The sequence below is a fragment of the Azospirillum argentinense genome (assembly GCF_000632475.1).
In the GTDB taxonomy this organism is placed as follows: Bacteria; Pseudomonadota; Alphaproteobacteria; order Azospirillales; family Azospirillaceae; genus Azospirillum; species Azospirillum baldaniorum.
Window position 1 is genome coordinate 1 of the sequence record NZ_CP007796.1, and the last position, 57,671, is coordinate 57,671.

Here is a 57,671-nt window from a genome sequence, read left to right on the forward strand (position 1 = left end):
ATGACGATGCCGCCGCTTGGTGGGGACGACATGCGCCAATTGCGCGAGCGCCGTGGGGAAAACCAGACGCAATTTGCCGATTGGCTCAACGATCAGCTCGGCCGCAGCTACACGAAGGCGAAGATCAGCCGCTGGGAAGGCGGGGCGGAGCGCATCCCCCAACAGGTGCAGGATTTCCTGGTGGACCAGACCACGGAAGACCGGCCACGCTCGGCGACCTTCCTGGCGATCGCCAACCAGAAGGGGGGCGTGGGGAAGACCGCCACGGCGGTGAATCTCGCCTATGCCCTGACGGAGGGGGGCGCGCGGGTGCTGCTGATCGATTGCGACTCCCAGAGCAACGCGACGGTCCATGTCGGCGTCGGCAACGCCGCCATCGTCGATCTGGAGCAGCGGCGCAAGACGCTTTATTTCGTGCTCCGCTCCGACGAGCCGATCTCGTCGGTGATCGTTCCGACCGGGGAACGCGGGCTCGATCTCGTCCCGGCGGGACTTTCGCTGGCCGACGCCGACGTCGAACTGGCCGCCGACTCCACCGGCGGGCTCGTGCTGCGCGAGAAGCTCGACGAGGTCCGCGCCTCCTACGACTTCGTGGTGATGGACTGCGCGCCCAATCTGGGGTTGGTCACGGCCAACGCCCTGTCGGCGGCCGAGCTGGTCCTGGTGCCGGTCCAGACCGAGGCGCTGTCCCTGCTGGGCGTGAAGCGGCTGGTGGACACCATCACCCGCATTCGCCGCCGCGTGAATCCCCGGCTGAAGATCGCCGGCATCATCCCCACCATGTACAACGAGCGCCTGACCCAGGACCGCGCGACGCTTCAGGAGCTGCGCGAATCCTACGCCGAGCAGGTTCCGGTGTTCCCCCCGATCCCGCGTGCCACGGTCTACGGCAAGGCCGCGGCCGCCGGCATGATCACGCTGGCCGGCGATCCGGGCGCCCCGGGGGCGGAGACCTTCCGCGAGGTGGCCCGCCAGATCCGCGCCTACGCCACGCAGCGGGAGACGAGCCATGTCGCGTAAGTTCGAGCGCAAGACGAAGGAGCTGCTGGGCGGCACCTCCACCCTGTCGATCGGCACCGACAAGCTGTTCGGCACGTCGGCCGGCTTCCCGCATGTGGTGGAGCTGGACATCGACCGGGTGCACCGCAATCCCGACCAGCCGCGCCGCCACTTCGACGAGGCGGAGCTGCGCAGCTTGGCCGCGTCCATCGACCGTTACGGCTTGCAGAACCCGATCCTCGTCCGGCCGCTGCCGCAGGGCGACTATCTGCTCATCGGCGGCGAGCGCCGGGTGCGTGCCCATGAGATCCTCGGCCGCAAGACGGTCTTCGCCATTCTCACCTCCGGCGACCCGGACGAGATCGGGCTGATCGACAACGTCCAGCGCGTCGATCTCAACGCGGTGGAGTATGCGGCCGCCCTCGCCCGTCTGGTGGAGAAGCACGGCTACACCCACGACGAGCTGGCCGCGGTCGTCGGCAAGGACCGCACCGACATCACCAAGCTGCTGGCCATCCTGACTTTGCCGGCCGACATGCTGGAGGAGTACGCGGCGTCCTGCACGCGGGTGTCCCGGTCGGTGCTGATCGAGATCGCCGCCGCTCCCGATGACCTGCGTCCGGCGCTGTGGGAACAGGCGAAGGAGGGAGCCTCCGTCAAGGCTGTCCGGCAGGCCAAGCGCGACCACGCGCAAGGGCAATCCCCTTCCGTCCGCGAAGCCGGACCGCACGATCCGGAACGCACACTCCAGGCGAGCGTCAAGCGCATCATCCGCGACGTGGCCGTCGTGCGCGAACAGCGCCACCTGCTCGACACCGCGCACCGCGAGCGCCTGCTCCAGCTCCGCGCGGAAATCGACGCCATTCTCCAGAGCGCCGACTGACTATGCTCGGCCCCTGATGTGGGACGTCCCACATCGGCGGAGCGCCTCTCGTGTTTTCAAAGACCGGGCATCACGAACCGGGCATGTGGGACGTCCCACATGCCCGGTTCTTCCCCGGCACCGATCGTCACAAAAGACCGTCGACCCCTCGCGTTCGAAACGCGGCCGTCCGCTTGACCGCCGTCAAGGATAGTCGCACCAAATCAGTCAACTTTCTCCGGCATGGCGCACGGCCAACGCCGCTCGAGGCCCCTCCGTTCCACGAAGGTCTGACTCGGGGGCCTGACCCAGGAGAAACGAACGCATGACGGAACGCTTCACCAAAGCGGCCGCCCGAAACATTTTTTACGGCGGATCGCTCTTCTTCTTCGCCGCCTTCGTCTCGCTGACGGCGGCAAGCCACATCTATGTCGTCAACACCGGCACCGACAGCAAGGGGCTGACCGAGAGCGTCGCCCGCGGCAAGCATGTGTGGGAAAAAAACTCCTGCATCAACTGCCACACGCTGCTGGGCGAGGGCGCCTATTTCGCGCCGGAACTGGGCAATGTCTGGATCCGCTACGGCGGTGACAAGGACGCGGAGGGCGCTCGCGCCGCTCTGGCCGGCTGGATGGCCGCGCAGCCCAGCGGCGTCGAGGGCCGGCGCCAGATGCCGCAGTTCAATTTGACGGAGCAGGAGGTCAACGACCTCGCCGCCTTCCTGGAGTGGACCAGCCGCATCAACACCCAGAACTGGCCGCCCAAGATTTCCGGCTGACGAAGGACGAAAGGCCATGAAATACGAATCCCAAAAGGTCGCGCTGCCCTACTTCTACGGCGCGTTGGCCCTGTTCGGCGTGCAGCTCCTGGTCGGCCTGCTGGCCGGCACGGTCTATGTGCTGCCCAACGTCCTGTCGGAACTGCTGCCCTTCAACATCCTGCGGATGATCCACACCAACGCGCTGATCGTCTGGCTGCTGATGGGCTTCTTCGGTGCTGCCTACTATCTGATTCCCGAGGAGGCGGAGCGCGAGCTGCACAGCCCGAAGCTGGCCTACATCCAGTTCGGCCTGTTCATGTTCGGCGCGCTGGCCGCCGTCGTCGGCTACGTCTTCCGCATCCACGAGGGGCGCGAGTTTCTGGAACAGCCGACCTGGATCAAGGTCGCCATCGTCGTCGTCGCGCTGATGTTCCTCTACAACATCTCCATGACGGTGCTGAAGGGCCGGCGCACGGTCATCACCAACATCCTGGTGATGGGGCTGTGGGGCATCGCGCTGTTCTTCCTGTTCTCCTTCTACAACCCGACCAACCTCGCGCTGGACAAGATGTACTGGTGGTACGTCGTCCATCTCTGGGTCGAGGGCGTGTGGGAGCTGGTGATGGCCTCGATCCTCGCCTTCCTGATGATCAAGATGACCGGCGTCGACCGCGAGATCGTCGAGAAATGGCTCTACGCCATCGTCGGGCTGGCCCTGTTCTCCGGCCTGCTGGGCACCGGGCACCATTACTACTGGATCGGCACGCCGGGCTACTGGCAGTGGATCGGCTCGCTGTTCTCGACCCTGGAGGTCGCCCCCTTCTTCTTCATGGTCGTCTTCGCCGTGAAGATGGTGCTGAAGGGCGGGCGCGATCACCCGAACAAGGCTGCCCTGCTGTGGTCGGTCGGCTGCGCGGTGACCGCCTTCTTCGGCGCCGGCGTCTGGGGCTTCCTGCACACGCTGTCCTGGGTCAACTACTACACCCACGGCACGCAGGTGACGGCGGCGCACGGGCATCTCGCCTTCTTCGGCGCCTATGTGATGATCAACCTCGCCATCTTCAGCTACGCCATGCCGCATCTGCGCGGCGTCGCGCCCTACCACCAGACCCTCAACAAGGCCAGCTTCTGGCTGATGACCGGCGGCATGTCGGTGATGACCTTCGCCCTGACCTTCGCCGGGGTCGTGCAGGTCCACCTGCAGCGCGTGATGGGCATGGACTATATGACCGTCCAGGCGGAGATCGCCCCCTTCTACTGGGTGCGTCTGGCCGCCGGTGCGGCGGTGTTCATCGGCGCCGTCCTCTATCTCTACGCCCTGCTCGGGCCGGTGCCCGCCTCCCGGAAGACCACCGGGATCGGCGCCGCCGTCCAGCCCGCCGAGTGATCAGGACCTTCCCCTCCTCCGCGCGCCGGGGGAGGGGACCTCTCTTTTCCGCCTTCCGCTTTCGCCTTTCGCTTTCGAGGAGACACCCATGACCCGCAGCGCCCTGAAGGCCGTCGCGGACGACCTCGACATCCCCTACTACAAGGCCGTCGGCGACGAGTGCGAGCTGTTCGAGCACGCCTTCCGCCACCGCCTGCCGCTGCTGCTGAAGGGGCCGACGGGCTGTGGCAAGACCCGCTTCGTCTCGCACATGGCGGCCCGGCTGGGTCGTCCCCTCTACACCGTGTCCTGCCACGACGACCTGACCGCCGCCGACCTGACCGGGCGTTACCTGCTCAAGGGCGGCGACACGGTGTGGGCGGACGGCCCGCTGACCCGCGCCGTGCGCGAAGGCGCCGTCTGCTACCTCGACGAGGTGGTGGAGGCGCGCAAGGACGTGACCGTCGTGCTCCACCCGCTGACCGACGACCGCCGCCTGCTGCCGCTCGATCGCACCGGCGAACTGCTGGAGGCGCCGGACGACTTCATGCTGGTCGTCTCCTACAACCCCGGTTACCAGAACGTCCTGAAGACCCTGAAGCCCAGCACCCGCCAGCGTTTCCTCGCCATCGAATTCGACTTCCCGGCGCCGGAGGACGAGGCCGTCATCGTCGCCCGCGAGAGCGGCCTGCCGGAGGGGCGGGTCGCCCCGCTGGTCCGTCTGGCCGGCGCGCTGCGCGCTCTGAAGGGCCAGGATCTTGAGGAGGGCGTCTCCACCCGCCTGCTCGTCTATTGCGCCACGCTGATCCGCTCCGGCGTCAAGCCCGAGCGGGCGATCCGCACCGCGCTGATCGAACCGCTGACCGATGACGCCGACGTCCGGCAGGCGCTGCTGCGCGTCGCCGACATCGCCCTCGGGTAAGCGAAACAAGGGGAACGGACCATGCTGTCGCTGCTTGAGCCCGAGGAGTTCATCGGCCGCCACTGGCACCGTCTGGTCGGTGGCCGGTCGAGCCTGCCCCACCATCCGGACGCCGCGGTGACGCTGGAGGCGATCCGGCCCCGGCTGGCGGTGTTCTTCCGCGGGCTGGGCGGCGACCGGGGCGTGCGGCTGGCCGCTGCGGCCCGGGCGTCCTCCGGGCACCGGCTGTCGGTGCTGGAACGCATCGGCCTCGGCACCGAACGGCTGGAGCGGCCGGCGCTGGACGGCGACGTGCTGCAGTTGCCCGCCCTGCTCGACGTGTTCCCCGACGCGGCGCTGAACGAGCGGCTCTACGAATGGCTGGCCGCCTATTTCGCCCACGCCAAGGCCGACGGCGAGGTTATCGCCGATCCGTTGCGAGATGATGTGCGGGCGCTGCGGCAGGCCCGGGCGACCACCGCGCGGGTTCTCATGCGCTGGCCGGGTTTGGCCCGCCTGCATGGTGAGCTGTGCGCGGCGCTGCTCGCCGTCCGGCCCAAGCGCTCCCTGCCGAAGGACGAGGCGATGGTGGAAGCGGCGGTGCTGGCCCTGCTGGGCGACGGCGACGGCGGCGCGGTCCTGGACGGGACGGTTCCGCTGGAGCGTTTCGCCGCCCCGGCCGGCTACAAGCCGTTCCTGCCGGTGCCCCTGTGGGGTGAGGTTTCGGGTCCCGTGCCATCCGGCGCGCCACCCGCTCCCGATGCCGCAGCGGAGGACGAAGCCGCGGCGCCCTCCTCCGAGAGCGACGGCCAGCGTCGCAAGGCGACGCGGCGCGACAGCGATCAGGTGCAGCGTGAGGACCCGCTGATGCTGAACCGCTTCGAGAAGATCTTCGGTCTGGCGGAGATGTTGAACATCCCCCGCCCGGTCGATGACGACGACGAGGACGCCGCCCGTCAGGCCGCCGACGACATGGAGGAGATCGCGCTCGCCCAGCATCAGCGCAAGCCCTCGACCCGGCTGAAGCTCGATCTCGATCTGGCGCCCGCGGCCGTGGACGCGGCGCCGCTGACGGCGGTGCTGACCTATCCGGAATGGGACCATCGCCGCCGCGCCTACCACCCCGCCCATTGCCGCGTCGTCGCCGAACCGGCGCCGGAGGACGGCGAAGACTGGGCGCCCGACGAGGCCGCCCGGCGCCGCATCCGGCAGGTCCGCCGCCAGTTCGAGGCCCTGCGTCCCAAGCGCATGGTCTTCACCGGCCAGCCGGACGGCGACGACCTCGACCTCACCGCCCTGGTGCGCCGCTGCGCCGACCAGCGCGCGGGCGGGGCGGGCAGCGACCGCGTCTATCAGGCGGCGCGCAACGCCGCGCGCGATCTGGCGGTGGCGGTGCTGGTCGACACCTCGCTGTCGACCGACGGCTGGGTGGACGGGCACCGCGTTCTGGACGTCGAGAAGGAGGCTCTGCTGGCCCTGTCCAACGGGCTGAACGCCTGCGGCGACCCGCACGCCATCTTCGCCTTCACCTCGAAGAAGCGCGACTGGGTGCGGGTGCAGACGGTCAAGGCGTTCGACGAGCCCTTGAACGCCCGGGTGCAGCGGCGTGTCCAGGCGCTGAAGCCCGGCCATTACACCCGCATGGGGGCGGCTCTGCGCCACACCGCCGCGCGTCTGGCGGAACGGCCCAACCGCCACCGCCTGCTCATTTTGCTGTCGGACGGCAAGCCCAACGACGTGGACCATTACGAGGGACGTTACGGCATCGAGGACACCCGCGTGGCGATCCAGGAGGCCCGCCGCCAGGGCATCGCCCTGTTCGGCATCACCGTGGACGCCGAGGCGCGCGACTATTTCCCCTACCTGTTCGGCCGTGGCGGCTACGCGATCTTCCCGCAGGTCACGCATTTGACGAAGGCGTTGCCGGCGCTGTACCGGCAGGTGGTGGGATAGGCGGAGCTGCGGGCCTCGACGATCCGCGGTGGGCATCACGACCCGGCATCACGGCCCGGCATCACGGGCAGTCCGCCGACGCATGACGGGAAGGAGGGCAACCAGCGCCGCCCCGAGAAGCACCCATTGTTCCGGTGCCTCCATGCTGTGCAAGGTCGCCCAGCTGGCGAGGCACCACGCCATCGGCACGGCGAGCAGGGACCATGCCCATCGCCCGTCCGCCATCATGACCAAGCCAATGGTGGCGATCGCGGTCGGGTCCGGGGTGATGCCGAAGACCTCGGCGCCGCGCAGGGGCCGTCCCGCGAGGAGTGCCGCGAGGGGGTGCAGGGCAAGCGCATAGAGGAACAGCGCAAGCCCCGCGAGCGCCCGTCCGGTCCATGAGAGCGACCAGCGAAGCCGGCCACCGACCAAGGCCAGCAGGATGGCCTGAAGCGCGAAAAACGGCGCCACATAGGGTGCGGCCCAGTTGATGGTGGCGTAGCGCTCCCATAGGAAGCTCCAGGCCAACCACGCCCACAGCACGGCCAAGGACCCCGCGATCACCCGGTGCGACCATGGGCGGGGCCGGACGAGCCACAGCAGAATGGCCGCGCCGAGCAGCATCATCAGGACATGCGCCGGCCAGAGCGCCTCGTTGTGCCGTTCGATCAGCCGCCAGTAGGTGCGGGGGCTGAAGAGCAGAAAGTCCTCGGTCGAATAGGTCCACCACTCCGGCATCAGAGGCCCCTGACAAGGTCGGCCATGCGCCGTCGCATCGCGGCGTCGGGCATCGGCCCGGCCATCGCGGCCATGTTCTCGCGCACATGCGCGACCTGGCTGGTCGCCGGGATGGCCACGGTGACGGCGGGATGGGAGATGATGAATTTCAGGACGAACTGCGCCCAGCTGGACGCGCCGATGTCGGCGGCCCAGGAGGGCAGGGGGTGGCCCGACAGCCGGCGGAGCAGCACGCCCTGCTGAAACGGGCGGTTGACGATCACACCGATTCCGCGGTCCGCCGCCAGGGGCAGGATGCGCTCCTCCGCCTCGCGGTCGACGATGTTGTAGGTGAGCTGCACGAAGTCGAGAGGCTGCCGGCGCATGATCTCCTCGAACAGGTCGTGGCGCCGCCCTTCCGACGTCGTGATGCCGACGTAGCGGAGCTGACCCGCCGCCTTCATGGCGAACAGCGTCTTGAGATGCTCCTCCCAGGACAGCAGGTTGTGCACCTGAAGCAGGTCGAAGCGCGGCACGTCCCACAGGCGGCGCGACTCCTCGATCTGCGACGGCCCGCGCGTGCCCGAGGAAATCCAGACCTTGTCCGCGGCGAACAGGGTGGAGGGGTGCCCCAGCGTCCGGAGTCCATCACCGACCACCGCCTGGGAGGACCCATACATGGGCGAGGAGTCGATCATCCGGCCCCCCATCTCGAAGAAGGCCCGCATGACCGCCGCGCATTCCGCACGCAGCTCGGCATCATCACCGACGTTGAAGGTGATCCAGGTGCCCAGGCCCACGGGAGGAATGGCCTCTCCCGAGGATGGAATGCGTCGAACCGGCGCTTCTCCGCTCTGTGCCTGGACGCGCAGCGGCATCATCAGCGCGGCTCCGGCCAGAACGCCGCGCAGAACGGCGCGTCGTGTCGCTCTCATGCTCCCTCCCTGTCGTCTCCGTGCCGCCGCGCTCTCGACGAGGCACCTGCACGGTGCCGGTGCGCAAAGCCTTGCCTTCGGTGAAATCCATCCTCCCTTCCCCGATAGCAACCTGACAACACAGAGAGTGATCCCATTTAAGATTTTTCTTATATTTGAACGATTGTCATGATTATTTGTGTTATTTGGCGCGTCTTCGCAACGAATGGGACAGCGGTCAGATGGCGGCGGCGGGGAACGCCTCCTCGCCGCTGACGCGATGGCGGAACGCCCGGCTGAGGTCGGCGAGCAGGCGGTGCTTCCAGACCTCGAACAACGGGTCGGTGCGATCGCGCGGGCGCGGCAGCGGCGGTGTCGCGATGGTCAGCACCCGGCCCGGACGGGGCAGCATCACCACGACGCGATCGGCCAGGACAAGCGCCTCCTCGATGTCGTGGGTGACCAGGATCAGCGTCGGGCGGTCGTAGGCCCACAGGCTCAGCAGATGGTCCTGCAGGTCGTAGCGGGTCAGCGCGTCCAGCGCCGAGAAGGGCTCGTCGAGCAGCAGGACAGAGGGCCGCCCGACCAGCGCGCGGGCCAGGGCCGCGCGCTGGGCCATGCCACCGGACAGTTCGCGCGGCCACGCCCCGGCGAAGTCGGCGAGGCCGACGCGCGCCAGCGCCTGCACCGTGCGGGCCTCGCGTTCCGCCTTCGGCAGGTGGCGGATGCCGAAGGCGACGTTGTCGCGGATGCGCAGCCAGGGCATCAGCCGCGGCTCCTGGAAGACGAAACCGATCTCGTCGCGCGGGCCGCGGACCGGCCGGCCGTTCAGCACGACCTCCCCGGCGGTCGGCGCCTCCAGCCCGGCGATCAGCCGCAGCAGCGTGCTCTTGCCGCAGCCGGAGCCGCCGACGACGCCGAGGATTTCCCCCGGCGCCACCTCCAGCCCGATTTCCTCCAGCGCCAGATGGCCGTTGGGGTAGCGCTTGCTCAATCCGTCGATGCGCAGCATCGGCTCAACCCTCCGGCTTGAAGGAATCCTGCCAGCGCAGGAGCGGGCGGGACAGGGCGGCCAGCAGCCCGTCGGTCAGCTTGCCCAGCACCGCGAAGGCGACGATGGAGGCGAGGATGGTCGCCGGCTGGCCGGTCATCTGCCCGTCGGTCAGCAGGAAGCCCAGCCCCTCGCTGGCCCCCATGAACTCCGCCGCCACCACGAACATCCAGCCGAGCCCCAAACCGGCGCGCAGCGCCAGCGCATAGGCGGGCAGGGTCGCCGGCAGCAGGATGCGCCACACCAGCGCCGGCCCCGACAGGCGGAAGATGCGCCCGACCTCCACCAGCTTGCGGTCCACGTCCAGGATGGCGCCGGACAGGGCCAGATAGATGGGAAAGAAGACGCCGACCGCGATCAGGATGACCTTCGAGGTCTCGAAGATGCCGAACCACAGAATGAACAGCGGCACCCAGGCGATCGACGGGATGGAGCGCAGCGCCTGCAGGGTGGGGTCGAGCAGGCGGCGCGCCCAAGTCAGATAGCCGGTGAGCGCCCCCAGCACCGTCCCCGCCAGCACCCCGAACAGGAAGCCCAGCCCCACCCGGCCCAGCGTCGCCAGCACATGGGTGATCAGGTCGCCGGACCGCCACAGGCCCCACAGGGTGGACAGGATGCGGCTGGGTGGCGGCAGCAGGCGCCCATTGGCCCAGCCCTGCGCCACCGCGACCTCCCAGCCGAGCGCCAGGGCCAGCGGGACGATCAGGCCGGCCAGCCAGTCCAGCCAGCGGCGGCGCGGCGCTGCACCGGATGCCTCCGGAAGGGAAACGGCGCCGGATTCTTGCCGGTCCAGCGCCGGTTCGATGACGGCCACGGAACCACCCCCTTACTGGGTCAGCGCCTTGGAGAAGGACGGGTCGATCAGCGCCGCCACCGCACCCTTCACGTCCACCTCGGCGCCCAGAACACCGCTTTCCTGAAGGGCGAGGCCGGCCTGGAGGATGGTGTCGGCCTGCTCCGCGCCGATGGCGCTGTGGCTGAGGTCGGTGCGCTCCAACTGGCGGGCGGCCACCGGCTCCGACAGCTTGGCGGCGGTGGCGATGGTCGTCTTCAGCTCCGCCGGGTTGGCGAGCGCGTGGGCGCGGGCCTTCTCATAGGCGCGCAGCACGCGGGCGACCAGCTCCGGCTGCTGTGTGGCGAACTCCTCCCGCACGTTCAGCACGCCCCATGTGTTGGCGGCGGCGTTGCGGTAGAACAGCGTGGCGCCGTTGTCGATCTCCGCCTGGGCCATCAGCGGGTCGAGCCCCGCCCAGGCGTCCACATCGCCCTTCTCCAGCGCCAGCCGGCCGTCCTGGTGCTGCAGCAGGACCAGCTTGATGTCCTTGTCGGTCAGCTTGTGCCGGGCAAGCGTGCGGACCAGGAAGATGTGCGGGTCGGTGCCGCGGGTGACGGCGACGCGCTTGCCCTTCAGGTCCTCGACCTTCGTGATGGCGCTGTTCGGGCCGGTGACCAGGGCGGTCCATTCCGGCTTGGAATAGACGTAGACCGATTTGATGGGATTGCCGTTGATCCGCGCGATCAATGCCGCCGCCCCGGCGGTCGAGCCGAAATCCAGGCTGCCGGCGTTCAGGAACTCCAGCGCCTTGTTGGAACCGAGGCTGAGCACCCAGCGCACGGCGATCCCGTCCTTCTTCAGATCCTCCTCCAGCCAGCCCTTTTCCTTCAGCACGAGGCTGACCGGGTTGTAGTAAGCGTAGTCGAGGCGGATCTCCGTCACTTTGTCGGCGGCGCGGGCAGCGCCCGGCAGAAGGCTGGACAGGGCGGCGGCGAACAGGGCGCCGAGCACGGCGCGGCGCGGGAACAGGCTCGTCACGGTCAGATTTCTCCCTAGGGATTTGATATTGTTATGAGAGGTTTGCTCAGGGTCCGACGGGCCGGTCGCCCAGCACGGTGGCGCGGTGCATCAGGCGGCTGTGCGGCAGATAGTCGTTCACCGCGTAATGCTGGGTGGAGCGGTTGTCCCACAGCACGAGGTCGTCGGCCTTCCACCGCCAGCGCACGGTGAATTCCGGGCGGCTGATGTGGTCGAACAGCAGGTCGAGGATGGCCGCGCTCTCGCGGTCGCTCAGCCCGACGATGCGCGCGGTGAAGTTCTCGTTCACGAACAGCGCCTTGGCGCCGCTCACCGGATGGACGCGGACCACCGGGTGGGTCACCGGCGGGTGGCGGTCGCGGGCCGCGCGCCAGCGGGCGTGCGTCTCCAGATCGCCGCTGTGCCGCCATTCGGGGAAGGATTTGGTGAAGTCGTGCAGCGCGCTCAGCGGGTCGAGCAGGCGGCGCAGCGGTTCCGACAGGCCGTTGTAGGCGGCGATGTTGCTGGCCCACACGGTGTCGCCGCCGTTGGGCGGGATCCGCTTGCCCGACAGCGCCACGATGGCCGGCGGCGTCTCGATGCAGGTCACGTCGGTGTGCCAGACGTCGTTGTCCGTCACGTTGTGCGGCCCGGTGTCGAGCACCATGATCTCCGGCTGCTCGGGCACGTTGGGATAGACGGGGTGGACGTGCAGGCTGCCGAAGCGGGCGGCGAAGGCGCGTTGCGCCGCGGGCGTCAGCGGTTGGTTCTCGAAGAACAGCACCTGATGGGTGACCAGCGCGCGCTCCAGCGCGGCGGCCTCCGCGTCGCTCAGCGGATGGGTGAGGTCCAGCCCCTCCACCCGCGCGCCGATGGCCGGGCTGACGGGGGTGATGGACAGGCTGGGCAGCGAAATGTCGGGCATGGCGGCTCCCTCAGATACGGACAGGAAAGATCAGGCGCCGGGACGGTCGGGCGGCACCGGCTCCACCGCGGGCAGGCGGGCCAGCGCCTTCAGCGTGTCCTCGGCGACCCCGAAATTGCGGACGTAGGAGGTGGCGGCGCTGCGGTGGGGCTGGAAATCCCAGGGCGTGTGGCGCCCGGTCAGCAGCACCTTGTGGACGAACAGCCGCCGGTTCTGGCTCTCGATCACCGCCCGGCGCAGGGCCGGCGCGTTCCAGCGCCGGGCGACCGATGCGGACAGATCGGCCTCGATGGCGGCGAGATCGCGCGCGCCGGCGCGGTTGACCAGCTCCTTCGGGTCGGCCTCCAGATCGTAGAGCTGCGGCGGGTCGCCGTCGCAGGCGATGTATTTGTAGCGGCCGCGCCGCACCATGAAGGCGGGGTTCAGCGTCCCTTCCCCCAAATACTCCGCGAAGATGGTGCGGCCGGCGCCGCGCGCCGAACCGGCGAGCAGAGGCAGCAGGCTTTCGCCGTCGAACGGGTCGACCGGCAGCGGCGCCCGGCCGTCGAGCAGGTCGAGGATGGTGGGGAACAGATCGACGTGCGACACCGGGGCCGACACCCGCCGCGCCGCCCAGCGTCCCGGAGCGTGCACCAGCAGCGGCACGCGGGACGACCATTCGAAGAAGGTCATCTTGTACCACATGCCCCGCTCGCCCAGCATCTCGCCATGGTCGCCGGTGAAGACGATGATGGTGTCTTCGGCCAGCCCGGCCCGCTCCAGCGCGGTCAGCAGGCGCCCGACCAGCTCGTCCACATAGCTGATGGAGCCGTAATAGGCGTGGCGGGCGGTGCGCACCCGCTCCTCCGTCAGGTCGTAGCGGTGCAGCCCGTCCATGTAGTGGAGCCGCCGACTGTGCGGATCGAGCCGCTCCGGCGGGATGGCCGGCACCGACGGCAGGTCGATCGCCGCGTGGTCGTAGAGGTCCCAATGCTCGGGCAGGCAGTTGAAGGGGTCGTGCGGGTGGGTGAAGGACACCGCCAGCAGGAAGGGGGCCTCGTCCGCCGTGTTGGCTGCTGTGCGGCCGTAATCGTAGATCTTCTGCACCGCCTGATGGGCGGTTTCCTCGTCGAAGTCGATCTGCAGGCTGCGGTGGCAGGGGCCGGCCTCGACCACGCTCGCCATGTGATGCGACCAGTCGTAGGCCAGCGCCCCGTTCCCCCAATCCGGCGTCCAGCCGAAATCGGCGGGATAGACGTCGGTGGTCAGCCGCTCCTCGAAGCCGTGGAGCTGGTCGGCGCCGACGAAATGCATCTTGCCCGACAGGCAGGTGCGGTAGCCGGCGGCGCGGGCGTAATGCACGAAGGTCGGCACGGAGGAGGCGAACTCCGCCGCGTTGTCGAAGGCGCCGATGGCCGAGGGCAGCCGCCCCGACAGCAGCGCGAAGCGCGACGGCGCGCAGAGCGGGTAGTTGCAGTAGGCGTTGTCGAACACCACGCCTTCCGCGGCCAGCCGCGACAGGTTCGGCGTCTTGACGACCGGATGACCGTGGAAGGGCAGGGCGGGGGCCGCCATCTGGTCGGCCATGATGAACAGGATGTTGGGGGGCCGCGACACGGTTAAGGCACTCCGGTTCGGGAAAGCGTCAGGTCTTGCCCTTCCACGGCACCAGCCAGGATTCCAGCAGGCGCATCCCGTAGGAAAAGGCGAAGGCCCAGGCGGCGATGATGCCGATGCCGACGAACACCACGTCGGTGGCCAGGAAATGCGAGGCGGACATGATCATGAAGCCGATGCCGCGCGTCGCCGCGATCAGCTCCGCGGCGACCAGCGTGCTCCAGCCGACGCCGATGGCGATGCGCAGGCCGGTCAGGATCTCCGGCAGCGCGCTGGGCAGCACGATGGCGCGGAAGAGCTGCCAGCGCGTGGCCCCCAGCGACAGCGCGGCGTTGACCCGCTCGATGGGCAGCGACCGCACGCCGGCCTGAGCCGACAGGCAGATCGGGGCGAACATCGCCAGCGTCAGCAGGGCGATCTTCGACACCTCCCCGATGCCCAGCCAGATGATCATCAGCGGCAGATAGGCCAGCGGCGGCAGCGGCCAGTAGAACTCGATGGGGGTGTCGAGGACGCCCTTGGCCCAGCGGTTCAGCCCCATCGTCAGCCCCAGCGGGATGCCCAGCGACGCCGCGATCAGCGCCGCGGCGAGGATGCGCAGCAGGCTGGCCGACACATGCTCCCCAAGCGTGGCGCCGGCGTAACCGTCCTCCAGGATGGCGAGGAACTGGGCGACCACCTCCCCCGGTGCCGGCAGGAACAGCGGCGTCACCAGCCGGTAATGCGACACCAGAAACCATGCGGCGATCAACAGGAGGCCGGTGACCGCGCTGATCGGACCGGTCCGCGCGCCGTCCAGCCCGAAAGGCCGCAGGGCGACGGTCCGGGGCCGGGCGGCGGGGACCGCGAGGGGTTCGGTGGTCGTGCGGGCGGCGTCGGTCATTGCAGCGTCTCCCCGCGGTGGACCGTCGCGTGATGCGGACGATGGACGAGATCGCGGATGCGGTTGTGCAGGTCCCCGAAGTCCGGGTCGGACAGGATGGCGCGTACGTCCCGTTCGGCGGCAAAGCGCCGGACGAAGTCGAGGTCGAAGCGCGCCACGATCCGGCCGGGGCGCGGCGACATCACCACCACCGTCGTGCCGAGGAACAGCGCCTCCTCGATGGAGTGGGTGATGAAGAAGATGCGCTTGCCGGTGCGCGCCCAGACGTCGACCAGCAGTTCCTGCATCTGCTCCCGCGTCAGGCTGTCGAGCGCGCCGAACGGCTCGTCCATCAGCAGGATCTTCGGGTCGGTGGCCAGCGCGCGGGCGATGCCGACGCGCTGGCGCATGCCGCCGGACAGCTCGTGCGGGGCGGCCTTGGCGAAGCCCTCCAGCCCGACGAGGCGCAGCAGCTCGGCGGCGCGGTCCCGCCGCTCCCGCAGGGGGAGGCCGGCGAAATCCAGACCCAGCGCCACATTGTCCAGCACGCTCTTCCAGGGCAGCAGCGTGTCCTTCTGGAACACCACGCCGCGGTCGGCGCCGGGGCGCTCCACCGGCTGCCCGTCCAGCGTGATGCTGCCGTCCGACAGGGGAAGGAAGCCGGCGATGGCGTTCAGCAGCGTGGATTTGCCGCAGCCCGACGCCCCCAGCGCGACGACGATGCTGTTGGCGTCGATCTCCAGCGACGCGCGGTCCAGCGCGTGGATCACCCCGCCGTCACGGCCAGGAAAGAACACGCTGGCGTTCTGCACCCGGAGCATGGCGCGCCTCCCGTCCGGCCGCGCGTCAGGGCAGGGCCTTGACGTGGTCCGCCGTGACGAAGCCGCCGTAGCTGGGCAGCACGGTGGAGACCTTCTTCTGCTCCTTCAGGAACTCGGCGGTTTCCTTCAGGATTTTGGCGGTGCCGCTGTTCTCGCCGCCGTCCAGCCAGTCCTTGCTGGCCTGCTGCTTGGCCGGGATCAGCGACAGGTTGTTCAGCGCCGACGCCTGATCGGACGGCGTGCCGCCGAGAAGCCCGGCCAGCGCCTTGGCGTTCGGCGACTCCGGCCCCCAGGCGGCCTTGTCGTCGCGGAAGGAGACGCTGTAGCGCTCCACCACCCCGGCGAAGCTCTTCAGGAAGGCCGGGTTCTCCTTGGCGAAGGCGGCGGTGGCGACCCAGGCGGTGAAGGTCGGGGCGCCGCGGTCGGCCACCTGCCGGGAGGTCAGCAGAACCTTGCCGGTCTTCTTCAGCTCGGTCAGCGCCGGGTCCCAGACGAAGGCGCCGTCCAGGTCGCCGCGGTTCCAGGCCGCGACGATGTCGGGCTGCGGAATGGCGAACACCTGGGCGTCGCGCTCGCTCAGCGTCTCCTGCTTCAGCACGGCGAGGAGCTGGTAATGGTCGGTCGAGACCGGGGCGGCGGCCAGCTTCTTGCCCTTCAGGTCGGCGGGCGTCTCGATTCCGGAGCCGTTGCGGACCACCAGCGCCTCGTCCGTGCCGGAGGCGCTGGCGAGGTAGAAGGCCTTCACGTCCAGCCCGCGGCTGACCGCGGCGGCGAAGGGGCTGGAGCCGACATAGCCGACCTGGACGTCGCCCGCCGCGATGGCGGCGAAGATGTCGGCGCCCGAATTGAACTTGCGGAAATCGATCTCGGCGCCGGTCGCTTTGGCGAAGTCCCCGTTGGCAATCGCCACCGACGACGGCAGCGCGTCGGTCTGGTAGGCGACAACGATCTTGCCGGCGGCTTCGGCGGACATCGGCGCCAGGGTAGCCAGCGCGAACAGGGCAATGGAGGGCAGGAACTGTTTCATGGTCGCGTGTTTCCCCCGTCTTCACCCGGCGGCAGGATCGTGCGCCGGTGAAAAACTCTACATATCAAGGAGGGAAATAAGCAACAGGGAAGCAGGAGTGATGTGTATTATTTTTTCCATATATAGCATCATGATAGTGTGAAAATGGGAGTGCTCCTAGCCCCGGCTGTCCTCGGCGACTGCGTCGCCGTCGGGGCCCTCAACCGCATGCTCGATTTCGGACGCCCGAAGTCCGTCCGCGTCGTGTGAACGGCGACTGGGAAAGGCATCGTCACGACCTGTCGAACCTCCCTGCACCAAGCCGGCTGCAAGTCGTCAAAGGCGGGCCGACACTGGGGAGCGTCTTGGCGGTGCTCCCGCCGGCGCGGTTCAGCTGCGCCCTTCGCCATGCGCCTTGGAGATGATCACTCCATGAATACTATTGTCGTCATTTTATATTGAAGGATATCTGGTGTGATTATTAATTACATTTGCATGTTATTGAAGTTTCTATTGAGTATTCTGATGATCGAAGCTACAGTCTTTTGCAAATTCCTGGGAAGGTAGGATCATGCCCAAGATCAAACTTGACGAAGCGGTGAAGCGTATTTCCGTCCTGTCGATCGCTTCCGATGGGAAGCTGTCCACCCGGGACATCTGCTCTCTGGACGACGACGACAAAGACGACGAGGACGACGACGGAAAAAGCTTCGTGGAGAAGTCGGAACGGCTCGTCCGCCGTCTCGTCGAGGCTCAGCACACGATGCTGGAGGCCTATCTCAACGTCCACAACCGGTCCAACCGTGACCAGAACAATGGGTGGCTGCTGGACGTGGGATCCAACGTGGTTCACGCCTTCGGCAAGGGCCGCAAGCGGTTCAGCGAGTCGCGCACGGACGGTTCGTACCGGCAGCGCCGATCCTACGACTGACCGGCCGTCCGGTTCGACGCTCCGGACTGCGCCGGCGGAGACCGCCGGAACCCGCAGCGGGGCACGCATCGCGTCGCGCTTCCGATGGAGAGGCGCCGAGGGGGATTTTTGTCGAGCGGTACGGCTCCCGCGCGCCGCGTGGATGCCGGTGCCAGTGGCCCTTGAACGGAGTGGAACATGGCTGTCAGGAAGACGGTGTCGGTCGCGTTGGACGACAAGGCGGACGACGAGAGCATCCCGAGCAACGAGATCGTCTTCATCGATCTCCCCGATCAGAAGCCCAAGGACATCAAAGCGCTGCGCAAGGGGCAGGGGCCTCTGGTCGAGGTCGTCCTGGAAACGCTCGAGGAGCTGCAGGCCGCCGGCATCAAGTCGCAGCCCGTCGTCGTGATCACCAGCGCCAAGTCGGACGGCTCCTTCTGGTGATCCCGTCCGGTGACGGTTGGGCGCCGGCTCCATTCCCGCGGACAGCCTGACTGACGGCGGGCTGTCCGCACATCACCGAAATCCGAAACCGAAATCCGAAGCGACGCCCTGCGGAGCGCCGGCCGGGGGCGTATGCCCACGCTCGCGCCTTCGGCCGAGCGACGGTCTTTGCATGTCCGGTCGGTGCCTGTGGTGCCCGACCCTGGCCTGCCGCGATGCACACGGTCACATCGCGGCGTGAGCCAAATCGCAGTTGGAGAAGGGCTGGTGAGCGGCAATCCGTGGATTCTCAATTCGAAGCCGGTCGTGTCCCCGGAATTCCGCCTGTTCTGTTTTTCCTACGCAGGACGCGGTGCGTCCGCCTTCGTGAGCTGGCGGGACCACCTTCCGCCCACGGTCGACCTGTGCGCGATCCAGCTTCCCGGACATGAAACGAGGCTGCGGGAACCGCTGGAAACGCGCCTGCGGCCGCTGGTGGACGCCATCGTCGATGGGATGTCCACGCTGCTGGACGTTCCCTATGCCCTGTTCGGCCACAGCATGGGCAGCCTTCTCGCCTTCGAGGTGGCGCACGCCCTCCGAGACGCGGGGAAACCCCGAGCCGCGCGCCTTTTCGTTTCGGGCCGCGAGGCGCCGCACGTCGCCCGCGTGCCGCCCCTGCTGAGCGCGCTGTCCGATTCGGTCTTTCTCGACAAGCTGCAGCTCCTGTTCGGCGGCATTCCCGAGCCGGTGCGGAACGACCCCGAGCTGATGCGCTTCTATCTGCCGGTGATCCGTGCCGATCTGACCGTGCTCGAACAATACCGGCACGAGCCGCGGCCTCCCCTCGATTGCCCGATCAGCGCGTTTCGCGGCACGACCGACGAGCAGGTGGGCGACGCGGGCTTCCAGGCCTGGGGCGAGCTGACACGGGCGGAATTCCGCGCCCGCAGCCTGACCGGCGGCCATTTCTTCATCAACGACGCGCCGGCGAGGGCGGACATGATCCAGACGATGCTCGGCGATCTCGGCAACACGCGTCCGGCCGCGGCGCCCCCCGCGATTGGGCGTGATCCGGCAGCCCAGGCGGTCGCCCAAGCCCAGGCGGTCGCCCATGTGTTTCCCGGCCAGGGCTCGCAGCAGAAGGGCATGGGGGCGGTGCTGTTCGACCGTTATCCCGCGCTGGTGGCCAAGGCCGACGAGATCCTCGGCTATTCGCTGAGGACCCTGTGCCTGGAGGACCCCGACCGCCGACTCGCCCAGACCGAATACACGCAGCCCGCGCTGTTCGTCGTCAACGCCCTGACGCATCTGGCGGCGGTGGCCGACAGCGGCGTCCGGCCCGATCTGGTCGCCGGGCACAGCCTGGGCGAATACAACGCGCTGCTGGCCGCCGGGGTCTTCGATTTCGAAACCGGCCTGCGGCTGGTCGCCAAGCGCGGCCAGTTGATGAAGCAGGCGCGGCGCGGCGCGATGGCGGCGGTCATCGACCTGCCGCCCGACGACATCGCGCGGTTGCTGGAGCGGAACGGCCTCTCCTCCATCGACGTCGCCAACCTCAACACCCCGACGCAGACGGTGATCGCCGGCCCGGTCGAGGACATCCCGCGCGCCGAGCCGGTGTTCCGGCAGGCCGGCGCCAAGTACATCCAGCTCAACGTCAGCGCGGCGTTCCATTCGCGCTACATGACGGAGGCGGAACGGGAGTTCGCCGCCTTCATGGGCGGCTTCGCCTTCGCGCCGCCGGCCATCCCGGTGATCGCCAACCACACGGCGAGGCCCTACGACCCGGATGACATCCGCGGCTGTCTGGCGCGCCAGATTTCCAGCTCGGTCCGCTGGTACGAGTCGGTGTCCTACATGATCGCGACCGCCGATCCCCAATTCGTGGAGACCGGTCCGGGGCAGGTGCTGACGCGGATGATCGCCCAGATCCGCCAGTCCCCGATGCCGATCGCTCCCGATCCCGTGCCGGCTCCCGCACCCGCCGCCGTTCCGGAGCCTCCCGCCCCGTCCCGGCCGGCGGTGCCGCCGCCGGGCGGGCTCGCCTTCCTCCTCAGCGGCCAGGGGTCGCAGTATTTCCGGATGGGAGCCGCGCTCTACGCCGGTGACGCGGTCTTCCGCGGTGCGATGGACCGGTGCGCCCGTCTGGCCGGGGACGGCCTGCGGCTGACCGACCAGCTCTACCGCGGTGCGGCGGCGAGCGAGCCGTTCGACGATCCCGCCGCGGCCAGCGTCGCGCTCGTCGCCATCGGCCATGCCCTGGCGGCGGTGCTGGAGGAGCGGGGGATCGTTCCGGACCTTCTGGTGGGCTACGGGGTGGGGGAGATCGCCGCCGCCGTGGTGTCCGGCGCGGTCGCGCTGGAGGACGGGATCGGTTTTGCCGCCGAGACGGCGCGCCTGTTCCAGCGGCTGACGCCCGCGGCGGGGCTTCTGGCGGTGCTGGACCATCCCGATCTGGTGGACCGGCGCCCCGACCTGTTCGATGGCTGCACGGTGGCGGCGGTCCATTTCCACCGGCATTTCCTGGTGACCGGAGCGGCGTCCGCCGTCCGCCGCGCGGCGGAGCGTCTGCGGCAGTGCGACGTGACCGCCCAGATCCTTCCGGCCCGGATCGGCCTGCACAGCGCGCTGATCGACGAGGCGGAGGACGAGTTCCGCCGTCTCGCCGCCGGTCTCGCCGTCAAGGCGCCGCGCCTGCCGCTGTTTTCGCCCGCCGGGATCGGCTGGGTCCCGGCGGTGGGGCCGGACAGCCTGTGGCGCGCCGTCCGCCAGCCCGTGCGCTTCGGCGAGGCGGTGCAGCGGATGGAGGCGGAGGCGCGGCCCCGCCGCTACGTGGATGCCGGGCCGTCGGGCACCCTCGGCACCTTCGTCAAATACCAGTTGAACGATGCCGGACGGGCCGTGATCGCGATGAACCGCTTCGGACGCGATCTGGAATGCCTGCAGGCGCTGGTCGATGCGCTGGGAACCGGCCACAGGGGCTGAGCGGGATGTCGGGACTCCGCCCGGACAAGGCGTCCTTGGGAACGGCGGCTCTGGGGAGGATCGGGGCGTGACGGATGCGAGCATGAGCGGCGGCACGATCGCCGTGATCGGGATGGCCTGCCGGTTTCCGGGAGCGGCCGACGGCGACGCCTTCTGGCGGCTGCTGGACAGCGGCCGTTGCGCCGTGAGCGAGATCCCCGGCGACCGCTGGGACTGGACGCGCTGCGACGCGGGCGCAGCCGGCAGCGCCCCGCCGGAATGCCGCTGGGGCGCCTTCATGGACGGGGTCGACCGGTTCGACGCGGGCCTGTTCAAGGTGTCGCCCAAGGAGGCGGCGCTGATGGACCCGCAGCAGCGCCTGACGCTCGAACTGTCCTGGGCCTGCTTCGAGGATGCCGGTTATGCGCCGTCCCGGCTGGCCGGGTCGGACGTCGGCGTGTTCGTCGGCGTGTGCAACTACGACTACAAGGAGCTTCAGGACCGCTATGCCCGGCGGGGGGAAGGCCATTTCCTGACCGGCACCGCCAACACCATCATTCCCAACCGGGTCTCCTACTTCTTCGACCTGCACGGCCCCAGCCTGTCGGTCGACACCGCCTGTTCGAGTTCGCTGTTCGCGGTGCATCACGCCGTCCGCTCGCTCCAGGCGGGCGAGTGCTCCATGGCCCTGGCCGGCGGCATCAACGTCATGTGCAGTCCGGAACGCTACGTCCCGTTCAGCCGGCTGGGCATGCTGTCGCCGCGCGGCCGGTGCAGCGTGTTCGACGCCGGTGCGGACGGCTACGTGCGCGGCGAGGGGGCCGGCTACATCCTGCTGAAGCCGCTCGACCGGGCGGTGGCCGACGGGGACCGCGTTCTCGGCGTCATCCGCGGCGTTGCCGTCAACCATGGCGGACGGGTGCGCAACCTGACCTCGCCCAACGCCTTCGCCCAGGCCAAGGTGATCATGGCGGCCCTGCGCGCCGCCGGGGTCAATCCGGCGGAGGTCGACTGCATCGAGGCCCACGGCACCGGCACGCCGCTGGGCGATCCCATCGAGGTCAACGCCCTGCGGCGGGCCTTCTCCCGCCAGCGGCGCGACGGCGGCGCGGTGCCCGCCGGACCGTGGTGCCGTCTGGGCTCGGTGAAGACCAACATCGGGCATCTGGAGGGCGCGGCGGGCATCGCCGGGGTCATCAAGATCCTGCTGATGCTCCGCCATGGCCGCATGCCCGCGCTGCACGGCTTCGAGACGCTCAACCCCCGCATCGACCTCGACGGCAGCCCCTTCACCGTCCTGGCGGAGCCCTGCCCCTGGCCGCGCGGGGAAAGGCCGCGCATCGCCGGCGTCAGCTCCTTCGGATTCGGCGGGGCGAACGCCCACCTGCTGATCGGCGACGCCCCCGATCTGCCGGCCTCGCCGCGGGCCGAGCCGGACGGAACGTCCCACATCGTTCCGCTGTCCGCCCGCACCGGCGAGGGGTTGCGGGCGCTGGTCCGCCGCTACCGGGATTTCCTCGGCGGCGACGGCGCCGAGGCCACCGTCGCCGACATCGCCTTCACCGCGCGGACCGGGCGGGACGCGCTGGAGCGGCGCATCGCCCTGATCGCGGCGGATGCCGAGGGCCTGCGCCGCGCGCTCGACGCCTTCCTGGAAGGGCGGGGCGACGTCGGTCTGGTCACGCCGGACGGTCCCCCGTCCGAGGCCGCGGGCGACGCCCTGACCGCCTGGCTTGGCAGCAAGGACGGTGCCCCGCTGCCGGGGGGCGCCGAGGGCCGGCGCGTCGGCCTGCCGACCTATCCCTTCGCCGCGAACCGCCACTGGCTGTCGGACGCGGAGGGGCTGGGCCATTTCCCCGGGGGCGGGGAGCCCCCCGTTCCGGTCCGGACCGTGCCGGTGCCGCCTTCGCCTTTGCCTTCGGTGCCCGCGCCGGCGGCCGTGGCGGTTCTCCTTGCCGCCGACCCGGTGGTCGCGGACCACAGGGTGCGCGGGCAGGCCATCTTGCCGGGCGCGGCCAGCCTTGCCCTGGCCCTGCGGGCGGCGGGACCGGAGGTGCGCGGGCTGCGCGACGTGGCGTGGCTGCGGCCGATCGGCGTGCCGGGGGCATTCGTGACGTTCGACATCCGGTGCGACGGTGGGCGGTTCGACATCCTCTCCGGTGATCCGGCGCGTTCGGTTTCCCATGTGAGCGGGCGCCTGGCCACCGCGGACGGACAGTCGGAAGCGCTCCCGGCCGCCATTCCCGAATCCGACCTGCGGAGCCTGCCGACCATCGATCCCGATGCCCTGTACGGGCGCTTCGCCGAGGCGGGCATCGACTACGGGCCGGCTTTCCGGGTGATCCACGGCCTGCGGTGCGACGGAGCGCGCGCGGTCGCCGAACTCCGGCTCGCTCCCGGTTCGGTGGCGGCCCTTCCCGGCGTCGCCCCGCTGGCCTATCTGCTCGACGGCGCCTTCCAGGCCGCCGCGGCGACCCTGGCGGAGCCCGGGGCCATGCCGGTGGATCTGGGGTCGCTCGCGCTCGCCGCGCCGGTGCCGGACCGGTGCCGGGCCGTGGTGCGCAAGACCGCCGACGGCGCGGTGCCCCGTTTCGACATCGACCTGCTGGACGAGGCGGGACACCGCTTCGCTGCCGTCCGGGACCTCGCGGTGCGCCGCAGCGCGGACGCGCCCATCGCCTACCGGCCCTTCTGGGTTCCGGTGCCGGTGGAGCGCGTGGAAAGCTCCGCCGCTTCCGGCGCCGGACCCATCCTGATCGTCGCGCCGCGCTGGGCGGAAGCGGTGGCGTCGGGGATCGCCGGGCGGGTGGGGGAGCGTGCCCGTCCGGTCTTTACCGACGATCCGGCGGGGCTGGAGGCGGCCCTGGCGGGCGGCGAACGGCCCGCCGGCCTGTGGTTCCTGGGCGCGCTGGTGCCGCCGGACGTCGATCCGGAGGACCCCGCGGCCCTGGCGGACAGCCAGCGGACGGGGGTGATGGCTCTGTTCGCCCTGCTGAAGCGGCTGGAGCGGCGGGGCTGGCCGTCCTTCCTGCGGGTGGTCACCAACGGCGTCTTCGCCGTCGCTCCGGACGACCGGCCCTTGCCGCCGGGGGCCTCCGCCGTCGGTCTGGTCACCTCCCTGGCCCGCGAGGTGCCGGAGATGGCGTGCGCCTGCCTGGACCTGCCGGCGGACTTCGACGCCGCGGCGCCGCCGGACTGGCTGCTCGACGGATTGTTCCGGGCCCCCCCGCCGGGGCCGCCGCCGATTCTCGCGATCCGCCCCGACGGTTGCCATGTCCGCCGGCTGGAGTCCCTGCGCCTGCCGGAGGCGCCGCTGCGGCTGCGTCCGGACGGAGCCTACCTGATCGTCGGCGGCGCGTCCGGCATCGGGCTGGAGACGGCGGTGGCCTTCGCCCGCGCCGGCCGGGACGTCCGTCTGGTCATCGTCGGACGCCGGGCGCTGGAGGACGGGCCGCGGGAGGCGCTGGCCCGCATCGCCGAGGCCGGCGGCCGCTGGCACTATGCCCAGGCCGACGTCGCCGACGCGGCGGGGATCGCCGCGGCGGTGCGGGACGGCGTGGCGGCGTTCGGCCCGCTGCGCGGCGTGGTCCACTCCGCCCTGGCGCTGGCCGACCGCGCCTTTCCGGCGATGGACGAGGCGACGTTCCGTCGGGCGCTCGACCCGAAGGTGGCGGGCTGCGCCGCCCTGGCCGCCGCGGTGGCGGGTCAGCCGCTCGACTTCATGCTGTTCTATTCCTCCGCCCTGTCCTTTCTCGGCAACGCCGGGCAGACCAACTACGCCGCCGCTTCCGCCTTCGAGGACGCCTTCGCCGCGCGGCTGGCGGCGACGCGGCCCTTCTCCGTGCGGACGGTGAACTGGGGCTATTGGGGCGAGGTCGGCGTCGTCGCCGGGGAGGCCATCCGTGAACGGCTCGCCCGATCCGGGATCCATTCGATCGCCACCGCGGAGGGGATGCGGCTGCTCCCCCGTCTGCTGGCCGGGCCGGTCGGGCAGGTCGTCGCGATCAAGGCCGACGCGCCGGTCCTGGAGGCGATGGGGGTGGAGACGGGCCGGACCGCCGAGGCGAGCGCGCCGCCGCCGGTTCCGCCCGATCTCGGCGGGCTGGAGGCGCTGGCCGCCGGCTGCTTCGGTCCCGATCGGTTCCAGGAGACGGCGGCGGCGTTCGCCGCCATGGAGGCCATCGGGCGGGCCGGATTCGCCGCGGTCCTGGACCGCCTCGAAGGGCAGGCGACCGACGCCCGGTTCGACCGGCTGACGGCGGCCATGCGGGCCGCCGTGGCGCAGGGGGAGACGGTCACGGCGGACGAGAAGGCGACCGCGTCGGCGCGGCTCGCCGCGCTGGGGCGGGAGGTGCCGCCGCTGGCCGGGCATGCGCGCCTGCTGGCGCATTGCCTGGACGCGCTGCCCGACGTGCTGGCCGGCAAGGCCGCCGGAACCGACGTGCTGTTCGGGGAGGGGCGGCGCGGGCTGGTGGCGGGGATCTACCGCGGCCACGCCACCGCGGACGCCTACAACGACCTGATCGCCGCGACCGTGCGCGCGGTGCTGGACGCGCTGCGCCGCCGCGACGGGGATGAGCGGACCTCCACCATCCTGGAGGCGGGGGCGGGGACCGGCGGGACTTCCGCTTCGGTGCTGCCGGCGGTTTCGGCAACCGGCGACGCCGCCGCGGCGCGCCTGCGCTACCTCTACACCGACCTGTCGCTCAGCTTCCTGCGCGAGGGCCGGGAGCGGTTCGGCGCGTCCTACCCCTTCACCGACTTCCGGACGCTGGACGTCGCGGCCCATCCGGGCGGGCAGGGCTACGAGCGGGGCGGCGTGGACGTGGTGGTGGCGGCGAACGTGCTCCACGCCACCGCCGACATCGGACGGACGCTGCGGCATTTGAAATGGCTGCTGAAGCCCGGCGGGGTGCTGGTTCTGGGCGAGGCCGCCGACAACAAGGTCTTCCTCACCGCCACCTTCGGCCTGCTCGACGGCTGGTGGGCCTACGGGGACGGGCACCGGCGGATGCCGCACGGCCCGCTGCTCAGTCCCGATCTCTGGCGGCGGGCGCTGCACGCGGAAGGCTTCACCCAGGTCAAGCTGCTGACCGCTCCCGCGGGGTGCGGCGAGCATCTGGCGCAATGCGTCGTCGTCGCGGTGAGCGACGGGATCGCCAGTGACGCCCCGCTCGCCGCGTCGCCGCAGGTGCCCGCGACCGCTGCCGCCGCGGTGGCCCGCTCCGCCGTCTCCGGCGGTTCGCCCGCCCCGGGCCGGCTGGATCCGCAGATGTTGCCGGATCCGCAGACGTTGGCGGAGCAGGCGGTCGGGGAGGCGTTGGCCGAGGCCACCGGGATCGGGCTCGCCGACCTGGACCGGGAGAGGGCCTTCTCCGACTATGGCGTCGATTCCCTGGTGGGCGTCGATCTGGTGCGCAAGGTGGGAGAGCGGCTGGGAACGCCGCTGCGCACCACGCTGGTCTTCGACCACCCGACCATCCGGTCGCTGGCCGCGCATCTGGTGTCCGCGAACGGCGACGCCGTGGCCGCCCGCCTCGCCGGGCCGGCGCCGCAACAGCCCGCCGCCCCGTCGTCGGCGCCGGAGCCGGCGCCCGTGGTGGCCGCCCCGGCGGAGGGGCCGTCCGGTCCCCTGGCCGCGGTGATCCGGGGGCCGGGGGCCATCGGGGACGTGGCGCTGGAGCCGCTCGGGCCGCTGCCCGATCCGCTGGCGGACGAGGTGCAGATCCTGGTCCGGGCGGCGGCGCTCAACTTCGGCGACCTGCTGTGCGTCAAGGGCCTATATCCCAGCATGCCCGACTTTCCCTTCGCGCCGGGGTTCGAGGTCGCGGGGCTGGTGCACCGGGTGGGGCCGGCGGTCACCGGGTTGCGTCCGGGGGACGCCGTGGTCGCCCTGACCGGCGCCACCCTGGGCGGGCTGCGGAGCGTGGCGACGACGCGGGCCGCCTACGTCGTCCGCAAGCCCGCCAATCTCGATTTCGCGGCGGCCTCCGCTCTGCCGGTCGCCTTCGTGACCGCGGAGATGGCGTTCCGCCGCGCCGCCCTTGGCGCCGGTGACTGGGTGCTCATCCAGACGGCGGCGGGCGGGCTGGGGCTGGTCGCCGTCCAGCTCGCGCGGCGGGCCGGGGCTCGGGTGATCGGCACCGCCGGCAGCGACGCCAAGCGCGACCATCTCCGCCGGATCGGCGTGGAGGTCGTGCTGGATTACCGGCAGCCGGATTTCAAGGCGGCGGTGCGCGCGGCGACCGGCGGGCGCGGCGTCGATGTCGTGCTGAACACCCTGCCGCCACCGGCCATGCAATGGGGGATCGACGCGCTGGCTCCCGGCGGGCGCTACGTCGAGCTGGCGATGACCGGCCTGCGGGCCGCGGGCGGTCTGGATCTCAGCGGGTTCGTCCACAACCAGACCTTCATCACCCTCGACGCCCGGCGCGCCCTTCTGGAGCGGCCGGAACTGGCCCCGCCGCTGCTGGAGACGATGGTGACCCTGGCCGAGGCGGGGGCCCTCGTCCCGGCGGTGGACCGCGTCCTGCCCTTCGGCGCGGTCGCGGAGGCCCTGCGGCGGCTCGACGGGGCGGCCAACATGGGCAAGGTCGTCCTGCGCATGGACGAGCCGGCGCTTCCCGCCGGCATGTCCGTCGCCGCCGCCGTCCCTCCCGTCGCCGCCGTTCCGGAGCCGGCAGCGCGCGGCGGAGCGGTCGCCGTCATCGGGATGGCCGGGCGCTTTCCGGGGGCGGCGGATCTCGACGCCTTCTGGGACAATCTCGCGGCGGGGGTCTGCTCGGTCGGCGGTGTTCCGCCCGACCGCTGGACTTCGGACGAGGGGCCCGCGGCGGCGGCCTACCGCCACGGCGCCTTCCTCGCGGGCATCGACCGGTTCGACCCGATGTTCTTCAACGTCTCCGGCCGCGAGGCGGAGATGATGGACCCGCAGCAGCGGCTGTTCCTCCAGTCCTGCTGGCACGCCATCGAGGATGCCGGCATCGCCCCCGACAGTCTGGGCGGGCGGAACTGGGGCGTGTTCCTGGGCGGCGGGACGGGCGACTACACCGAGACGCTGCTCGACGGCGGGCTGCCGCTGGAGGGCTTCGCCTTCACCGGCAACGAGGCGTCGGTCTGCGCCGCGCGCATTGCCTATCTCCTCAATCTGAAGGGGCCGGCGCTGGCCGTCGGCACCGCCTGCTCGTCGTCGCTGGTCGCCATGCACCAGGCCTGCCGCAGCCTCGCCGACGGCGATTGCGAGGCGGCCATCGTCGGCGGCGTCTTCATCAACACCACGCCGCGCTTCCAGGCGCTGTGCGCCAGCGCCGGCATGTTGTCGCCGACCGGGCTGTGCCATAGCTTCGACGACCGGGCGGACGGCTTCGTGCCGGGCGAGGGCGTCGCGGCACTGGTGCTCAAGCCGCTCGACCGGGCGCTGGCGGACGGCGACCCGATCCATGGCGTGATCCGCGCCATCGGCGTCAACCAGGACGGCAAGACCAACGGGATCACCGCCCCCAGCGTCGCCTCCCAGACCGCACTGGAGCGCGCGGTCTACGAGCGCGGCGGCATCGATCCGGCGACCATCGGCTATGTCGAGTGCCACGGCACCGGAACCCGCCTCGGCGACCCCATCGAGATCGAGGCGCTGACCGCGGCCTTCCGGACCTTCACCGACCGGCGCGGCTTCTGCGGGGTGGGGTCGGTCAAGACCAACATCGGCCACACCGTCACCGCCGCCGGGGTGGCCGGGGTGATCAAGATCCTGCTGGCCATGCGCCACGGCCGGCTGCCGGCCAGCCTGCATCTGGACCGGCCGAACACGCACATCGATTTCGCCGGGAGCCCGTTCTTCATCGTCGACCGGCCCCGCGACTGGCCCGCCGGCCCGCTGCCGCGGCGCGCGGCGGTGAGTTCCTTCGGCTTCAGCGGCACCAACGCCCACGCGGTGATCGAGGAACCGCCGCCGCGCGCGACCGCCGCGGTCCCGGCGGCGGCGGCGCATCTGTTCTGCTTCTCCGCCAAGACCGAACCGGCCCTGCGGACGCTTCTGGCCGGGTTCGCCGGCTGGCTGAGGCGGCGGACCGACGCCCGCGCGGCGGACGTGGCCTACACCCTGCTCGTCGGGCGCAGCCATTTCCCGGTGCGCTTCGCCGTGGTGGCCGGCAGCCTCGCCGAACTGGCCGGGCGGCTGGAGGGGGGCACGCCGGGCGGTGCCGAGGTCATCGGTGCCGAAGCCATCGGTGGCGCGGACGGCGACCGGGCGGTGCTCCGGGATCTGGCGACGCGCTATGTCCAGGGAAGCGTGCCGGACGCCGCGCGCCTGTTCCCGGCGGGTGCCGCGCGCCGCATCGGGCTTCCCGGCTATCCCTTCGCCGAGGAGCGTTACTGGCCCCCGGCGCGGCGGGCGCGCCCCGCCGCGGTTCGTCTGACGGTTGCGCCGGAGTCGCTCTGGCTGCGCGACCATCGCGTCGCCGGGCGCCGCATCCTGCCCGGCGCGGTGCTGCTGGAGATGGCGCGCGCCGCGACCGGTGAAGGGACGGGCGCCGGCCCGCAAGGCGTCGTGGAGGTGTCGTGGCTGCGTCCGGTCGAGGCCGGGGAAGGGCCGGTGGAGCTGGTCGCGCGGCCGTCCGCGGACGGCCGGTCCTGCGAGCTGTGCAATGGCGACGGCGACGGGGCGCCGTATCTTCGCCTCGGCTTCGGCGCGTCGCCGCCCGAGCCGTTTTCACCGCCCGAGCCGCTCGACCTCGACGCCGTGCGCGGGCGCTGCGCGGAGCGGCTGGACGCCGCGGCCTGCCACGTCCTGCTGGAGGCGCGCGGCCTTCGCCACGGTCCGGCGCTGCGCGTCATCGACCATCTGCTGCGCGGCGACGGGGAGGTGCTGGCCCGCCTGAACCCGCCGGAGGAACCGGCCGGGGCAGCCGACGCGGTGCTGCATCCCGCCCTGCTGGACGGCGCCTTCCAGGCGCTGGCGGCCCTGGTCGGGACCGGCGACCGCGATGTCCTGGTGCCGCAGGGCGTCGCGCGCCTCGGCTGGACCGGGCCGCTGCGCGCGCCCTGTCTGGTCCATGCGCGGGCGCTCGGCGAGCAGGACGGACGCCTGCGGTTCGATGTCCGGATCGGCGATCCCTCCGGCGCCCTGCTGGCTTGGCTCGACGGGGTGTCGGTGGCGCGCCTGCCGGAAGCGGCGGGCCGGCCGGCGGTGCTGCATGCCGAGCCGGTGTGGCTGGACGCCCCGCCGGACACCGGCGCGACGCCGGCCCTGCCGCCCGGCGCCGTCCTGGTGCTGGACCGCGACGGTGCCCTGGCGGAGCGGCTGGGCCGGACGCTCGACGCCCGCTGGCCGGTGATCGCGGTTCCCGCGGGCGACGCCGCGCCCGGGCGATTCGACGCTCTGCTCGACCGGCTGGAGACCGGCGGGCTGCGCCCCGCCGCGCTGGTCCAGGTCTGGCGGGCGGACGTCGGGCCGGGCGAGCTGGACGCCATGGTGTATCCCCTGCTGGGGGTGATCCGCAGCCTGGCGCGGCGCGGCGCGGCGGTGCGCGTCGTCGCCGCGCTGGCCGGGGACGGCGGACCGTTGCCGGCGCTGTTCGCGGCGCTGCCGGCGCTGTTCGGGTCGCTGGTCAAGGAGTTGCCGGGCTGGAGCGGCCAGACCATCGCCGTCACCGGGCCGGAGGGCGCGGCCCCCGGCGAACTGGCCGGGCTGCTCGACCGCGAACTGCGCGACCGGGGACCGCTCGCCGCCGAAATCCTCGTCGAGGGGGAGCGGCGCAGGGTTCGCCGCCTGCGCGAGGTCGCCGCGACCGTGGTGCCAGCCGCCGCGCTGCCCGCCGCTCTGCGGAGCGGCGCCGTCACGGTGATCAGCGGCGGTCTCGGTGGGCTGGGCCGGATCTTCGCGGAGCATTTGGCGCTCGGCTCCGGCGCCACGGTGGTGCTTCTGGGCCGCAGCGACCCCGACGCGGAGCGGCGGCTTTGGCTTGAGGAACTGAGGGGCCGGGGGGCGTCGATCCATCACGTGAAGGCCGACGTCGCCGACCCGGTCCAGACGGCGGCGGCGGTGGCCGAGGTGCGGCGGCGGTTCGGCCGGATCGACGGCGTGCTGCACGCCGCGGGCGTCGTCCGCGACGGTTCCCTGCTCAGCCGGACGGAGGAGGATGTCGCCGCGGTGTTCGGACCCAAGGCGCTGGGCGCGGTCAATCTCGACGCGGCCATCGGCGACGCTCCGCTGGATGTCTTCGTCCTGTTCTCGTCGCTGGCGGGGCAGGCGGGGAACCGGGGGCAGGCCGCCTACGCCTTCGCCAACCGTTTCCTCGACGGCTTCGCGGACTGGCGCGAGGAACAGCGCCGGCAGGGGCGGCGGCGGGGCCGAACGCTTTCCCTTTCCTGGCCGCTGTGGGATGGCGGCGGGATCGCCCTGACGCCCGTGGCCCGCGCGCAGCTGGCCCGCGAGGCCGGTCTCGCCCCGATGTCCAGCGAGGACGGGCTTCGCGCCTTCGAGGCGGCCCTCGCTTCGGCGTCCGTCCGGCGCGCCGTGCTGGCCGGGGACGCGGCGCGGCTGCGCGCCTTCCTCGACCGGGTCGGCGACGGCGCCGGGGGTGATGGCGGGGAAACGGCGCTGGCCGCCCCGTCCGCAACGCCCGCGGCGCCGGTCCGTGCCGAGGATGTCGCGGAACGGGCGGAGGCGTGGGTGCGCGCCTTCCTCGCCGAGGCGCTGAAGCTGCCGCCGGGCCGGCTCGGCACCGACCAGCCCTTCGAGCAGTTCGGCATCGACTCCATTCTGGTGGCGACGCTGACCGGTCAGCTGCGCAAGCGGTTCGGCGATCTTCCGGAAACGCTGCTGTTCGAGCATCCGACGATCGGGCGTCTGGCGGGCTTCCTGGCGGCGGAGCATGGCGACCGCTTCGCGCCGCCGCCATCCTCCGCCGTCCCGGCAGCCGATGCCGCTCCGCCTCCGGCGGCGGTGGCTTCCGGCGCGGTGCCGGTCGAAACCGCTCGCCCACCGGCGGCGGTGGACGGAATCGCCATCGTCGGCCTCGCGGGGCGCTATCCCGGCTCTCCCGACGTCGACGCCTTCTGGGAGAACCTGAAGCAGGGGCGGGATCTGGTCCGCGAGATTCCCGCCGACCGCTGGGATGCCCGGCGTTATGGCGAAGCGGAGAGCGGCAAGGGGGCTGCGGCGCGTGGCCGGTGGGGGTCCTTCCTCGACGGCGTGGACCGTTTCGATCCGCTGTTCTTCAACATCGCGCCGCGCGAGGCGGCGGTGATGGATCCCCAGGAGCGCCTGTTCCTGGAGACGGCCTGGACCGCCCTGGAGGACGCCGGCTATTCGCGGGCGGAGCTTCAGGACCGCTTCGGCGGCGCGGTGGGTGTCTTCGTCGGCGTGATGTGGAGCGACTACCAGCTCTACGGTGTGCCCGGAACGGAGCGCAGCGCGCCGCGACCGCTGGGCTCCTCCTTCGCGTCGATCGCCAACCGCGTGTCCTATTTCCTGGACGCCGGGGGGCCGAGCATGGCCGTCGACACCATGTGCTCGTCCTCGCTGACCAGCGTTCATCTGGCCGGGGCCAGCCTGGAGCGGGGGGAATGCCGGATCGCCATCGCGGGCGGCGTGAACCTCTCCCTCCACCCGAACAAGTACCGCTATCTCGCCCGCGAGGGGTTCCTGTCCAGCGACGGGCGCTGCCGCAGCTTCGGCGAGGGCGGAGACGGCTACGTGCCCGGTGAGGGCGTGGGCGCGGTGGTGCTCAAGCGGCTGGCGGACGCCCTGGCCGACGGCGACCGCATCCTCGCCGTGATCCGGGCCTCGGCGGTCAATCACGGCGGGCGGGCGCAGGGCTATACGGTGCCGAATCCGCGGGCCCAGGCCGCCCTGATCCGCGGCTGCCTGGAGAAGGCCGGGGTGGAGCCGGGCAGCATCGGCTATGTCGAGGCGCACGGCACCGGCACGGCCCTGGGCGATCCCATCGAGCTGCGCGCCCTGACCCTCGCCTTCGGTGGGGCCGTCGGGGCCGGCGGAACGGACGACGCGACGGACGGCGGCGGGGCGCCCTGCGCCATCGGCTCGGTCAAGTCCAACATCGGCCATCTGGAATCGGCGGCGGGCATCGCCGCGGTGACCAAGGCGGTGCTGCAACTCCAGCACCGGCAGCTCGCGCCCTCCCTGCACGCCGAGCGGCTGAACCCGCGCATCGACTGGCAGGGGACGCGCTTCCGCGTGCAGCGGGAGCTGGCCGACTGGCCGTCCGGCGCCGGGCCGCTTCGCGCCGCGGTCAGCTCCTTCGGGGCGGGCGGCTCCAACGCGCATCTGGTCCTGGAGCGCCACGCCGATCCCGTCCGTTCGGCGGGCGAGGGGCCGCAGCTCCTGCCCTTGTCGGCCCGGGACGAGCGCGGGCTCGCCGAGCTGGCCGCGCGCTTCGTCGAGCGGTTCGGCGATGGCGCGACCGCGCCGCCGCCGCTGGCGGACATCGCCTTCACGCTCCAGGTCGGGCGGGACGCCCTCGACCTGCGCCTCGCCATCGTGGCCGAAACGCCCGAGGAATGGCTGGACCGTCTCAGGAGGTTCGCCCGCGGGGATGCTGCGGCGGACGGGCTGTGGTCCGGTTCGGTGCTCGACCGCCCGGCCGCGGCGGGGGAAGGCGGCTTGTCCGGCGGCGGTGCCGAGCGGGCGCGGCGTCTGATCGCCGCCGGCGACCTGGCCGGGCTCGCCGCCCTGTGGGTGCGCGAGCCGGTCAAGGTGGACTGGCGGCTGCTCCATGCGGGGCGCCCGCCGCGGCGGGTGTCCCTGCCGACCTATCCCTTCGCCCGGCAGCGCTGCTGGGCGGTGCCGGACCCGGCGCCCGATCCGGTGCCGGCCGCGGCGGAGGAGGCCGGAGACCTCCGGTTCCTCGTGCGCCGGCTGAGAAGCGGCAACCTCGGCCCCGACGACGCGCTGGCGGCGCTGAAGGGGCGGGGACCGGCCAACGGCACGGGGATCTCCGCCGGCATCCGGGTGGCCGGGGCCACCCTCTTTCAACAGGACGGGAATGAAGGATCATGACGGACACATCGGGGGGCACCCTGCCCGACACCGAGCAACTCATCACGCTGCTGACCGGAACGTTTTCGGCGGAAGAGACCAACAAGGGGATGGACATGTCGTACATCTCCGTCTTCCGCCCGGACATGACGTTCTCGACGGACGGCGCGATCACCATGGGCGAAAACCAGTCTCCGTTCCACTCGCGCGGCACGTGGACCGTCGAGGACGCGGTCATGCAGTTCCACTTCACGGAGTCGTCCGTGCCGGGGCTCGCGGGAACGGACAGCGGAAACCAGATCCTCTCGGTCGACCTCCGCACGGCGGTGTTCCGGTCGTCCAACGGGTCGGAGATCGTCATGCACCGGGTGCCCGCGGACACCGCCGCCTCCCAGGGGGACGGCCGATGAGCCGGGACCATGTCCTCGACGTGATCCGGGCGCAGATCGCGCGGGTGCTGCCACACGTGCCTCCCGAAGCCGTCACCGAGACGGTGCATCTGAAGCAGCTGGGCGCCGATTCGATCGACCGCACCGACATCCTGACCATGACCATGGAGGAGCTGATCGCGGAGAACCGGCTGGACGGGCTGACCCCGCTGGTGGCGTTCGCCGCCGTCCCCAACATCGGCGCGCTGGCCGACCTTCTTTTCGCCCGCTGCCGCCGCTGACCGGACAGGACCATGACCGAAACGACGCTGCTCGTCCGGGACGATGCCGACCGGGTCACCGTCACCTTCAACCGGCCAGGGCGCGGAAACGCGTTCAACATGCGCCTGCTGGCCGAGCTGAACGCCGTGCTCGACCGGATCGAGGCCGAATCCCGGCCCCGTCTGGTGGTCATCGAAGGCCGCGACGGCGTCTTCTGCAAGGGTCTGGACCTTCAGGATCTCCTGGAAGCCGGCGACCGGCCGGGCGGCGGGCCGGAGCCGGACCATTCGGCACGGCTGTACATCGAGACGCTGCGGCGCCTGACGCTGTTCCCGCGCCTGGTGGTCGCCGTGGTGGACGGCGCCGCCATCGCCGGTGGCCTCGGCTTCGTGGCGGCGAGCGACGTCGCCGTGGCCACGCCGCGCTCGCAGTTCAGCCTGCCGGAAGCGGTCTGGGGCCTCGTCCCGGCCTGCGTCGGCCTCTATGTGCTCCGGCGCACGGGCTTCCAGGCGGCGTACCGGCTGGCGCTGACGACGGAGCTGATCGCCGCGCCGGAGGCCTTGTCCCTGGGGCTGGTGGATCAGGTGACGGAAACCCCGGAGGAGGTCCTGCGCCGTCTGTCGGTCAAGGCCGGGCGGCTGGCCCCCGCCACCGTCGGCGACATCAAACGCTACTTCCGCGCCATCGGGGCGATCGATCCGGAGCGGGAGGAACGGGCCGTCATGGAGACCGACCGGCTGATGGCGGACGCCCGGGTCCGCGAGGCCATCACCGATTACGTCCGCTACCAGAGATTCCCTTGGAACCGTCCTTGAAGGTTTCCCGCTCCGGTATGACGGGCATATGTATGAGTTGAGTGTTGTTCATGTAATTAGCGCATTTGTGTGCAATATTACGTGATAGAGGAATGATTTTTCGCATAGAACGATCAAAATTTCTCTGATAGGATGCATATCACAATGCACATACACGTATGAATAAGTCTATACGTATATAAATCTATGCATTGTGGGAGGACTCGCCATGCATCTGATCGAGAAATTGCAGGATATCCGGCTTGGTGACGATGTCGGTTACAGCCGCACTCTCCCCGAGCGCATGCCAATTCCGCTCGGCGTCGTCATGGGCATGCCCCAAATCCTTTCCGGAGCGATGTCCGAACGATGGCTTGCGAAAGAAGCGGGCGACATCCATTGGCGCATGATCTGCAATGATCTCGGCGTTCCTTCCCAGGCCATCCTCGACCGCTCGGCCGATCGGCTTTACGCCAGCTTCCTGCGCATGCGGATCGTCGCCTCCGGCCATCTCGGTGAGTTCGGCGAGGGCGACGCGTTGGCCGTCCACCCGGCCCTCAGCCGCTTCGGCGACCGCCGCTACTTCAGCGAAACCACCTTCTCCAAGCCCGAGGCCTCGGTGCGGGTGTCGATGGTATCGGCCTTCGTCGCGCGGCACACCGACAACAAGGGTCTCGCCCGCTCGGCCCCGCTGGGCATGGAGAGGGCCCGCAGCCCGCAGCATCACGTCCTGCCGCCGCTTGGCCAGCAGTACCAGCAGGTCAAGGCGCGCGCCCTGGACGGCATGGCGCTGGTGTCCGGCCCGGCGCTCGTCCTCGGGGGCCATCCCTTCCACTGGACCGAGGACTCCCTCTTCACGCTGGAGCACGAGGTCGATCCCTACTGCGACCTCAACGGTGTCGGGCTGCTCTACTTCGCGTCGTACCACCGCATCGCCGACATCGGCGAGCGCGCCTTCTTCAACGCGGAGGCCGGAGCGGAGGTCGGACAGCTCGGGCGCGGCGACGACTGGGCCCTGGCAAGCGTCACCTGCGCGCGGGACGTCTTCTACTACGGCAACGCCGATGCCGGCGAGCGGCTGACCTACGTCCTGCGGTCCAGGGAGTGGCTCGACGGCCAGCGCGTCGCGACCATGGCGACGCTCCTGCGCAACAGCGACGGCGTCCGGATCGCGGATCTCTTCACCATCAAGCAACTGGTCCGGCCCTCAAGCGCCCACGCCTTCCACTGGCTCGGGAAACCCTGATCGCCCGGCTTTCCGCCGGACACGCCGGCTCGACGACAAGGATGTTCGACATGCCGATCGGTAACCATGCCATCGTCATCGGCGGAAGCATTTCCGGAATGCTGGCCGCGCGGGTGCTTTCCGAATCCTTCGCCCATGTCACCGTTCTGGAGCGCGACCGTTACGGCGACGGGCCGGCGTTGCGCAAAGGGCAGCCGCAGGGCTGGCACGTCCACCTGATCCTCGCCCGCGGGCGGATGGAACTCGAACGCCTGTTTCCCGGGCTCGGACCGGACCTGGAGGCGGCGGGAGCCGTCTGCTTCCAGTGGTCGGAAGGAGCGCGGGTCAACGGGCCGTTCGGCTGGCTGCCCGACTACACCTCCGACCGGCTGCTGGTGCGGGGCAGCACGCGCGCGCTTCTCGACTGGCATGTGCGCGACCACCTGCTGCGCCTGCCCAACGTGCGCATGGAGGAGGGCTGCGCGGTCAAGGGGTTGCTGACCGATCCCTCCCGCCGGGCGGTCACCGGGGTGCGGGTCGCCCGCGACAGCGGGGACAGCGAAATCTACGGCGACCTCGTCGTCGACACCAGCGGCCGTGCCTCGGCCTCCCTGAAGTGGCTGGAGGAGATCGGCTGCGCCGCGCCGCCGGAAAGCGTGGTCGATTGCCACCTCGCCTACAGCTGCCGCTGGTACGAGGCCCCGAAGGACGCGTCCCCCGGCTGGAAGCTGATCTCGACGCAACCGAAGGCGCCGGACGATCCGCTGAGCGCGGCGATCTTCCCCATCGAGGGCGACCGCTACATCGGCGGCCTGGCGACCATCGGCCTGAAGTCCGTGCCCGACGACGACGCGGGATTCCTGGAGCTTGCGAAGTCGCTGCGCACCCCGGAATTCCATGCCTGGTTCAGCGCGGCCAAGCCGCTGTCGCCGATCTACACCTTCCGGCAGGCGCCCAACCGGGTCCGCCATTTCGAGCGGGTGCCGAACCTCCCCGACCGCTACCTGCCGATGGGCGACGTGGTCGGCACGCTCAACCCGATCTACGGCCAGGGCATCACGCTGGCGGCGCTGAGCGCCCTCACGCTGGGCGATTCGCTGGCGCGGGCTTCGGGACCCGACCCGCTGTCCGCGGCGGTGCGCAGCCATCTCCAGCGCTTGCCGCGGGAGGTCTACGCCACGCCCTGGATCATGGCGGCGCTGGGGGATTCGCTGTGGCCCGGCACGACCATCGCCGTGCAGTCCCGGTTCCAGCGCCGGCTCCTGCGCGAGCCGTGGCTCTGGCTGTTCCGCCGCTTCTCCGTCGCGATCAACCGCATGGCGGCCGAGGACCCGGAACTCGCCCGCGGGCTCATGGAGGTGATGCACATGATCAAGCCGCCGGCCGAGGTGCTGAACGGCAGGCTGATGCGGCGCGCCTTCTGGCGGATGTTCCGCGCCCCCCGACCGGTTCCCGGCGTCGTGCCGGCGCCCTCCCGCTAACCCCCGTCATCCGGCAGCATGTGGCAGACGACTATGGCTGAAGACATTTACGGCATCATCGGCGGCGGGCCATCCGGCATCGGTCTGGCCAAGAACTTCAAGCAGAACGGCATCCCGTTCGAACTCATCGAGCAGGAGGGCGATTTCGGCGGCGTGTGGAACTTCGGGACCGGGGCCGGCCGGGTCTATGAATCCACCCATCTGATTTCGTCGAAGAAGAACACCCAGTTCAGCGACTATCCGATGCCGGACGACTATCCGGTCTATCCGAACCACCGCCTGTTCCTGGCCTACCTCCGCGACATGGCGCGGCATTTCGGCCTCTACGAGCACGCCCGGTTCGGAAGCCGCGTCGAAGCCGTGCAGCCGGAGGGGCGCCGCTGGCGGGTCACCACCACCGACGGGGTCGAGAAGCGGTACGCCGGCCTGTTCGTGGCGACGGGTCTCCAGCGGGAGCCGCGGACGCCGTCCTATCCCGGAGAATTCCGGGGCACCTCCCTGCACGCCGCCGATTATCTCGGCGCCGACATCCTGCGCGGCAAGCGCGTCCTGGTGGTGGGCGGCGGCAATTCGGGGTGCGACATCGCGGTGGACGCCACCGCGGTGGCGAAGACCGTCCATCACAGCACGCGGCGTCCCTACCACTACATGCCCAAGTTCGTGGACGGGCGGCCCACGCAGGACTGGCTGATGGATCTCCCGCGCCGCTTCGCCGACCGGAACGAGCTGTGGGCCCATGTCGGCGAGGTGCTGAAGCTGGTCGGCTGCGACCCGTCCGATTACGGGCTGCCGAAACCGGACTACGGTGTCGACCAGTCCCATCCCATCATGAACTCGCTGGTGCTCCACCACATCGCCCACGGCGACATCGTGGCGAAGCCCGACGTCCGGGAATTGCAGGGCGACAGCGTGCTGTTCGCCGACGGCAGCCGCGCCGAGGTGGACGTCATCGTCTACGCCACCGGCTACCGCATGTCATGCCCGTTCCTGCCCGAGGGTCTGGTGACGTGGCGGGGGCTGCGGCCCGAGCTTTTCGCCGCGATCTTCCACCCGGACCACGAGACGCTGTGCTTCATCGGCACGCGGAACGCCGCCGGCGGCTTCGGCAACGTCTCGAACGCGAGCAGCGCCATGCTGTCCGCCTATGTGCACGCCATGGAGCGGCAGACGCCGAGCTTCAGGGTCGTCCGCGAGATGTGCCGCGGCCCTGGCCCCGACCTCGGCCAGGACCACTTCCTGCGCTCCGATCGGCACGACATCGAAGTCGATCTTTGGAAATTCATCAAGCTGCTCAACTTCCTGCGGACCAAGCTGGAAGGCTGAGCCGCCGGTTTCGCGGGCTGGGAGGGATGGGGTCGAGAGGCAATGGACATACGCGACATTCTGGAACGCACGGCCACTCTCGAAATCTCCGAGGACGAGGCGGTGACCTTGCTCCAGGCGGCCCTGACTCCGCCCGCCGAACCGCCCGCCGAACCGGCCACCGGGCTTGCGGCCGATGCGGCGGCGGCGGGGTCCGCGACGGACGGGCCGCGGAACGCGCCCGGTGATGCGGGCCTCCGCAACGCCTTCGAGGCGGTGTTCGCCGCGATGGCCGGCGACCTTCTGGGCATCGCGCCGGACGATCTGGATTTGCGCCGGCCCGTGGCCGATTACGGCCTGAACTCCATCATCGCTTCCGAATTTACCGGGCGGCTCCAGGATCGCTTCGGCATCGAGCTGTCGCCGACCGTGCTGTTCGAGTTCCGCGATCTGCGGGGCGTCGTCGCCCATGTGGTGGACAACCACGGCGCGGCCCTGGTCCGGGCCGGGCTGGGCGCGGCGCCGGCCGGCGCGGTTCCTGCGCCCGCTTCCGGCCCGGCGGAGCCGCCGCTGCGACCGCGCCGGGAGGCCGGGCCTGCGGTGGGCGACGGGTTCGACATGGAGAATCTCTGGCGGAACGCCGAGAAGCGGGCGGGCTCTCCGGTTCCGCCGCCGGTCGCCCCTCCGCCGGTTCCGGCGAGAGCGCCGTTGCCGGCAGCGGCGTCGGCAACGGCGTCAACAACGGCGCACGGGTCCGGCGTGGCGGTCGTCGGCATGGCGGCGGTGCTGCCGGGCTCGCCCGACCTGGGCGCGTTCTGGGGGCACCTCGCGGCGGGCACGGATCTGGTCGATGCTCCGGCGGCGGAGCGTGGCCTGCCGGGACGGGGCGCCCTGATCGCCGACGTCGACCGTTTCGACTCCGCCTTCTTCCGCATTTCCCCGCGGGAGGCCGCGGCCATGGACCCGCAGCAGCGTCTGCTGCTGCAAGCCGTCTGGCACGCGCTGGAGGACGCGGCGATCACGCCCTCCAGCCTTGCCGGGACGTCGACCGGCGTGTTCGTCGGCATCGCCACCACCGACTATCTCGACCTCAGCATCGCCGGCTCGGCGGCGGTCGATCCGTTCATGGCGACCGGCATGGCCCATTCCATCGCGGCCAACCGCATTTCCCACACGCTCGATCTCAAGGGGCCGAGCGAGGTGGTCAACACCGCCTGCTCCAGCGTGCTGGTGGCGCTGCACAACGCGGCCCGCGCGCTGGCCGCCGGCGACTGCACCATGGCGATCGTGGGCGGCGCCAACCTCGTGCTGCACGACCGGGTGTCGGACGCCTTCCGCAAGGCCGGCATGCTGAGCGCGTCCGGGCGCTGCCGCCCCTTCGCCGCCGGAGCCGACGGCTTCGTCCGCGGTGAAGGCGTCGGTGCGATCGTCCTGAAGCCGTTGGACAAGGCCCTCGCCGACGGCGACCCCATCCATGGTGTGATCCTCGGCAGCGCCGTCAACCACGGCGGCCGCGCCGGCTCCCTGACCAGCCCCAGCGGCGAGGCGCAGACCGACGTGCTGGTCAGGGCCTATGCCGACGCCGGCATCGATCCGGCCTCCATCACCTGCATCGAGGCTTACGGCATCGGGTCCGAACTGGGCGACCGCGTCGAGGCCGAGGCGCTCGTCCGCGCCTTCGCGACGCTCCGCCGGCAGCGCGACGCGGCGCCGCCGGACCAGCCCCACTGCGTGGTGGGATCGGTCAAGTCCAATGTCGGCAGCTTGGAAACCGCCTCCGGCATCGCGGCACTGGCCAAGGTCCTGCTGTCCATGCGCCATGGCCGCATCCCGGCGAGCCTTCATCTCGACCGGGTCAATCCGGCGATCGACCTCCGGGGCACGCCGTTCCGGCTGGCCGCCGAAGCCACGGCCTGGCCGGTGGCCACCGATCCGGCGACCGGCCGCCCGTGGCTGCGGCGCGCCGGCATCAGCTCCTTCGGCTTCGGGGGCGCCAACGGCCATGTGGTGGTCGAGGAGCCGCCGCCGGTGCCGGCGGGCGTCGGGTCGCCCGGCCGAGGCCCGCAAGTGATCGTGCTGTCGGCGCGCAGCGGCGACCGGCTCGACGCCCAGGCCGCGGCCCTGCTCGACCATCTCGACGGCCCGGATTCCGCCGGCCACGGTCTGGCCGACATCGCCTGGACGCTGCAGGCGGGCCGCGAGGCGCTGGAGCATCGGCTGGCCTTCGTGGCGCGCGACATGGCGGAGCTTCGCGCGACGCTGCGGGGCCTGCGGGACGGCACCGCCGGCTTCGGGATTCATCGCGGAACCGTAAACAGCGGAACGACGGACGGCGGAAGGGATGACGGACCGTCCGTCCCGCCGGCCACCGGGCCGGACGCCGTCGCGGCGCGCTGGGTTGGCGGCGGGGCGGTGGACTGGGCGGCCCTGCATCGGGGAACCGCCCCGCGCCGGCTCCGTCTGCCCGGCTACCCGTTCGCCCGCACGCGCCATTGGTTCAAGGTTGCGGGCGCGGCCCCGGCGTCGGACCCCCGGCCCGCCGCCGCGGGGGCGGAGGGAGGGAACAGGCTCCCGACACTCGACGCTCCGGCCTACCGGACCCTGGTTTCCCGGCTCGAAGAGGTGTGCATCTGGCTGCTCGGGGCGGCCTTCCGGGCGATGGGAGTCTTCGTCCGTCCGGGCGAGAGCCACGACCCGGCCCGGCTCCGGCGGTCGATCGGGCTGGTTCCGGCGGCGGAGCCGGTCTTCGACGCCCTGATCGGGCGGCTGATCGCCGGCGGCCTGCTCCGCCGCGACGGCGAGCGGATCGCCGCCGCGGGCATCGTCGACGCGGCGCCGGCCCCCTGGCCCGTGGACGAGGACGCCTTCCTCGCCGGGCATCCGCCGGAGCTGCACGCGCATCTCCGTCTGGCGCGTCACGGCGCCCTGGCGATTCCCGACATCCTGGCGGGCCGCACCGCCGCATCGGACGTCCTGTTCCCCGACGGCACCCTGCGGCTGGTCAAGCCGGTCTACCAGGGCGGGGCGCTGACCCGCCCCTTCAACGAGGCGGTGGCCCGGACGATCCGCGAGCGGCTGGAGGGGACGCCGGACGACGCGCTGTCGGTGCTGGAGATCGGGGCGGGCACCGGCGCCACCACCGAACCGGTGCTGGAGGCGCTGGCCCCCTGGGGGCGCCGCGTGCGCTACGTCTACACCGACGTGTCCCGCGGTTTCCTGCGGCACGGCCGGCAGCGTTTCGCGCGGAGCGGCGCGGAGCTGGTGTTCCAGACGCTGGACATCGAGCGGGACCCGGCGGCGCAGGGCTTCGAACCCGGGTCCTTCGACGTGGTGGTGGCGTCCAACGTCCTGCACGCCACCAGCGACGTCCGGGCCGCGGTCGGCCATGCGAAGGCGCTGCTCAAGCCGGGCGGGCGGCTGGTCCTGTGCGAGGCCACGGCGGCGCAGACCTTCCTGGCGATCACCTTCGGCCTTCTCGACGGCTGGTGGCTGTGGCGCGACCGCGACCTGCGGCTGGGCGGCTCGCCGCTGCTCGACGTGGCGGGATGGCGCCGCGTGCTCGCGGAGCGGGGCTTCCACGGGCTTCGCGTGACCGGCGACGGGCAGGGCGACGCGCACGTCCAGTGCATCCTGGCGGCGGACAGCGACGGGGTGATCGAACCGTCGGCGGCTCCCCCTCCTCCCGTGGCCGAGCCGGCGCCGCCCGCGCCGGTGGCCGAGCCGTCCGCGGCGCTGCGGGACCCGCTCGTCCAGGCGATCCGCGCCCGCATCCTGGATCAGGTGTGCCGCTCCCTGGACGAGAGCGCCGAGCGCATCGACACCAGCCGCCCCTTCTTCGAATACGGGCTGGACAGCTTCGTCGGGAGCGAGGTGGTGGCGGCGCTGGCCGGCGACCTGGGCGTTTCCCTGAAGCCGACCGTCCTGTTCGAGCACGCCTCCATCGACCGGTTGAGCCGTCACCTCGGGGCGACCCACGGGGCGGCCCTGGCGCAGCGGCTCGGCATCGCCGCCGGAACGCCCGCCGGAACGCCCGCCGTAAAGCCCGCAGCGGCCGCCGTTTCAGCCGTCGCGGCCCCGCTGTCGTCCCAATCGGCGCCGTCCCAACCAGCCTCGTCCGACATCGCGGTGATCGGCATGGCCGGGCGATTCCCCGGCGCGGCGAGCGTCGAGGCGTTCTGGGAGATGCTGGACGCCGGGCGCTGCGCCATCGGCGAGGTTCCGCCCGACCGCTGGTCGGCGGAGTCCCACTACGACCCCGACCCCCGCAAGCTCGATCGCACCTACACCACCCGCGGCGGCTTCCTCGACGCCGTGGACCTGTTCGACGCGGAGTTCTTCAACATCACCGGGCGCGAGGCGGAGCTGTCGGACCCGCAGCACCGGCTGTTCCTGGAGCAGGCCTGGGCGGCGCTGGAGGATGCGGGCTACGCGCGGCCCGGCTGCGGCGGCCTGCGCTGCGGCGTCTTCGTCGGGGCGGGCGGCGGCGACTACCTGACCTGGATGATCCAGAACGGCGTGCCCATGGGGGCGCAGTCCTTCTGGGGGAACACCAGCTCGGTCCTGGCCGCCCGCATCTCCTATCTGCTGGACCTCGACGGGCCGAGCCTCGCGGTGGAGACCGCCTGCTCCTCCTCGCTGGTCGCCATCCATCTCGGCTGCCAGAGCCTGCTGGCCGGCGAGACGGACATCGTCCTGGCCGGCGGAGCGTTCCTGAACGTCACCCCGACCTTCCACATCCTGGCCAGCAACGGCCGCATGCTGGCTCTGGACGGGCGCTGCAAGGCGTTCGACGCCGGCGCGGACGGCTTCGTCGCCGGTGAGGCGGTGGCGGCGGTGGTCCTCAAGCCGCTCGCCCGCGCGGTCGCCGACGGCGACAACATCCTGGGCGTGATCAAGGCCACCGGCGTCAACCAGGACGGACGCACCAACGGAATCACCGCGCCGAACCCGCTGGCCCAGGCGGCCCTGACGGAGTCCGTCTACCGCCGCTTCGGGATCGATCCCGGGACCATCGGCAGCGTCGAGGCCCACGGCACCGGCACCAGCCTCGGCGATCCCATCGAGGTGGAAGCGCTGACCCGCAGCTTCCGTGCCTTCACCGACCGCCGCCAGTTCTGCGCCCTGGGATCGGTGAAGACCAACATCGGGCACGCCGCGACGGCGGCCGGGATCACCGGCTTCGTCAAGGCGCTGCTGTCGCTGACGCACCGCCGCATCCCGGCCTCGCTGAACTTCGAACGGCCCAACGAGCAGATCGACTTCGCCTCCAGTCCCTTCTTCGTCAACACCGTCAGCCGCGACTGGCCGGCGGGCGGCGGGCCGCGGCGGGCCGCGGTCAGCTCCTTCGGCTTCAGCGGCACCAACGCCCATGTGGTGATCGAGGAGGCGCCGGCCCTTCCCGACCGCCCGGCGGAACAACCGTGGTCCGTGCTGCCGGTCTCGGCCCGCAAGCCGGAGGCGCTGCGCCGCCGCCTCGCCGATCTGCGCGGCTGGCTGGATGGGCCGGGAGCGGCGGTGCCGATGGCCGACATCGCCCGCACCCTCCAGGTCGGGCGGATGCATTTCGCCGAGCGCGCGGCTCTGGTCGTCCGCGATCACGACCATCTGCGCGGGCTGCTCGACGCGGTGCTGGAGCGGGGGACGGCGGATCTCGCCTGGGTCGGGCGGGCCGCCGAGAACGCGGCGCTGGGTGCGGTGTGCCGGCAGCTCGTCGCGGATCTGCGGACGCCGGACCTGGACGAGGCCGCCCGGCGCGAGAAGGCGTCGGCTCTGGCCCAGCTCTACGTGATCGGCTCCGATCCCGATTGGGAGCGGCTGAACGAGGGGAGCGGCGCCCGCTTCGCGTCCCTTCCGACCTATCCGCTGTCCCGCAGCGCCTTCCGTGCCGCGGCCGGAACGCCGGCCCGTCCTCCGGCGTCGCCGCCGGTGGCCGCCGGAGAGGGTGGGGTCGCGATCCTGGCCGCCGAGGCGCGGTGGCAGGATGCGCCGCCGGTCCCGCCGGCAGACGGCAGGGATGCCGGCCCGGTCTGGCTGTTCGACGCCGATGATCGCTTGGCCGATGACCGCTTGGCTGGCGATCGTTTGGCCGGTGACCGTCTGGCCGGCGGGCTCGGACCGGCGCTTCTGGTAACGCCGGGAACGGCCCTGCGTCACGGCGGCGGACGGGCGGAGATCGATCCGGCGGACGCCGCCCATTACCGGTCGCTGATCCAGGACGCGGTGTCGCGCGGCGCGGGGCCGGCGGCCATCGTGGTGGCCTGGGCCGGGCGCCTGCCGACGGACCCGGCGGTGCAGGGGATCCATGCCGTCCGGCACATCCTGCGGGCGGTGATCGACGCCGGGCACCGGGACCTCGTCCGGCTGCTGTTCGTGTGGCGCGGCACCGAGGATTCCGCCGACGCGGCCGCGGCCGCGGCCGTCTTCGACGCGGTGGCGGCCTACGCACCGTCGGTCAAGCCGCTGCTGCCCAACCTCGGCGTAACCTGCCTGCGTGTGGACCCGTCGATCGGGGATGCGGCTTTGGCGGCCCGGCTGTGCGGGGAGCTGGCGTCGCCGGAGCCCGAGGTCGCCTACCGGCTGAAGCCGGGCGGCGGGGAGGGCGGCACCGTGGTGCGCCGCGTCCGGACACTGGCGGTCCTGGGGCCGGTGTCCACGGCGCTGGCGCCAAGTGGCGACGGCGTGGCCATCCGGGCGGGCGGCGTCTACCTGATCACCGGCGGCGCCGGGGCTCTGGGCCGGATCATGGCGCGCCATCTGGCGGCGCGCGGAGCCGGGCAGGTGGTGCTGGTCGGGCGTTCGGCGCCGGAGGCGGTGTCCCTGGAGGAACTGGCCGGGCCGGTCTTCAGCTACCGGCAGGCCGACGTCACCGACGCGGCGTCCCTGGGCGCGGCGGTCGCCGAGGTGCTGGAGCGCTTCGGCGCCCTGCACGGGGTGATCCACGCGGCGGGCGCCTTCACCGGGCGTCCGCTGACCGCCAAGACGCCGGAGGAGTTCGCCGCCACGCTGGCGCCCAAGCTGGACGGCACGGTGGCGCTGGACCGCGCGACCGCGGACCTGCCGCTGGACTTCTTCGCGGTGTTCTCGTCCGTCTCGGCGGAGCTGGGAGATTTCGGACAGTGCGACTACGCGGTCGCGAACCGCTTCCAGTCCGCCTGGGGCCTCTGGCGCGAGGGCGAGCGGCAGCGCGGCCGGCGGCAGGGCCGGACCCTCTCCATCGGCTGGCCGCTGTGGCGGGACGGGGGAATGCACACCGAGGCGGCGGCGGAGGAGCTTTATCTCCGCACCGCCGGCCTCGCCGCCCTGGAATCGGCGGAGGGGGCGGAGCTTTTCGACCGGATCCTGCGGTCCGGCCGAAGCAACGTCCTGCTGCTGAAGGGCGAGCCGGAGCGCGCCGCCCGCCTGTTCGCGACGCGCGGCATCGCCGGCCCCCGCCGGGCCGCGGCTGCCTCGCTGGTCGCCTCGGCCCTTCCGCCGACCGCGCCGGCCGCCGATGGCGCGCCGATTGCCGACCGCCTGCGCCGGGACATCCTGCACGGCATCGCGCAGAGCGCGTCGGTGCCGGTGGAAACGGTGGAGAGGGCCGGCCATCTGGGCGACCTGGGGCTGGATTCCCTGATGCTGTCCGATCTGGCGGACCGGCTCAACGCCGGCCTCGGCATCGCGCTGTCGCCCACCACCTTCTTCAGCCACGGCGACCTCGACAGCCTGACCAGCCACATCCTGGCGGAATGGCCGGCGGTTCTGGACGCGTGCTACGCCCCGCCGGCCCCCGCTTCGGACGAGGCTCCGGTCGAGGCCCCCGCGGTGGCCGCGCCCGTCCTCTCCGAACCCCCGCCGCCGCGGAGCGAACCGTCCGCGCCGCTTCCCGGCGCCGCTCCGGATGCCCCCTCCGGTGCCATCGCCATCGTCGGCATGAGCGGCCGTTTCCCCGGCTCGCCGGACATCGACGGCTTCTGGCGCAACCTTGAGGCCTGCCGCGACCTGATCGGCGAAATCCCGGCGGAGCGCTGGGACTGGCGGCGGGACTACGGCGGGCCGGAGGTGGCGCGGGGCCGGTCGGTCTCCCGCTGGGGCGGATTCATCGAGGGCGCCGACCGTTTCGAGGCGGACTTCTTCGGCCTGTCGCCGTCCGACGCCCTGCGGATGGCCCCGCAGGAGCGGCTGTTCCTGGAAACCTGCTGGAAGGCGGTGGAGGACGCCGGCTACCGCGTCTCCGCGCTGGCCGGGCGGCGGGTGGCCGTGTTCGCCGGCGCGCAGATCGCCGACAGCCAGTCCGACCTGTGCCGCCCCGCCCATCTGGCGGAGCGCGTGGCGCGCTTCTTCGATCTGCGCGGATCGGCGGAGGTTCTGGACACCGCCTGCTCGTCGAGTCTGGTGGCGGTGGACCGGGCGGTGCGCCTGCTGCGCGACGGCGAATGCGAGATGGCCCTGGCCGGCGGCGTCAGCCTCATCACCTCCGCCGAGGGGATGATCGCGGCCAGCCAGATGGGAATCCTGTCGCCCCGGGGTCGCTGCCGCACCTTCGACGCCACCGCCGACGGCTTCGTCAAGGGCGAGGGCGTCTGCGTGCTGGTGCTGAAGCCGCTGGCCGCCGCGCTGGCCGATCGCGACCACGTCCACGGGGTGATCCTCGGCAGCGCCGTGAACCACGGGGGCAAGGCCACCTCGCTCACGGCGCCCAACGCGCAGGCGCAGGCCGCGCTGATCGAGGCCGCCGTGGCCGACGCCGGCATCGGGGCCGACGCCATCGGCTTCCTCGAACTGCACGGCACCGGCACCCGGCTCGGCGACCCGGTGGAGATCGACGGCATCCGCACGGCCTTCGCCCGCATGCGCGCCGGCGGAAGCGATGCGCCGGAAAGTTGCGGGATCGGTTCGGTCAAGACCAACATCGGCCATCTGGAGCCGGCCGCCGGCATCGCCGGCATCGTCAAGGTGGTGATGGCGATGCGCCACGGCACGCTGCCGGGAACGCCCAACCTCGACCAGGTCAACCCGCTGATCCAGCTCTCGGGCACGCCGTTCCGCATCGTCCGCGGCACCCAGCCCTGGCCGGCGGACGGACGGCCGCGGCGGGCGGGGGTCAGCTCCTTCGGTTTCGGCGGCACCAACGCCCATGTGGTGATCGGGGAGGCGCCGCGGACGGCGCATCCGCCGGTGGCGGATGCCGGGCCGTGGATCTTCCCTCTTGCGGCGCGGGACGACGCCCATCTGCGCGTGCTCGCCCGGGATGTCGCCGCCTTCATCGAACGGGCCGGCGACGATCTGCCGGCGCTGCGGGACATCAGCCACACCCTGACCACCGGGCGGGAGCCGATGGCGGCCCGGCTGGCGGTGATCGCCGGTGACCGGCGGACGCTCGCCGCGGCCTTGCGGGGCCTGCCGGAAACCGGCGCCCTGCCGGCGGTGTGCGGGACGACCGGCAGTGCGCTCGATGCCGCGGCGCGCCGCTGGGCGGCGGGCGGTGCCGCGGATTGGACCGTCACGGGCGCCCGACGCGTGCCGCTGCCAAGCTATCCGTTCGCCGGAGCGCGCTACCCGTTGATCCCGGAAACGCCCACCATGGATACCCCGGCCCAACCCGCAGCCCAACTTCAGGCCCGCCCCGTCCCGCCGGTTCCCGTCGAGGCGCCGCGGCCCGTCGCCGCTCCCACCGCGGTCATCCCTGCGGCGCCGCCGCGCCCGGGGCGCATCGCCCTTCGGCCTGCGGCTGGAAGCGTCACCCCCCTGCCGTCACCGGCGGTTCCGCCTCCGGCGGCGCCTGAGCCGCGGCGGCTCCCCGCCGGAGCCGGGGGGAAGGCGGTGTCGGCGACGCTGTCCGGCATCCTGCGCGACATCGTCCATCTCGACCAGATCGCTCCCGCGGCGACCTTCGCCGAGATGGGCGTGGATTCCATCAGCGGCGTGGAGATCATCCGGGAGGTCAACCGCGCCTTCGGGCTGGAGCTGGACGCGGCGGCGCTCTACGACCACCCGACCCCGGTGGCCTTGGCCGACGCCCTGCGCGGGGCCCTGGCGTCGCGCCGTCCGTCCGTGCCGGCGCCGATTGCTCCGGTGGCCGCTCCGGTGGCGGCGGCCTCCCCCGCGGCGGAACCCGCCCGGCCGCAGCGGGTGCAGTTGGCCGCCCGCCCGATTCCGGCGGCGGACCGGATACAGGGTCCGGTGCTGGACGCGCATCCCCCCGCCCGCGCCCGCCTCGCCCTGCGGCCCGGGCCGCAGACCGCCGCGCCCGTGCCCGCCCCCCGTGTGGAGGAGCCGGCGGCAGCCCCGCCGGTTCAGGCCCCACCGGTTCGGGCCGCGGTGGACACGCCGATCGCCGTCATCGGCCTGTCCTGCCGCTTTCCGGGCGCGCCGGACGCCGACCACTTCTGGCGCAACCTCATGGACGGCGTGGACAGCGTCGGCGAGGTCCCGGCGGAGCGCTGGGACGCCACCGGCGGCAGCCGCCGGGCCGGGTGCCTCGACGGAATCGACCGGTTCGACGCCGCCTTCTTCAACATCTCCCCGCTCGAAGCGGAGATGATCAACCCCGAGCAGCGGCTGTTCCTGGAGGAATCCTGGAAGGCGCTGGAGAACGTCGGCTACGGCGACCGCGCGCTGGCGGGGAGCCGCTGCGGGGTCTTCGTCGGCGCCAACACGGGCGATTACGCCCGGCTGGTCGGCAGCCGCCGCACGGCGCACGCGCTCACCGGCCTGTCGAACAGCGTGCTGGCCGGCCGCATCGCCTATTTCCTCGACCTCCAGGGGCCCAGCGTGGCGGTCGATTCCGCCTGCTCGTCGTCGCTGGTGTCGATCGCGCTGGCCTGCCGCGGGATCGCCGCCGGCGACTGCGACATGGCGCTGGCCGGCGGGGTCTTCCTGATGGTGACCCCCGACCTGAACGTGGTCAGCGGCAAGGCGGGGGTGCTGTCGCCGACCGGGCGCTGCCGCAGCTTCGACGCCGCCGCCGACGGGATCGTGATGGGCGAGGGCGTGGGCGTGGTCGTGCTGAAGGCGCTCGACCGGGCGCTGGCGGACGGCGACCCCATCCACGGCGTCATCCGCGGCATCGCCTGCAACCAGGACGGCAAGACCAATGGCATCTCCGCGCCCAGCGCGCGCTCGCAGGCGCGGCTGATCCGCGAGGTGCACCGACGCGCCGGCATCGATCCGCGCGCCGTTTCCTATGTCGAGGCGCATGGCACCGGAACCGCGCTCGGCGACCCGATCGAGATCAAGGGCCTGACGGAGGCCTTCGGAGCCGCGGGCGACCGCGGGCCTTACCCCGCCGGTTCAATTCCCGCCGGTTCAATCCCGATCGGCTCGGTGAAGACCAACATCGGCCATTCCAACATGGCCGCGGGCGTCGCGGCGGTGATCAAGGTGCTGCTGGCGCTGAAGCACCGCAAGCTGCCGCCGTCGCTGCACTACACGCAACCAAACCCGCACATCGATTTCGCGGACAGCCCCTTCCGGGTCTGCACGGCGGTGGAGGATTGGACCCCGCCCGCCGGGCACCGCCGCATGGCCGCGGTCAGTTCCTTCGGCTTCAGCGGGACCAACGCCCACGCGGTGATCGAGGAAGCGCCGGAGCGGCCCGTCGCCGGCCGCCGTCTGCCCCTGTGCCTCGTCCCGCTGTCGGCGAAGACCGGCCCGGCCCTGCAGCGGCGCGCCGCCGATCTCGCGGTCTGGCTGGAGGGACCGGGACGCGACGCGGCCCTGGAGGATGTCGCCGTCACCCTGTCGGCGGGGCGCAGCCACTTCGCCGTGCGCGCGGCGCTGGTCGTGCGCGACCGCGCGGAACTCGTGGCCGGCCTGGGCGCGCTGGCGGACGGCCGGACGCCGGATGGCGGCTTCCGTCACGACGGTGGCGACGGCGCCGGGGTGGTGCCGAACCTGCCCGCCGGCCTCTTGGTCCCCGCGGCGGACCGCGCGGCGCTGGAGCGGCTGGCCGATGCCTACGTCCATGGCTTCGACCCGGACTGGACGGCCCTCTTCGACGGCGTCGCGGCCCGGCGCATCGCGCTTCCGACGTATCCCTTCGCCGGCGACCGCCATTGGATCGCTCCCGAGCCGGCGGCCACATTGCTGGCGGTCCGTTCCGGCGATGCCGCGGACGGCGCCGGTCTGGTCCCCGACTTCGCCGCCAGCCTGGACGGGGGGCTGAGCTTCCGGCGCCGGATACCGGCGGACGACCCGCTGGTGCGCGACCACCGGGTGCTGGGCCGCGGGATCGTGCCAGGGGTCGGCTATCTGGAGCTGGCGCACGCGGCGGCGGCGCGGGTGCTGGGCGACCGCCCGCTGCGGCTTTCCCGCGTGCACTGGCTGCAGCCCATGGAGGTGTCGGGTGCCGGGGCCGGGCTGCGCGTGACTCTGTCCCGCCGGGAGGACGGCCTGTCCTTCGCGATCACGTCCTTCGCGATCACCTCCTTCGCGATCACCGGGACCGGGGAAGGCGAGGAGCCGGTGGTCCACGCCCGCGGCGAGATCAGGCCGCTGGACGTTGCGGCGGATCAGGCCGTCGATGTGGAGGCGCTGAAGCGCCGCCTGCCGCGGACCCTCGACGGCGCGCGGGTCTATGAGGACTACAGCCGGCTGGGCGTCGATTACGCGGGATACTTCCGCGGGATCGGCCGGGTCTGGGGAAGCCGCGACGAATCGCTGGTGGAACTGCTTCCCGTGGACGGGGGCGGCGCGGGCCGTCCGCTGCATCCGGGGCCGATGGACTCCGCGCTCCAGGGCATCGCCGGCTTCGTGCGCGAGGAGGGCGGAACGGGCGTGCTGCTGCCCTTCTCGGTGGATGCGGTGGACGTGCTCCGCGCCACGCCGAGCGGCGGCTTCGCCCACCTGCGGCTGGCCGGCCCGCAGCGCTTCGACGTGACCCTGCTCGACCGCGAGGGGCGGCCCTGCGTGCGCATGGCCGACGTGACCCTGCGTCCGGTGCGCGATCCGCTGGAAGGCTTCTTCTATCGTCCGGGCTGGGTCGAGCGTCCGGCCGGCGAACGCCCGTGGCGGCCCGAGGCCGTTTCCGGCCCGCGTCGCGTGCTGGTGATCCGGTCCCCGGAAGGCCCCGACCTGGGCGACGCCTTGCGGGCGCGCCATCCGGGCGACGACGTGACCGTTCTGGTGGCCGGCGAGCCGGATTTCGACGGCGTGCTCCGCCGCCGCATCGCGCAGGCCGCCCCGGACCGCGTCTACCATCTGTCCGGCGTCGCTCCGGGCACCGCGGAGGAGGCCATCCGGACCGGCGACGCGCACCCCGCGCAGGAGCGCGGGCTCCTGTCGCTGTTCCGCACCGTCAAGGCGCTGGGCGAGGCCGGTCTGGCGACCCATCCGCTCCGCCTCGGCGTGCTGACCGCCGATGTCCATGACGTTACCGGTGACGAGCGCCTCAACCCGATGGCCGCCGGGCTGCACGGCCTCGCCAAGGCGGTGGCCAAGGAGTTCGGCCGCTGGCAGGTCGCCTGCCTGGACGTCAGCCGGGCCGAGACCGACCCCGCGCGCTGGCTGGACGCGCTGGACGCCGAACCGCCGCTCGGCCGCGGCGAGGATGTCGCCCTGCGCGGCGGGCGGCGTTACGTGCGGGTCCTGGAGGCGGCGCGGCTGGAGCCGGTCCGGGAAACGCCCTGGCGGGTCGGCGGCACCTACCTGATCGTCGGCGGGGCCGGCGGGATCGGCGTCGAGATCAGCCGCCATCTCGCCGCCCGGGCCCGGGCGAAGCTGGTCTGGGTCGGCCGCGGCCCCCTGGACGAGCGGCGCAGGCGGCTGGCCGCGGAGATCGAGGCCGCCGGCGGCGAGGTGCTGTACGTCCAGGCCGACATCGCCCGCGGCGACGGGGCGGTCCAGGCGGTGGAGCAGGCGCGGCGGCGGTTCGGCACCATCCACGGCGTCATCCATTCCGCGCTGGTCCTGGAAGACCGCACGCTCCAGAACATGTCCGAGGACGCCTTCCTCGCGGCGCTCGGGCCGAAGCTGCACGGCGCGGTCCGGCTCCAGCACGCGCTGGGCGGGGCGCCGCTCGACGTCATGATGTTCTTCTCCTCGGCGCAGTCCTTCGAGGGCAGCGCCGGCCAGAGCAACTACGCCGCGGCCTCCACCTTCAACGACGCCTTCGCGCGCTGGCTGGCCCGCAAGGCCGGATACCCGGTCCGCATCGTCAACTGGGGCTATTGGGGGACGGTCGGCGTGGTGGCCTCCTCCGATTACGCCCGCCGCATGGCGGCGCTGGGGCTCGGCTCGATCACGCCGCGCCAGGGCGCCGACGCGGTCGACCGCGTGCTGGCCCACGACGAGGTCCAGGTCATGGCGGTGTGGGCCAGCGAGGAGCTGCGCCGCAGCATGACCGGCGCCGCCGGGGAGGCCGCGGTTCCCACCCTGGCGATCGAGAGCCCGGCGGTCGATGAGGGCCAGCTCCTGGGTTACGAGCGGGCCTCGCGGGCGCTGGACGGGCTGGCCGCAAGGCTGGTGCACGACGCGCTGCGCCGCATGGGCGCCTTCGCCGCACCGGATGCGGAGGAGACGGTCGAAGGGCTGTTCCGCCGGCTGGGCATCCTTCCGTCCTACCGCCGGCTGTTCGACGGCCTGATCGACATCCTGCTGCGGGCCGGCCTCTGCCGTCTGGAGGATGGCCGGTTGCGGGGAGGCGCGGCGGTGGGATCGCCGGACGAGCCGCCGGACTCCGGGCGCGCCGCGCTCGCGGAGGCCGTCGCCCGCTTCGGCGACGAGCATCCGGTCGCCCGGCCCCATGTCACCCTGCTCCGGGCCTGCGTCGATGCCTATCCGGAGGTTCTGACCGGTCGCCGCGGGCACATGGACGTGATGTTCCCGCAGGGCCGCATGGACCTTCTCGAAGGCATCTACCGCGGCGACTGCGTGGCCGACTACTTCCACCGTCTGGCCGCCTCGGCGGCGGCGGGCGTGGTCGGCGGCTCGACGGCGGAGCGGCCCCTGGTGGTCGAGATCGGGGCGGGCACCGGCGGGACGAGCGCCTTCGTCCTCGAACGGCTGGCGGCGCTGGGCCGTCCCCTGCGCTACCTCTACACCGACCTGTCGAAGGCCTTCACCGATCATGGGCGGACCCGCTTCGCAGCCGCCTATCCGTTCCTGGAATTCGCGGAACTCGACGTCGACCGCGACGACGGCATCGCCGCCGTTCCCGAAGGCAGCGCCGACGCGGTGATCGCCAGCAACGTGCTGCACGCCACCCGCGACATCCGCCGCACGCTCGACCGGGTGCGGCGCCTGCTCAAGCCGGGCGGCGTGCTGATCCTCAACGAGGGCTGCCGCATCCGGGACTTCGCCACGCTGACCTTCGGCCTGACCGGCGGGTGGTGGGCGTTCGACGATCCCGCCGAACGCATCCCGCACACGCCGCTGCTCGACGAGGCGGGCTGGCGCCGGATTCTGGACGGGCAGGGCTTCTCCGGCGTCCGCTGCTTCGACCTGCCCGACGGCAAGCCGGGTCGCGGCACGCAGATCGTCCTGCTCGCCTCGCGGGACGCCGCGTCGCAGCCGGCGGGGGCCGTGCCGCCGCCCGCGACGGCGGTGGTGACGCGGGCGGCCGACGCAGCGGTCCCCGGAACGGGGGGCGAGACGGACGGCGCGGGGCTTCCTGGCCGGGTGACCGACTATGTGCGCGGCGTCCTCGGCGAGGTCCTGAAGATCGATCCCGCGCAGATCCGCACCAACCAGACCTTCGAGGTCCACGGCGTCGACTCGCTGGTGGCGCTGACCATCAACGGCCGGTTCGAGCAGGATCTGGGGCCGGTGCCGGCGACGCTGCTGTTCGAGCATCCGACCGCGGCGAAGCTGGCCGACCATCTGCTGGCGACCCATGGCGAGACGCTGGCCCGCCTGCTGTCCCCGGCGGCGGCTCCCGCCCCCGCACCGGTGGAGCCGCTGCCGGTCGCGGTCTCCGCTTCGCCGGCTCCCATTTCGCCGACTTCCATTCCACCGGCCCCGGCCGCCCCGTCCTCCGTCGCCCCGTCTTCCGTTGCCCTGGCCCAGGCGGCGCGGTCGAACCAGCCCCGGCGGCGGCCGGACGAGCGGAGCCGGTCCGCGATGCGCGCGCGGGTGGAAAATCTCCCTGACGACAAGGTGGAGCAGCTGCTGCGGCAGATGCTCGGCAGAAGGAGCCTGCGTTGAGCCCCTACGATCAATCCTCCTCCCATGTCCTGCCCGACGATCCGAGCGACGGCAACGGTGACGGCGACGCCCGGCGCGACATGCTCGCCGGCCTGCTGGAGGAGCTGTCGGACGCCGCCGGACGCGATGTGGCGATCGTCGGGATCGCGGGCCGCTATCCCGGCGCGCCGACGCTGGAACGGTTCTGGGAGAGGCTGCGGCGCGGCGACAACTGCGTCACCGAGATTCCGCGCGACCGCTGGGACTGGCGCCGCGACTTCTCGGCCGACCGCCTGGGCGAGGGCGGCAGCTATTCGCGCTGGGGCGGCTTCCTCGACGGGGTGGACCGCTTCGACCCCCTGCTGTTCGGCCTGTCGCCGCGCGAGGCGGAGGTGATGGACCCGCAGGAGCGCCAGTTCCTGGAAACCGTGTGGATGGTGCTGGAGAACGCCGGCTACACCCGTGCGGCCCTGTCCGGGGCGGACTCGCGCGTCGGCGTGTTCGCCGGCGTGATGAACGGCCATTACGGCGCGCTCGGGCTGGAGGCGCAGTTCCGCGGCGCCGGGGGGGCTGGCTTCTCCGACCATCACGCCGTCGCCAACCGCGTCTCCTACTGCTTCGACTTCCGCGGCCCGAGCATCGCCGTGGACACCGCCTGCTCCTCGTCGCTGACCGCCATCCATCTCGCCTGCCAGAGTCTGCGGGCGGGCGAGTGCGACGCCGCCATCGCCGGCGGGGTGAACCTGATCCTGCATCCCAGCCATTACCGCCGGCTGTGCCGTCTGCGCATGCTGACGGCGGACGACCGCTGCAAGGCCTTCAGCGCCGACGCCGACGGCTTCGTCGACGGCGAAGGGGTGGGGGCCGTGCTGCTGAAGCCCCTGCCCCAGGCGATCGCGGACGGCGACCGCATCCACGGGGTGATCCTCGGCACCGCGATCAACGCGGGGGGCAAGACCGGCGGCTACACCGTGCCGAACCCGGCGGCGCAGGCCGGCCTGATCACGGCGGCGCTGGACGACGCCGGGATCGACCCGCGCAGCATCGGCTATGTGGAGGCGCACGGGACCGGGACCGCGCTGGGCGACCCGATCGAGATCGCGGCGCTGACCCGCGCCTGGCGCGGCTTCACCGGGGACACCGGCTTCTGCGCCATCGGGTCGGTCAAGTCCAACATCGGCCATCTGGAATCGGCGGCGGGCATCGCCGGGCTCACCAAGGTGCTGCTGCAGATGCGGCACGGCGAACTGGTGCCGACGCTGCACGCCGACACCCTGAACCCGAAGATGGACATCGCCCGGTCGCCCTTCGTCGTTCAGCGCCATCTCGCCTCCTGGCCTCTTCCGCAGCCGCCGGAGGGCGGGGACGCGGGGGTGGATCGGCGCCGCGCCGCGGTCAGCTCCTTCGGGGCCGGCGGGGCCAACGCCCACCTCGTGGTCGAGGAGTTTCCCGGATGGGACGGGGAGGGCGCGGTGCCGGGCGCGGCGGCCCTGGCCGGCACCCTCGGGATCGTCGTCCTGTCGGCGGCGACGGAGGACGCGCTGTCGCAGCACGCGCGCCGACTGCGCGATCATCTGGCGGACCCCGCCGCCACCAACGCCGCTCTCGATCCCGGCCTGCGTCTGGCGTCCCTGGCCTGGACCCTGCAGGTCGGGCGGGAGCCGCTGGAGCACCGCGTCGCCTTCGTCGCGGACTCGCTGGAGGAGGCCGTGGCGGCGCTGGAGCGTGTGGCGGCCGGGGAAAGCGCTTTGGACGCCGCCGTGGCGGGCCGGGGTGACGGCGAGCGCTGGGAGCTGGCCCGGCGCTGGGCCGGCGGGGCGGAGGTGGACTGGCGGGCGCTGGTTGCACCGTCCGACCGCCCGCCGCTGATCGACCTGCCGCATTATCCCTTCGCCCGGGAACGCCACTGGCTTCCGGCGGACCCGCTGGAAGCGGACTGGACGCCCGCCGCGGGCGCGCCGGGGCTGCGTCTCGATGCCCGCAGCCTCGATGGGCCGGAGCTGGTGTTCCGCTTGCGGCTGGACCCCGCCGAGCCATGGCTGGGCGACCACCAAGTGGGCGGGCGCGTCGCGCTGCCCGGCGTGGCGACCCTGGAGCTTGCGGTCGCCGCGATGGATGCGGCCTTCGGCCTGCACCCCCCGTTCCGGGTGTCGAACCTCGCATGGCTGCGGCTGCTGACCCTCTCCGGGCCGGACGACCTGTTCATCGGCCTGTCGCGCGCCGGAGAGGAGGCGGGCGTGCGGCTGCGCCTCTTCACCCGCCGGGGAGAGGAGACGGTCGATCACGCGGAAGCCTGGGTGACGGCTGGCCC

28 protein-coding genes and 1 pseudogene (1 of these 29 running past the window's edge) are annotated in these 57,671 nt (G+C 71.8%); 18 read left to right on the forward strand and 11 right to left on the reverse strand.

Annotated elements, in window-relative coordinates; genetic code table 11:
- From ABAZ39_RS26515 to ABAZ39_RS26540, 6 genes are all read left to right on the forward strand, one after another.
- Nucleotides 1-1,020 carry an AAA family ATPase gene (locus ABAZ39_RS26515; RefSeq protein ID WP_040137347.1) on the forward strand — a complete coding sequence of 340 codons (1,020 nt, stop codon included), beginning with the start codon at nt 1-3 and terminating at the stop codon, nt 1,018-1,020.
- Entirely contained in the window at nt 1,010-1,882 is an 873-nt protein-coding gene (locus tag ABAZ39_RS26520) for a ParB/RepB/Spo0J family partition protein (RefSeq protein WP_040137348.1), read from the forward strand. The genes ABAZ39_RS26515 and ABAZ39_RS26520 overlap by 11 nt, the downstream gene beginning before the upstream one ends.
- A 304-nt stretch (nt 1,883-2,186) precedes the next feature.
- Nucleotides 2,187-2,639 carry a c-type cytochrome gene (locus tag ABAZ39_RS26525; protein WP_040137349.1) on the forward strand — a complete coding sequence of 151 codons (453 nt, stop codon included), beginning with the start codon at nt 2,187-2,189 and terminating at the stop codon, nt 2,637-2,639.
- Between the two features lie 16 nt (nt 2,640-2,655).
- Nucleotides 2,656-4,008, forward strand: coding sequence for a cbb3-type cytochrome c oxidase subunit I (locus ABAZ39_RS26530; RefSeq protein ID WP_040137350.1), 1,353 nt, complete (start codon nt 2,656-2,658; stop codon nt 4,006-4,008).
- A gap of 88 nt (nt 4,009-4,096) precedes the next feature.
- Complete coding sequence (locus ABAZ39_RS26535; protein ID WP_035684008.1) at nt 4,097-4,909, forward strand: CbbQ/NirQ/NorQ/GpvN family protein; 813 nt, start codon at nt 4,097-4,099, stop codon at nt 4,907-4,909.
- A 21-nt stretch (nt 4,910-4,930) separates the two neighbouring features.
- Nucleotides 4,931-6,841 carry a nitric oxide reductase activation protein NorD gene (locus ABAZ39_RS26540; protein ID WP_040137351.1) on the forward strand — a complete coding sequence of 637 codons (1,911 nt, stop codon included), beginning with the start codon at nt 4,931-4,933 and terminating at the stop codon, nt 6,839-6,841.
- Between the two features lie 48 nt (nt 6,842-6,889).
- On the opposite strand, the gene ABAZ39_RS26545 is transcribed toward ABAZ39_RS26540, so the two are convergent.
- The 10 genes from ABAZ39_RS26545 to tauA form a co-directional block, all read right to left on the reverse strand.
- The gene (locus ABAZ39_RS26545) at nt 6,890-7,561 is read right to left on the reverse strand and encodes a DUF6064 family protein (protein ID WP_040137352.1); all 672 of its coding nucleotides are present in this window, start codon (nt 7,559-7,561) and stop codon (nt 6,890-6,892) included.
- Nucleotides 7,561-8,475 (reverse strand): aldo/keto reductase, encoded by a 915-nt coding sequence (locus ABAZ39_RS26550; RefSeq protein ID WP_051658601.1) that lies wholly within the window; start codon nt 8,473-8,475, stop codon nt 7,561-7,563. The genes ABAZ39_RS26545 and ABAZ39_RS26550 overlap by 1 nt, the downstream gene beginning before the upstream one ends.
- A 217-nt stretch (nt 8,476-8,692) precedes the next feature.
- Nucleotides 8,693-9,466, reverse strand: coding sequence for an ABC transporter ATP-binding protein (locus tag ABAZ39_RS26555; RefSeq protein ID WP_040137354.1), 774 nt, complete (start codon nt 9,464-9,466; stop codon nt 8,693-8,695).
- Between the two features lie 4 nt (nt 9,467-9,470).
- Nucleotides 9,471-10,319 (reverse strand): ABC transporter permease, encoded by an 849-nt coding sequence (locus tag ABAZ39_RS26560; RefSeq protein WP_040137355.1) that lies wholly within the window; start codon nt 10,317-10,319, stop codon nt 9,471-9,473.
- 12 nt (nt 10,320-10,331) lie between these two features.
- The gene (locus ABAZ39_RS26565) at nt 10,332-11,318 is read right to left on the reverse strand and encodes an aliphatic sulfonate ABC transporter substrate-binding protein (protein ID WP_040137356.1); all 987 of its coding nucleotides are present in this window, start codon (nt 11,316-11,318) and stop codon (nt 10,332-10,334) included.
- A gap of 46 nt (nt 11,319-11,364) precedes the next feature.
- Entirely contained in the window at nt 11,365-12,222 is an 858-nt protein-coding gene (gene tauD / locus ABAZ39_RS26570; protein WP_040137357.1) for a taurine dioxygenase, read from the reverse strand.
- Between the two features lie 30 nt (nt 12,223-12,252).
- A complete protein-coding gene (betC, locus tag ABAZ39_RS26575) occupies nt 12,253-13,818 on the reverse strand; it encodes a choline-sulfatase (RefSeq protein WP_040137358.1) in 1,566 nt (521 codons plus the stop codon).
- Nucleotides 13,819-13,846: 28 nt separating this feature from the next.
- The gene (locus ABAZ39_RS26580; RefSeq protein WP_040137359.1) at nt 13,847-14,701 is read right to left on the reverse strand and encodes an ABC transporter permease subunit; all 855 of its coding nucleotides are present in this window, start codon (nt 14,699-14,701) and stop codon (nt 13,847-13,849) included.
- Nucleotides 14,698-15,501 carry a taurine ABC transporter ATP-binding protein gene (locus ABAZ39_RS26585; RefSeq protein ID WP_040137360.1) on the reverse strand — a complete coding sequence of 268 codons (804 nt, stop codon included), beginning with the start codon at nt 15,499-15,501 and terminating at the stop codon, nt 14,698-14,700. The genes ABAZ39_RS26580 and ABAZ39_RS26585 overlap by 4 nt, the downstream gene beginning before the upstream one ends.
- A 25-nt stretch (nt 15,502-15,526) precedes the next feature.
- Nucleotides 15,527-16,528: a taurine ABC transporter substrate-binding protein gene (tauA, locus tag ABAZ39_RS26590; protein ID WP_040137361.1), complete on the reverse strand. Its 1,002-nt coding sequence runs from the start codon at nt 16,526-16,528 to the stop codon at nt 15,527-15,529.
- A gap of 550 nt (nt 16,529-17,078) precedes the next feature.
- Between tauA and ABAZ39_RS26595 the strand changes: the two genes are divergently transcribed.
- The 7 genes from ABAZ39_RS26595 (at nt 17,079) to ABAZ39_RS26625 (ending at nt 35,272) form a co-directional block, all read left to right on the forward strand.
- Nucleotides 17,079-17,438, forward strand: a complete 360-nt coding sequence (locus tag ABAZ39_RS26595) for a DUF6312 domain-containing protein (protein ID WP_040137362.1) — start codon at nt 17,079-17,081, stop codon at nt 17,436-17,438.
- A 177-nt stretch (nt 17,439-17,615) separates the two neighbouring features.
- Nucleotides 17,616-17,864 (forward strand): DUF6200 domain-containing protein, encoded by a 249-nt coding sequence (locus tag ABAZ39_RS26600; RefSeq protein ID WP_144243642.1) that lies wholly within the window; start codon nt 17,616-17,618, stop codon nt 17,862-17,864.
- Nucleotides 17,865-18,131: 267 nt separating this feature from the next.
- Nucleotides 18,132-20,831, forward strand: a complete 2,700-nt coding sequence (gene fabD / locus ABAZ39_RS34820; protein ID WP_051658602.1) for an ACP S-malonyltransferase — start codon at nt 18,132-18,134, stop codon at nt 20,829-20,831.
- A gap of 67 nt (nt 20,832-20,898) precedes the next feature.
- On the forward strand, nt 20,899-33,828 hold the full coding sequence (locus ABAZ39_RS35835; protein WP_160174862.1) for an SDR family NAD(P)-dependent oxidoreductase: 12,930 nt from the start codon (nt 20,899-20,901) through the stop codon (nt 33,826-33,828).
- A complete protein-coding gene (locus ABAZ39_RS36290) occupies nt 33,825-34,217 on the forward strand; it encodes a hypothetical protein (RefSeq protein ID WP_040137365.1) in 393 nt (130 codons plus the stop codon). Before ABAZ39_RS35835 ends, ABAZ39_RS36290 begins: the two co-directional genes overlap by 4 nt.
- Entirely contained in the window at nt 34,214-34,477 is a 264-nt protein-coding gene (locus ABAZ39_RS36295; RefSeq protein ID WP_040137366.1) for a phosphopantetheine-binding protein, read from the forward strand. The genes ABAZ39_RS36290 and ABAZ39_RS36295 overlap by 4 nt, the downstream gene beginning before the upstream one ends.
- 12 nt (nt 34,478-34,489) lie before the next feature.
- A complete protein-coding gene (locus ABAZ39_RS26625; protein WP_040137367.1) occupies nt 34,490-35,272 on the forward strand; it encodes an enoyl-CoA hydratase-related protein in 783 nt (260 codons plus the stop codon).
- 184 nt (nt 35,273-35,456) lie between these two features.
- Here the strand turns inward: ABAZ39_RS26625 and ABAZ39_RS37170 are convergent, their stop codons facing one another.
- Nucleotides 35,457-35,651 carry a hypothetical protein gene (locus tag ABAZ39_RS37170; protein ID WP_247881798.1) on the reverse strand — a complete coding sequence of 65 codons (195 nt, stop codon included), beginning with the start codon at nt 35,649-35,651 and terminating at the stop codon, nt 35,457-35,459.
- Here ABAZ39_RS37170 and ABAZ39_RS26630 point away from each other — a divergent pair.
- The 5 genes and pseudogenes from ABAZ39_RS26630 to ABAZ39_RS37785 form a co-directional block, all read left to right on the forward strand.
- Complete coding sequence (locus tag ABAZ39_RS26630; protein ID WP_206782025.1) at nt 35,610-36,497, forward strand: LnmK family bifunctional acyltransferase/decarboxylase; 888 nt, start codon at nt 35,610-35,612, stop codon at nt 36,495-36,497. The two genes, ABAZ39_RS37170 and ABAZ39_RS26630, sit on opposite strands and share 42 nt — an antisense overlap.
- A gap of 50 nt (nt 36,498-36,547) precedes the next feature.
- Entirely contained in the window at nt 36,548-37,957 is a 1,410-nt protein-coding gene (locus tag ABAZ39_RS26635; protein WP_144243645.1) for an NAD(P)/FAD-dependent oxidoreductase, read from the forward strand.
- A gap of 33 nt (nt 37,958-37,990) precedes the next feature.
- On the forward strand, nt 37,991-39,280 hold the full coding sequence (locus ABAZ39_RS26640) for a flavin-containing monooxygenase (protein ID WP_040137369.1): 1,290 nt from the start codon (nt 37,991-37,993) through the stop codon (nt 39,278-39,280).
- A gap of 42 nt (nt 39,281-39,322) precedes the next feature.
- Nucleotides 39,323-55,381: an SDR family NAD(P)-dependent oxidoreductase gene (locus ABAZ39_RS35845; RefSeq protein ID WP_040137370.1), complete on the forward strand. Its 16,059-nt coding sequence runs from the start codon at nt 39,323-39,325 to the stop codon at nt 55,379-55,381.
- 80 nt (nt 55,382-55,461) lie between these two features.
- Nucleotides 55,462-57,671 (forward strand): annotated as a pseudogene (locus ABAZ39_RS37785) (type I polyketide synthase) (its annotated part continues 1,588 nt past the right edge of the window); the annotation flags it as partial.

Bases quoted from the DNA above. Each gene is read 5' to 3' on its own strand.
- ABAZ39_RS26535 (WP_035684008.1), top strand. From the start codon at position 4,097: ATGACCCGCAGCGCCCTGAAGGCCGTCGCGGACGACCTCGACATCCCC.
- ABAZ39_RS26595 (WP_040137362.1), top strand. From the start codon at position 17,079: ATGCCCAAGATCAAACTTGACGAAGCGGTGAAGCGTATTTCCGTCCTG.
- tauD (WP_040137357.1), bottom strand. From the start codon at position 12,222: ATGCCCGACATTTCGCTGCCCAGCCTGTCCATCACCCCCGTCAGCCCG.
- ABAZ39_RS26585 (WP_040137360.1), bottom strand. From the start codon at position 15,501: ATGCTCCGGGTGCAGAACGCCAGCGTGTTCTTTCCTGGCCGTGACGGC.
- ABAZ39_RS26540 (WP_040137351.1), top strand. From the start codon at position 4,931: ATGCTGTCGCTGCTTGAGCCCGAGGAGTTCATCGGCCGCCACTGGCAC.
- ABAZ39_RS37170 (WP_247881798.1), bottom strand. From the start codon at position 35,651: ATGGATGTCGCCCGCTTCTTTCGCAAGCCATCGTTCGGACATCGCTCC.
- ABAZ39_RS35845 (WP_040137370.1), top strand. From the start codon at position 39,323: ATGGACATACGCGACATTCTGGAACGCACGGCCACTCTCGAAATCTCC.
- ABAZ39_RS36290 (WP_040137365.1), top strand. From the start codon at position 33,825: ATGACGGACACATCGGGGGGCACCCTGCCCGACACCGAGCAACTCATC.
- ABAZ39_RS36295 (WP_040137366.1), top strand. From the start codon at position 34,214: ATGAGCCGGGACCATGTCCTCGACGTGATCCGGGCGCAGATCGCGCGG.
- ABAZ39_RS26550 (WP_051658601.1), bottom strand. From the start codon at position 8,475: ATGAGAGCGACACGACGCGCCGTTCTGCGCGGCGTTCTGGCCGGAGCC.
- ABAZ39_RS26630 (WP_206782025.1), top strand. From the start codon at position 35,610: ATGTCCGAACGATGGCTTGCGAAAGAAGCGGGCGACATCCATTGGCGC.
- ABAZ39_RS26555 (WP_040137354.1), bottom strand. From the start codon at position 9,466: ATGCTGCGCATCGACGGATTGAGCAAGCGCTACCCCAACGGCCATCTG.
- ABAZ39_RS26545 (WP_040137352.1), bottom strand. From the start codon at position 7,561: ATGCCGGAGTGGTGGACCTATTCGACCGAGGACTTTCTGCTCTTCAGC.
- ABAZ39_RS26530 (WP_040137350.1), top strand. From the start codon at position 2,656: ATGAAATACGAATCCCAAAAGGTCGCGCTGCCCTACTTCTACGGCGCG.
- tauA (WP_040137361.1), bottom strand. From the start codon at position 16,528: ATGAAACAGTTCCTGCCCTCCATTGCCCTGTTCGCGCTGGCTACCCTG.
- ABAZ39_RS26635 (WP_144243645.1), top strand. From the start codon at position 36,548: ATGCCGATCGGTAACCATGCCATCGTCATCGGCGGAAGCATTTCCGGA.
- ABAZ39_RS26625 (WP_040137367.1), top strand. From the start codon at position 34,490: ATGACCGAAACGACGCTGCTCGTCCGGGACGATGCCGACCGGGTCACC.
- ABAZ39_RS26515 (WP_040137347.1), top strand. From the start codon at position 1: ATGACGATGCCGCCGCTTGGTGGGGACGACATGCGCCAATTGCGCGAG.
- ABAZ39_RS26525 (WP_040137349.1), top strand. From the start codon at position 2,187: ATGACGGAACGCTTCACCAAAGCGGCCGCCCGAAACATTTTTTACGGC.
- ABAZ39_RS26580 (WP_040137359.1), bottom strand. From the start codon at position 14,701: ATGACCGACGCCGCCCGCACGACCACCGAACCCCTCGCGGTCCCCGCC.
- ABAZ39_RS26520 (WP_040137348.1), top strand. From the start codon at position 1,010: ATGTCGCGTAAGTTCGAGCGCAAGACGAAGGAGCTGCTGGGCGGCACC.
- ABAZ39_RS26640 (WP_040137369.1), top strand. From the start codon at position 37,991: ATGGCTGAAGACATTTACGGCATCATCGGCGGCGGGCCATCCGGCATC.
- ABAZ39_RS26600 (WP_144243642.1), top strand. From the start codon at position 17,616: ATGGCTGTCAGGAAGACGGTGTCGGTCGCGTTGGACGACAAGGCGGAC.